A 56801-nucleotide genomic window follows, 5' to 3' on the forward strand; every position below is an offset into this window, starting at 1 on the left:
GCGGGGCACGTCGACGGGGTGCTGCTGGTGTCCAGCCACACCGGGGACCCGGTCGCCGACCAGCTGGTGCGGGCCGGGATCCCGGTGGTGGCCTGCGGCAAGCCGATGTTCCCGGCGGTGCGCGGAGCGCGGCTCGGCTACGTGGCGGCCGACGACCGGGACGGCGCGCGGGAGATGGTGCGCCACCTGGTGGCGTCGGGCCGGCGCCGGATCGGCACGGTCACCGGGCCACTCGACACCCCGGGCGGGGTGGAGCGGCTCGCCGGGTACCGCGAGGAGCTGGCCGGGTCCGGGCTGCCGGTCGACGACGCGCTGGTCGCCACCGGCGACTACTCCCGGAGCAGCGGCGCGGCGGCCACCGCGGACCTGCTCGCCCGGTGCCCGGACCTGGACGCGCTGTTCGTCGCCTCCGACCTGATGGCGCAGGGCGCGCTGAGCACGCTGTCCCGGGCGGGACGCCGGGTGCCGCAGGACGTCGCGGTGGGCGGCTTCGACGACTCCTCGGCGGCCCTGGCGGCACGGCCCGAGCTCACCACGATCCGCCAGCCGTGGGACCGGATCAGCGCGGAGATGGTCCGCGTCCTGCTGGCCCAGATGGACGGCGAGTCGGCGGCCGCGGTGATCCTCCCCACCGAACTGGTCCACCGCGAATCCGCCTAGCCGGCGGTCGAGCCACCCCGGGACTCCGTCCCGGCCCCGGTGTGCCCCGGACCCGACCGGCAGCCGGGCCACCTCGGGGCCAGAGATCAGGTGCACGCCAGGCGGCGCGCCGGGGCCCCGAGGGCCGGAGGCCCCGTCCCGCGGCCCCGCCGGCGGGCCGGCCCGGGGGCGCGGGCCGGTCCGCCGGTGCGGGTTCGCGCGGGAAGCGCTATGCGCCGATGATGCCGCCGTCGCGGCGGCGGATGGCGACCGTGGCGGAGCGGGGGCGGCCCTCGGGGTCGAAGTCGGGCCAGTTGCTCACGACCCTCGGGTCGTCGGGGGTGGGTTCGCCGAACGCCACCGTCGACTCCCCTGGGTGCTGCACGTTGACGAACAGCGTGCGCTGGTCAGGCGTCGCGGTCACGCCCGTGATCTCGCACCCGCGCGGCCCGGTCAGGAAGCGCCGAACCTCGCCGGTCTCCGGGTCGGCGGCCAGCATCTGGTTGTTGCCGATGTTGTCGTAGCCCCGCTCGGCCAGGTGCTGGCTGGAGTTGGAGACGTCGGTCTGGATCCACAGCCGGCCGTCGTCGTCGAACCACAGGCCGTCGGGCGAGCCGAAGACGCTGTTCGGGTCCAGCTCCACCCGGTCGTCGTAGGCCGGGTCACCGGCCAGCAGGAAGATGTCCCATGCGAAGGTGGTGGCGGTGTGGTCCCGCCGGTGCTCGGTCCAGCGGATGATGTGCCCGTACGGGTTGGGGGTGCGGGGGTTGACGCCGCCGTTCTCCCAGCCGCTGCCGTTGGTGAGCGTGCAGTAGACGTCGTGGTTCTTCGGGTTGACGGAGATCCACTCGGGCCGGTCCATCTTCGTGGCGCCCACCGCGTCCGCCGCCTGCCGGGTGCGCAGCAGCACGTCCGCCTGGTCGGCCCAGCCGTTCTCCCTGATCAGCGCGCCGGTGCCGTGCTTCAGCGGCAGCCAGGTGCCGGTGCCGTCGTCCTCGAACCGCGCGACGTACAGCGTGCCGTGGTCCAGCGGGCTGCGGCCCATGAGCCGCTGCAGCCGCCACTGGCCGTCCCCGACGAACTTGTAGATGTAGTCGCCGTCCTGGTCGTCCCCCGTGTAGGCGACGACGCGGCCCCGGGACTCGGTGACCGTGCAGCCCTCGTGCTTGAACCGGCCCAGCGCGGTGCGCTTGACCGGCCTGGCGTCCGGATTGTTCGGGTCGATCTCGACGATCCAGCCGAAACGATTCGGCTCGTTGGGGTTCGCGGCCAGGTCGAACCGCGGGTCGGCCAGGTGCCAGCGGAAGCCGCCGCCCTCGTTGGTCACGCCGTACCGCGCGTGCTCCTCGGTCGGCTCCCAGGAGGCGTCCTCGGTGGCGAAGTAGTTGTTCCAGTTCTCCTCGCAGGTGAGGTACGTGCCCCACGGGGTGGCACCGCTGGAGCAGTTGTTCAGCGTGCCCATCGGCTCGTTGTTGCTGCGCAGGCGGGGGTGGCTGCCCCGGACCGGGCCGGAGAACTCCACCGGCGTGGCGCCGGTGACCCGCCGCGCCCGGCGCGAGTCGACGACCCGCCACTCGCCACGCCGCCGCTCGATCTCCACCACGCTGACGCCGTGCGCGGCCAGCGCCTTGGCCACCTTCTCGGCGGTCATCTCCTCGTCCCCGTCGGGGAAGAGCAGGGTCTGGTCGACGTACTCGTGGTTGAGCACCAGCAGACCGCGCTCGTTGCCCTCCCGGCCGCGCCCGAGCGGGAAGAAGTGCATGCCGTCGTGGTTCATGCCGACCTGCCGCTCCTGGTCCGCGGCGGAGTTGGAGGCGTCCTTGCGCCAGGTCGGGCCGCCCGGCCGAATCGGGGTGCCCCAGGGGATCAGCACCTGGGTCTCGTAGCCTGAAGGAACGGTGAACTCGTCGGTGTCGCTCACCGGCACCGGTTCGAAGCCGAGCAGCCGCCGGCCGCCGTGGCCCCCACGACCGGCCGCCGGGGCGGCGCTGCCGGCGGCCGTGGTGCCGGTGGTGGTGGCGGCGGGCGCGGCCGCCGCGCTGCCGGCGCCCGCCGCGACCAGGAAGCCCGCGGCGGCCGCGGTTCCGCCGCGAAGCGCGTCGCGGCGGGACAGCCGCGTCTCCACCACCTCACGGAACGACCGGTTGCCGGAGGAGTTGGAGCTGACCTCGTCGGGGTCGATCTCGGGGAAAACCGGGCGCTGTGCTGACATCGTCGGACCTCACTATGGTCTTACTCATGATGGTTCGGTGAGGCTACGAGCCATCAGTGGCGCGGAGTGGCCACCTAGGTGAACAGCCGGCCACCTTCGCGCATACGGACGCTTCACCTTGCCCGATGGTCCGGCCGGGCCGGCGGCGCGGCGCCGGAGGCGTCAGCGCGGGTCGAGGACGAAGACGGGGATCACCCGGTCGGTGCGCGTCTGGTACTCGGCGTAGTCCGGGTACGCCTCGACGGCGCGCGCCCACCACTCCTCACGCTCCCGCCCCTCGGCCAGGTGGGCGGTGTACTCCCGGACGTCCGGGCCGTCCTGGAGCGTCACGTCCGGGTGGGCCAGCACGTTGTGGTACCAGACGGGGTTCTTCGCGGACCCGCCCAGCGAGGCGACCAGCGCGTACCTGGTGCCGTCGGTGACCCGCATCACCGGGAACTTCCGCACCTGGTTGGACCGGGCGCCCCGGCCGGTCACGACGACGACCGGCCGGCCGCGCACCGTGCGCCCGTCGGTGCCGCCGCTGGCCTCGTAACGCCGCACCTGGTCGGCGGAGAACTGCTTGATGTCGAAGGAAGACTCGTTCGAACCCGACATGCGTTTCCTCCTGGCGTGGACGGGCCGCCGAGCGGGCGTCGGCGATGCCCGGGTGCTCCCAGTGAAACGCCGCGCGGCCGGAAACCATGCCGCTTCCGGAGGGCGTCGTCCGAACGTCGCCCGGTGCCCGCCCTCCGGCGGCCGCGGTGGGCCGCCGGAGGGCGGTGCGGGTCAGCTCTCGCGTCGGCCGTCCACCCGGCGCGGCAGGCCGAGCGGGTTCTCCTCGCGCAGCTCGGGCGGCAGCAGCGCCTCCGGGGTGTTCTGGTAGACCACGGGTCGCAGCCACCGCTCGATCGCGGTGGTGCCGACCGAGGTGGAGGTCGAGGTGGTGGCCGGGTAGGGACCGCCGTGGTGCTGGGCGTGGGTGACGGCCACCCCGGTGGGCCAGCCGTTGACCAGGACCCGCCCGGCCAGCGGGGTGAGCGCCGAGATCAGCCGGGCGCCGTGCCCGCCGTCGCCGTTGCCCTCGGCCTCGCTGAGGTGGACGGTGGCGGTCAGGTTGCCGGGCAGCCGGGCCAGCACGGCCGCGATCTGCTCCTCGTTGGCGTACCTGGCGACCACGGTGACCGGGCCGAAGCACTCGTCGAGCAGCAGGTCGTGCTCACCCTCGGCGACCAGCCGCTCCGCCGCCACGGTGAGGAAGCCGGCGGCCACCGCGTTGGCCTCGCCCTCGCCGGCGGCCACCGGCGCCTGGACGCCGGGCAGCGCGGTGCGGTCCCGCACGCCGTCGAGGAACGCCTCGCGCATCCGGGCGTCCAGCAGCACCCCGGGGGCGGCCTCGCCGACCTTCTTTGCCAGCGCGTCGAGCAGTTCGTCGCCGGAGTCGCCCTCGGGCGCCAGCACCAGGCCCGGCTTGGTGCAGAACTGTCCGGCGCCCATCGTCATCGAGGCGGCCAGGCCGCCGCCGATGTCGGCGGAGCGCTCCCGCGCCGCGCCCTCGGTGACCACCACCGGGTTGAGGCTGCCGAGCTCGCCGTAGAACGGGATGGGCACGGGGCGAGCCGCGGCGGCGTCGAAGAGGGCGCGCCCGCCGCGCACCGAACCGGTGAAGCCGGCCGCCGAGACCAGCGGGTGCCTGATCAGCTCCAGGCCGGCCTCGAAACCGTGCACGACCGCGACGACGTCCTCGGGCAGCCCGGCCGCGGCGGCGGCCCGGCGCAGCGCGGCGACGGCCAGCTCGGAGGTGGCCGGATGGTCCGGGTGCGCCTTGACCACCACGGGGCAGCCCGCGGCCAGGGCGCTGGCGGTGTCGCCGCCGGGGGCGGAGAAGGCGAGCGGGAAGTTGGACGCGCCGTAGACGGCGACGACGCCGAGCGGCAGCTTGTAGCGGCGCAGGTCGGGTCGCGGCGGGGCGGCCGAATCGTCCGCGTGGTCGACGATCACGTCCAGGTATCCGCCGTCCAGCACCTCCTCGGCGAAGGCCCGCAGCTGTCCGGTGGTGCGGGCGAGCTCGCCGGTCAGCCGCGGTGCGCCGAGCGCGCTCTCGGCGTCGGCGGTGCTCACCAGCTCGTCCGCGACCGCCTCCAGTTGCTCGGCGGCGCCGCGGAGCAGCGCGACCCGCGCGTCCCGGTCGGCGAGCGCCTCCCTGGTGGCGTGGGCGGCCCGGACGACCGCGTCGATGTCGGCGGCGGTAGCCTCGACCGCGACCTGCTCTCGCTGCGTTCCGCTGCGGGGATCCACGCTCCACACTGGTACTGCCACCGGAATCGTTCCTCCTGCGACGTTCGATATAGTGAATGTTCGAGATATGGAACAACGTCCCTGTATGTGAATACTGTGGGGACTCTATGCCGCTCGAACAAGGGGGTCAAGGACGATGTCAGCAGCCGAGACGGCAGGGTCCGAGGCGACGGGGGCCCCGGCAACGCCCCAGGTCACGCAGCCGGTTACGGCCCAGGTGAAGTCGGCGGTCCGGACCGTCGAGCTGCTGGAGTTCTTCGCCGGACGCCCCGGGATGCACTCCCTCGCGGACGTCCAGGTCGCCGTCGGGTACCCCAAGTCGAGCCTGTACATGCTGCTGCGCACGCTGGTCGAGCTGGGCTGGGTCGAGACGGACGCCACCGGCACCCGGTACGGCATCGGGGTGCGGGCGCTGCTCGTCGGCACCTCCTACATCGACGGCGACGAGGTGGTGGCCGCCGCCCGGCCCACCCTGGACCGGCTCTCCGACGACACCACGGAGACCATCCACCTGGCCAGGCTGGACGGCACCAACGTGGTCTACCTGGCCACCCGTCAGTCCGAGCACTACCTGCGCCCGTTCACCCGGGTCGGCCGCCGGCTGCCCGCGCACTCGACCTCGCTGGGCAAGGCGCTGCTCGCCACCTACAGCGACGAGCAGGTGCGCCGGATGCTGCCGGCGACGCTGGAGCGGCTCACCGAGCACACGATCACCGACCAGGAGCGGCTGATCGACGAGCTGCGGCTGGTCAGGGAGCGCGGCTACGCGGTGGACCGGGAGGAGAACACGCTCGGCCTGAGCTGCTTCGGCGTGGCCATCCCCTACCGCGCCCCGGCCAGGGACGCCATCAGCTGCTCGGTCCCGGTGGCCCGGCTGACGCCCGCCCACGAGCAGCTGATCAAGGACGCGCTGCTGGACGCCCGGGACCGGCTCGCGCTGGCCGCCCGTCACCTCTAGCCTCCGGCGGTCTCCCCGCGGTCTCCGGCGGCGGTTCCGGGCGGCGGCGCGGGCCGGTTCGCCCACCGCCATCCGCGGGCGACCGAGCGGCGCCGGCGGGCTCCGCGCTGCCCGGCACCCGCGCGGGGAGGGCCGAGGATCCCGGCCGGTGTGGACAACGGCACCCGCATGCCCGGCACCCGCGCGGGGAGGGCCGAGTCGCCAGGCACGGGGACGCGCTGCGCCGGCCGCCGAGCCCTCCGCGTGGGGGAGGCCCGGTCCCGGGACGTGCTCGGTCGGGCGACGCCCGGGCCCTCCCCCGCGCGGGGGAGCGGGTTCGTCGGCGCGCAGGACGCCCGGGGGCGGGGTCCGACGGGAGCGTGGAGGCATGACCTCAACGCACCGTCTCCCCTCCCCCACGTCCCCCACGAGCGCGCCCACCGCTCCCCCGGCCGCGGGCTCCGCGCGGCAAGCGACCGGCACGAGCGGGCTCCGCCGCGGCCTGCGCGCCCTGGCCATCGCCTCCTGCCTGCCCTATCTCACGCTGAAGACCGCGTGGCTGGCGGGCAGCCACGTCGGCATCCCCGAGGGCAGCGAGCTCCGCACCCCGGACGGCGAGACCACACTCTTCGCGCTGAACCTGCTGACCGTGCTGATGGACGCCGCGGTCATCGTGCTGGCCGTCGCGCTCACCCGGCCCTGGGGTCGGCGGCTGCCGGCCTGGCTGGTGCTGGGCCCGCTGTGGGCCGCCACCGGCCTGCTCGCACCCATCCTGGTGGGCTTCCCGACCTCGGTGCTGGCCGAGGCGACCTCCTCCGGCAGCGCCGTGTCCGAGCAGCACGAGCTGTACCTCGACGACTGGGTCTTCACCGTCGTCTACTCGGGGTTCAGCGTGCAGGCGCTGGCGTTGGGCGGGCTGTTCGCGCTCGCCGTCCGGGACCGCTGGGGTCACCTGCTGCGCGGCCGGCTGGCCGGGCTGCCGCGGGACGCCTCCCGCTCGACCGCGGGCGCCGCGGTCGCCTCGCTGGTCCTGCTGCTGTGGCCGCTGACCATGAACCTGCTGTGGCTGGGCGGCTCGACCGCCGGACTGAACGGGACGCAGATCGAGAACCGCGACACCACGTACTACGTGACCACCGCCTCCGATCTGCTGTTCGTCCTCGCGGCCGGCGCCGGCGTGCTGCTGCTGGCCTTCCGGCCCGCCCGGTTCGCGCGGCTGCGCACCGCCACCTCGGTCGGCCTGGCCTGGGTGGGCAGCGCGGCGCTGGGCGCCTGGGGCGGCTGGCTGCTGCTGACCAGCGGCGCCAACTTCGGCAGTGCCGAGGCCGACGAGCGGACCACCGCCCTGACCGCCGTGACCTACGCTGTGCAGGTGCTCATCGGCCTGCTGACCGTCGTCGTCGGCGCCCGCCTGCTGACCGCTCGGGACGCGGCGTCGGCGCACCGGGCGGCATGAGCGGCGCACTCCCCCGAGTCCTCGGGCCCCGCTGGGTGCATCAGCTGCTCGGCGGGGCGCTGCTCATGCCGTACTTCCTGCTGACGGTGGTGGCCATCGGGGTGGTCCATCCGGACGCCAACGCGTTGACCAGCCTCGGCTGGCAGTTCCTCGGCTATCTGCTGTCCCTGCCGCTGGTCGCCGCCACCGGCCTGTTCCCCCTCGTCCGCTCCCTGGAGTCCGACGCGGCCCGCGCGCTGTCCGTGGTGCCGGCGGGACCGGACGTCGACGGGCGGGAGCACGCCGAGTTGGCGACGGGTCCCGCACGGTCGTGGGCGGCGCGGCGGCGGGCCGCCGTCTGGTTCACGGCCCACGTCGGGGTCGGCGCGCTGGTCAGCGGGATCACGCTGGCGCTCCCGCCGTTCGCGGTGGTGCTGGCGGTGCTGCCGTTCTCCGCCGAACTGCGGCGCAGCCGTTTCGGCGGCGGCCTCGGCCCGCTGACCGACCTGCCGTGGCTGGGGCCGCTGGCCGGCCTGGCCACCCTCGCCCTGGTCGTCGCGGCCGCCGCCGCGGGCGGCGCCCTGCTGGCCAGGCTCTCCCCCGCGCTGCTCGGCCCCACCCCGGCCGACCGGCTCGCGGCGGCCGAGGAGCGCGCCGCCGACCTGGCCGCGCGCAACCGGCTCGCCCGCGAGCTGCACGACTCGGTCGGCCACGCCCTCAGCGCGGTGTCGCTCCAGGCGACCGCGGCGCGCACCGTGCTGGACACGGACCCGGCCTTCGCCAGGGAGGCCCTCGCCGCCATCGAGGAGACCGCGCGCGGCGCCGTCGGCGAGCTCGACACCGTGCTCGGCCTGCTCCGCGAGGAGGACCCGGGCACCGGGGGCGCCGGCACCGCGCCCGCGCCCACCCTGGCCGACCTGGCCGCGCTGCTCGACCGCACTCGCGCCGCCGGCCTCGCCGTCGAGCTGCCCGAGGACGGCCGGCCGCCGCGGGCGCTGCCCGCCCTGGTCTCCCGGGAGGCGTACCGGATCGTCCAGGAGGGCCTGTCCAACGCCCTGCGGCACGCCGGGCCGGTCCCGCTGACGCTCCGCTTCGCCACCCACCGCTCCCCCCACGAAAGCGAGCTGGTCATCACCATGCGGAACCCCCTTCGGAACCCCGGGTCGGCGGCCACCGGGCCGCGCGCCGGCGGCGGCCGCGGCCTGCGCGGCATCGCGGAACGCGCCACGCTGCTCGGCGGCGGCGCCGAATGGGACGCCGAGGACGGCGCCTGGCGGCTCGTCGTCCGGCTGCCGCTGGGGGCGGACCGGTGAGCGGGGACCCGCTGCGCGTGGTGCTCGCCGACGACGAGCGGCTGGTGCGCACCGCGCTGCGCGCCATCATCGGCGCCGAACCCGACATGACGGTGGTCGGCGAGGCGGCCACCGGCGCCGAGGCGGTGTCCGTGGTCCGGCAACAGCGCCCCGACGTGGTGCTGATGGACGTGCGGATGCCGGAGGTGGACGGCATCCGCGCCACCGAGCAGCTGCTCCGCACCCTGGACGAACCGCCGCGGGTCGTCGTGGTGACCACGTTCGAGAACGACTCCTACGTCTACGAGGCGCTGCGGGCCGGCGCCAGCGGCTTCCTGCTGAAGCGCGCGGCGGCCGAGGAGTTGGTGCAGGCGGTCCGGCTGGTGGCGCGCAGCGACTCGCTGCTGTTCCCGGCGGCCGTCCGCTCGCTCGCCGCGCACCACGCCAGGCGCCGGCGCGCCGACGCGCTGCGCGGCCGGTTGACGGACCGGGAGGCCGAGGTGCTGCGGCTGGTGGCGGAGGGGCTGACCAACGCGGAGATCGCCGAGCGTCTCTCGGTCGGGCCGCAGACCGTGAAGAGCCACGTCGCCTCGCTGCTGGCCAAGCTCGGCGCGCGGGACCGTACCCAGGCGGTGATCGCCGCGTACGAACACGGCTTCGTCACCCCCGGATAGCGTTTATCGAACGTCTACTGTCGCCCGTCCGGCCCTCAACTACTCTCTTCCCCCTGAGATAACGCCGCTCGCGCGGGTGGCGGCACACACGGGGAGAGCTGAACAGATGGACGCTCCGCGACGCCTCGCAGACCGTTACGAGCTGCGGAAGATGCTGGGCCGTGGCGGGATGGCGGAGGTCCACCTCGGGCACGACACGCGCCTGGAGCGCCAGGTGGCGGTGAAGACGCTGCTGCCCGACCTCGCCAGGGACCCGGCGTTCCAGGCCCGGTTCCGCCGGGAGGCGCACTCCTCGGCCTCGCTGAACCACCCCGCGATCGTCGCGGTCTACGACACCGGCGAGGAGGCGGCGGACGACCTCACCGTGCCGTACATCGTGATGGAGTACGTCGAGGGCGTGACCCTGCGGGAGCTGCTGCGCTCCGGGCGGAAGCCGTCGCCCGAGCGGGCCATGGAGCTGTGCGTCGGAGTGCTGCGGGCGCTGGAGTACTCGCACCACAAGGGCATCGTGCACCGCGACATCAAGCCGGCGAACATCATGCTCGCGGGCGACGGCCAGGTGAAGGTGATGGACTTCGGCATCGCCCGCGCCCTGGGCGAGGCCGGGATGACCATGACGCACACCGCGGCGGTCCTCGGCACCGCGCACTACCTCTCGCCCGAGCAGGCCAGGGGCGAGAAGGTGGACGCGCGCACCGACCTGTACTCCGCCGGCTGCCTGCTGTACGAGCTGCTCACCGAACGGCCGCCGTTCGTCGGCGACTCGCCGGTGTCCGTCGCCTTCCAGCACGTGAGCGAGGAGCCCAGACCGCCGAGCGAGCTCGCCCCCGGGATATCCGCGGACCTCGACGCGATCGTGCTCGGGGCGCTCGTGAAGGACCGGGAGCACCGCTACCAGAGCGCCGGGGAGATGCGCGCGGACCTGGAGTCGGCGCTCGCCGGCGGCACCATCGCGGCCACCGCGCAGCGCACCGCGGACCTGCGGCCGGCGGCCTCCGCCGCCCCGGCGGCCCCGGTCGACGCGGACACCGAACGCGGTGCCGGAGCCGTCGGCGACGGCGCTCGCGGTGGTGCCGGCGGACCGGGCGGCGGAGGGCCCGCCGGGACCGGGAGCCACGGCCGGCGCCGCTCCAGGCTGCCGCGGGTGCTGCTGGCGGTCGGCGCGGTGCTGCTGCTCGTCGCCGCCGGCGTGTTCGGCGGCTCGCTGCTCGGCGGCGGGGAGGACGGCACGGTCGCCGTGCCCGACCTGGTCGGCCTGACCGTGTCCCAGGCCGAGGACCGGGCGGCCGAGGTCGGCCTGTCGGTCGACGAGAAGGACCGCCGGCCCTGTCCCGAGGACCGCGGCACCGTCTGCGCCACCACCCCCGGGGAGGGCGAGGAGATCGCCGAGGGCGGGACCGTGTCACTGGTCGTCTCCGAGGGCCGCGCGCCGGTCGAGGTCCCCGACGTGGTCGGCGACGCCTTCGCGGACGCCCTGGACACGCTGCAGGAGGCCGGCTTCCGGGTGGCCCAGGAGACGGACGACGACACGGACCAGGCGGCCGGCACCGTGCTGGACCAGGACCCGCCTGGCGGCCGGAAGGCCGAGCCCGGGACCACGGTGACGCTGACCGTGGCGGGCGAGGCGGCTCCCGACCCGGGCCCGGACCCGACGCCGGACGACGACCAGACGGACGAGCCCGACCCGCCCACCGACCCGGAGACCGTCGAGGTGCCGGACGTCACCGGCCTGTTCTACGCCGAGGCCGAGGCGCAGTTGATCGCGGCCGGCTTCACCGTGGACCGGTGGGAGGACGTCGAGACGCACGGCGTCGAGCCGGACACGGTGGTGGCCCAGGACCCGCCGGGCGGCACCCAGCTGGAGCCGGGCGGCGTGGTCACCCTCACCGTCGAGCCGCCCCTCGCCGAGATCGTGGTCCCCGACGTCGCGGGGCTGACGTACGAGGAGGCCGAGGAGACGCTGATCATCGCGGGTCTCAGCACCCTGCCGGCCAGTTCGCCCGACCCGACGGCGGGCTGCGAACCGGACGACACGGTCCTCCACACCAGCCCGCCCGCCGGCAGCACCGCCACGGAGGGCGACCACGTCGAGATCGTCTGCGACAGCACGGAGTAGCGAGGAGCCCTGGCCGGCCCTACCGGACAGGACCTAGCCAGGGTCCTGGGCGTGGTGCCAGGGCAGCCGGACCGGCTCGGCCGGGATCCGGCCGGCGAGCAGCTCGCCCAGCAGCCCGGGCAGCCCGAACGGGTGGATCCGCTCCCCGGTGGCGGCCAGTTCGTCCAGGGACCACCAGTGGTGGGCCGTGGTCTGCCCGCGCTCCAGCTCCTCCATGTGGCTGGTGTCCACCTCGTGGGCCCGCACCCGGTGCAGGAAGAAGACGTCCTCGAAATAGCCGCTCGCCCAGCTGAACTCCGCCCGACCGCCGGTCCAGGCCACCCGGGCGCCGAGGTCCCGGGGGGCGACGCGCAGCCCGGTCTCCTCCCACAGCTCGCGGGCGGCGGCGGCGCGCACCCGCTCCGCGCGCCGCACGCCGCCGCCCGGGGTGATCCAGCAGAACGCGCCGGGCGTGGCGTCCTTCATGCGGAACAGCAGCAGCCGGTCGGCGGCGTCGAGCAGCAGCACGCGGGCGGAGCGGCGGACGGGCCGCGGGCGACGGGGCGACATGCGCCCAGTCAACCAGCAGGTCAGTCGACGCCGAACAGCTGCTCCACGGGATCGATCGCGAAGTAGACGACGAACAGCGCGGAGGCCACCCACAGCAGCCAGCTGACCGAACGGGCCCGGCCGAGCACCGCGGCCAGCACCACGTAGGCGATGAAGCCGGCGCCGATGCCGTTGGTGATCGAGTAGGTGAACGGCATCACGACGATGGTGACGAACGCCGGGATGGCCACCGCCGAGTCGGCCCAGTCGATGCGACCCACCTGGGTCATCATCAGGAAGCCCACGGCCACCAGGGCGGGCGCCGCGGCCTGCGAGGGCACCACCGCGGCAAGCGGGGCGAGGAAGAGCGAGACGGCGAACAGGCCGCCGGTCACCAGGTTGGCGAAGCCGGTGCGGGCGCCCTCGCCGACACCCGCCGCGGACTCGATGTAGGAGGTGTTGGACGAGGCGGAGGCCGCGCCGCCGGCCGCCGCCGCCAGGCCGTCGGTGAACAGCAGCCGGCCGAGCCGCGGCACCCGGCCCCGCTCGTCCAGCAGCCCGGCCTCGTTGGTGACGCCGACCGCGGTGCCCATGGTGTCGAAGAAGTCGGTGAGGAAGAGCGTGAAGACCAGCAGCACGACGGTGACCGCGCCGACCTCGCCGAACGCGCCGAACAGGCTGAAGTTGCCGAGCAGCCCGAAGTCGGGGGTGGCCACCACGTCGTCCGGCATCCGGGGCGCGGTCAGGCCCCAGTCCTCGTCCGCGATGTCGGCGACGGCGTTGATGATGATGGCCAGCACCGTCGTGCTGACGATGCTGATCAGGATGGCGCCCTTCACCCGCCGGGCCAGCAGCGCCAGGGTGAGCAGCACGCCGAGGCAGAAGACCAGGGCGGGCCAGCCGGTCAGCTCGCCGGTGCCGCCGAGGCTGAGCGGCGGGCTGCCGGCCAGGCCGACGGTGAACCCGGCGTCCACGAAGCCGATCAGGGCGATGAAGAGACCGATGCCGACGCTGATGGCCATCTTCAGCGGCATCGGGATGGCGTTCATCACCGCCTCCCGCAGCCCGGTCGCGGACAGCGCGCAGAGGATGAGGCCCTCGATCACCACCAGGCCCATGGCGTCCTCCCAGGACATCCGGGGCGCGAGCTGGAAGGCGACGAGGGCGTTGATGCCGAGGCCCGCGGCGAGGGCGAGCGGCAGGTTGGCGGTGATGCCCATCAGCACCGTCATCACGGCGGCGACCAGCGCGGTCACGGTGACGAGCTGCGGCAGCGACAGCTGGTCGCCGTTGATGTCCTTGGCACCGCCCAGGATGATCGGGTTGAGCACCAGGATGTAGGCCATGGTGAAGAACGTGGCGAGCCCGCCGCGCGCCTCGCGGGCCAGCGTGGAGCCGCGCTGGGAGATCTGGAAGAACGAGTCGAGCCAGGGCGGCATGGGAATCCTCACGGTGGTGCTGCTGGGGACGGGGGGATTCTGCCGGGCGAGGCGCCGCGGGAGGTTTCCTGCGGGTAACCCGATGCGGCACCGTTACGGAATTGCGCTCCCCCGGACCAGGCCAGGACCGGGCTCGGCCCGGACCAGGACCGGACCAGTCCCCGACCGGGCCGCGCGGCCCGGCCCGGCCGCGCGACGCTGGTCAGCGCAGCGTCGCGAGCGCGGCGGCCACCGTGCGCAGATCGTCGTCGGCGGCCAGTCCGGCGTGGTACAGCCGCAGTTCGTCCGCGCCGAGCTCGACGGCGTGGGCGGCGTCGGCGGCCAGCGTGCCGGGGCTGCCGCCCATGCCGGCGATGACCGGGAAGTTGGCGGCCAGCACGGTGCCCGGGCGGCGGTGCCCGGCGAACGGGGTGAGCAGCGCGGAGCGCTCGGCCGGACCGCCGCCGCAGGGCACCACCACGCCGTCGGCGTGGTCGAGGATCGCCGCCGGGCGCACCCCGACGTTGGCGCCGCAGCGGTGCGGGCCCGGATCGGCGTGCAGCAGCACCCGGAAGTCCGGGCGGTCGGCCGCCGCGGCCCGGACGGCGGCGACCGCCTCGCGCTGGAACGCGTCGGCGGTCGCGTCGCGGTGCGCCGTGGCGGCGGCGGCCGGCTCCGCGCCGAGCAGCCGGTCGAACTCGGCGCGTTCGCCGTCCCGGTCGGCCGGCGGGGCGCCCGCCTCCCCGGCCCAGTAGGGTTCGAGCGCCCGGACCACCAGGGTCCGCAGCTCGTCCGGGTCCACGCCGTGCGCCGCGTAGCCGGACTGGCAGACCTCGCAGAAGCACAACGACATCAGCCAGCCGCCCACCGCGCCCAGCCGCCCGCCGCCGATCTTGTCGTGCGCGTGCAGATGGTCCAGGCCGTACCAGCCGCAGGACTCCAGCTCGGTGCCCCGGACGCCGGGGCGCGGGGCGGCCTCGGCGGCGAGCCGCACGGCGTACCCGCGCACCTCCGGGCGGGCGATGCAGGGCGCCCACGGGTAGCGGTCGCCGTGCGCGTTGCGAACGGTGCTCTCCGGGTGCTCCGCGCCCAGCCGGGAGTTGTGGGCCAGGATCACCCAGGAGTGCACGTCGAGCCCGGCGCCGGCGAGCGCCTCGACGGCCTCGCCGAACGGGTCGGCGCCGGACACCCAGTGCTGCCGGTGCGGCCGCAGCGGCTGGCCGTCCCACCGCGCCTCGTCCGGCGGGTAGTACACGGCGGCGTGCCGCGCGGTGACGACGCGGTGCCGGGGGTGCCGGGGGGTGAGGGCGCGGGTGGCGTGGTAGGCGGAGGCCAGGGTGACCGAGGTGACGCCCAGCTCGGCGACCCGGCGGGCGGCGTCCGGATCGCCCACGACGTCCCACGGGTAGAGGAAGGCGGCGGCGCGCGGGGCAGTGGTCATCGGGTCACTCTCCCACCAGCGCGAGGCCGTGCTTCAGCAGGGTGGCCAGCTCGGCGAGGTGGTCGGGGGCCGGCTCGGTCAGCGGGGTCCGCACCTCGCCCACGTCCAGGCCGCGCAGCCGCACGCCGGCCTTGACCAGCGAGACGGCGTAGCCCCTGCCGCGGTTGCGCAGTTCCACCAGCGGCCGGTAGAAGCCGTCGAGCAGCCGGCGCACGGTGGCCTCGCCGTCCGGGCCGCCACGGTCCAGGGCGGCGTGGAAGGCCAGGGCGATCTCCGGGGCGAAGCAGAACACCGCGGAGGAGTACAGGTGCACGCCGAGCGCCCGGTAGGCGGGCTGGGTGAGCTCCGCGGTGGGCAGCCCGTTGAAGTAGCGGAAGTCGGAGTCCGGGTGGTGGTCGCGGACCGTGGAGACGATCCGCTGGAACAGGTCGAGGTCGCCGAGGCCGTCCTTGAGCCCGACGATGCCGGGCGTCTGGGCCAGCTCGGTCACGGTCGCCGGGGTGAGGAGCACGTTGTCGCGCTGGTAGACGATGACGTCGAGCCGGGTGGCCTCGGCGAGCGCGCGGTAGTGACGCAGCAGGCCGGCCTGGCCGGCCTGCACCAGGTACGGCGGGAGGGCCAGCAGCCCGTCCGCGCCGGCCGCCTCGGCCTCGCGGGCGAACTCCGTGGCCATCGCGGTGCCGTAGCCGGTGCCGGCGACCACCGGGACGGCGCCGCCGGTGACCTCGACGGCGGCGGCCACGCAGGCGCGGTACTCGGTCAGGGTCAGAGCGTGGAACTCTCCGGTGCCGCATGCGGCGAAGACCGCGCCGGCGCCGGCGTCGACGCCGGCCCGCAGGTGGGCGCGGTAGGCGTCGAGGTTGAGCGAACCATCGGCGTGGTACGCCGTCACGGGGAAGAACAGCAGGCCGTTCAGGCGCTCGGCGAGTGAGGCTTGGGTCATGAGCGTCTCGTCTCTCGTACAAGTACCTGACTGTTGTCTATATTTATGAACGCGCTCCTCACGCTAGAACAGGCGGCAACCCGGGTCAAGCCGGCGTTGACCCCGTCGAGGCAGAGGCATAGCGTGTCCTCATATCTGAACACCGAACGGAGGATCCCATGCCCGCGCCCCGCACCGTTCTGCTCACCGGCGCCGCCGGCATCGTCGGCACCCTGATGCGCGAGCTGCTTCCGCCCTACGGCTACGAGTTGCGGTCGTTCGACGTCGACGAGGTGCCCGGCGCGCCGGACGCCGTGGTCGCCGACCTCAGCGACCGCGAGGCGCTGCGCCGGGCCGTGGCCGGCACGGACGCGATTCTCCACCTCGCCGGCATCTCGCTGGAGGCCCCCTTCGAGGAGGTGCTGAAGGCGAACATCGAGGGGACGTACAACCTCTACGAGGCCGCGCGCGCCGAGGGCGTGCGCCGGATCGTCTTCGCCTCGAGCAACCACGCCGTGGGGTACACGCCCTGGCCGGGGCAGGACGCCCCGCTGATCCCCGTCGACACGCCGCGCCGCCCCGACACGTTCTACGGGCTGTCCAAGTGCTTCGGCGAGGACCTCGCCCAGCTCTACTGGGACCGGCACGGCATCGAGACGGTGTCGGTCCGCATCGGCTCCTGCTTCCCGCGACCCAACTCGGTCCGGATGCTGTCGGTCTGGATGAGCCCCGAGGACGGCGCCCGGCTCTTCCACGCCGCGCTGACCGCGGAGGACGTGGGCCACACCGTGGTCTACGGCTCGTCCGCGAACACCCGGCTGGTCTGGGACCTCGCCCCGGCCCGAGCGCTGGGGTACGAGCCGCGGGACGACTCCGAGCGGTTCGCCGAGAAGCTCGTCGCCGAACAGGGCGAGCTGGACCCGGAGGGCAACCCCGACCACGCCTATCTGGGCGGCGCCTTCACCACCACGCCGCCGCGCTGGGCCGACCGGCACTCGCGCACCCTCTGACCGCCCCTCCGACCGCGCCGGCGCGCCCGGGAGCGCCACGGCCCGGAACGCCCTAGCGAGCCCGGCGGGCGCAGGCTCGGGCGACCCGGGCCAGCCGCTCGGCGTCGGGTCCGGCGCCGGCCGGCTCGGGGAAGCGCGGCCGGACGTAGCCGAAGGCCAGGCCGCTGCGCGGATCGGCGAAGGCCATCGCCCCGCCGGCGCCGTCGTGCCCGAACGAGCCGGCGCCGAGGAACGGCAGGCCGACCATGAAGCCGACGCCGTACGCGCGGTGCGTGCTGAGCACCACGTCGTGCCCCACCGCCTGCGGCTGGGCGAACTCGGCGAGGGTGGCACGGGTCAGGAACGCCGCGCGGCCGGCCACCCCGGTCAGCGCGGCGGCGTAGAGCCGGGCCAGGCCGCGGGCGCTGCCCACGCCGCCGACCGACGCGGGGCCACCGGCCCTGACGGTCCGGTTGTTGGGCAACAGGGCCAGGTCGATCGGCTCGGGGGCGTGCCGGTTTCCGGCTATGCCGCCGAGCGAGTCCGGCGCCTCGGGGTCCGGCTCGGGCGCCCGTTCGGGCGGCAGCACGGGCGTGACCCGCGGCTCCAGGTCTGCGGGCAGCCCCAGGTAGAGGTCCACGTCGTGCGGTTCGCGGATCTCCCGTTCGAAGAGCTCCGCGAGCCGCACGCCGGCGGCGCGCCGCACCACCTCGCCGGCCAGCGCGCCCACGGTGAGGCTGTGGTAGCCGAAGAGCGTGCCGGGGCGCCAGTACGGGCGGTGCGGCGCGAGCCGTTCGGCCAGCGCGGCGTCGTCGGCCAGTTCGTCGAGGGTGAAGCCGGACTCGACGCCGATCGCGCCGGCCCGGTGGGTCAGCAGCTCGCGCACCGTCAGCCGGTCCTTGCCGGCGGCGGCGAACTCCGGCCAGTAGGCACGGACCTCGCGGTCCAGGTCGAGGACGCCGTCCTGCACCAGCCGGGCCACCACGAGGTACGCCGCCCCCTTGGTGACCGAGAACACCCCGACCAGCGAGTCGGGCGCGAGCCCGGGGCCGCCGCAGAGGTCGGCCACCGGGCTCCCGTCCACGTAGACCGCGAGCTGCGCGGCGAGGTCCGGATCCGCCGCCAGCACGGCGTCGAACTCCGCGCGCAGCGGCTCATATCCCGCGGCAACGGTGCCGGCCGCGACGCTGCCGTGCGACATGTCCTGGACCTCCTCCGGCGCGGTTTTCCGGGAGGCTACTACCTGAGCGGTCCCCCGGCACCGGCCCGGGCGTCGATCAGGGCCGGCAGGTTGCGCGGGTGGTCGATCCGGGTGCGCAGCTCCGGGGTCCAGCCGGCGTCGTCGCCGAGCTGGGCGTCGGGGTTGGCCTCGTTGTAGGCCGCCAGCAGGTCGGCGGGGCGGCCGTTGAGATGGTTGCCGTCCTCGGTCATCGCGGTGTCCGGGGTCCACTGGCGGATGACGGTGGCCGGGTCGACCGCGTACGGCAGGGAGAAGGCGTTGCGCTCGGCCACCAGCGCGGACTCCCGGCCGATGCCGAAGCTGTAGACGTAGGGCACCACCGAGTCCGCGGTCTGCCGGAAGTGGTTGTTGTAGACGTCCACCTGGCCGAAGCGGACCCGCGGGGCGCGCTCGCCGAGGTCCTCGAAGAGGTTGTGGTGGAACGTGGTGCGCAGCGCGCCGCGGTCGGTGTCGCCGGCGTTGTCGCTGTTGCCGATCAGGATCGACTTGCTGTGTTCGGTGAACACGTTCCAGCTGACGGTGACCAGGTCGGCGCCGGAGACGATGTCCATCAGGCCGTCGTGCTGCTGGTAGAGGTAGCCGAAGTAGTACGGCTGCTCGCTGTCCCGCCGGTCGCCGTCGGTGAAGGTGTTGTGGTCCACCCAGATCCGCTGCGAGCCGGAGAGCTGGAGGTTGTCGTACTCGGAGTTCCACTCGCCCGACGGGTCCCAGGACGGGAAGCAGTCGTAGGCGTCCTCGAAGGTGAGGTTGCGGATGACGACGTTCTCCGCGCCGCTGACGTTGAGGGTGCCGCCCAGCAGCCGGGCGTCGTCGCCGACGCCGATGATGGTGGTGTTGGAGCCGACCGGCAGCACCACCCGCTCGGCCTGGCGGGCGGCCGAGGCCAGGCGGGCCTCCTCCATCGGGCCCGAGGGGTCGACGTCGCCCCAGGTCTCGGGGTCGTACGCGGCCAGGAAGCCCTCCAGCGTGTAGCCGTCGGTGGCGTAGTCCTCGCAGGTCAACGGGTCGCCCTTGACGTCGGTGTTGGCGTCGATGGTGCCGTCGACGCGGATGATCCGGGGCGTGCCGGGGTCGCCCGCGGCGAGCGCGGCGGCGAGTTCGGCGCGGTCGCTGACCGTGAAGTCGAACGCGGGCTCCGCCGCGGCGCCGCCGGTGACCGGGCCCTCGGCCCCGCCCCAGCCGTCGCCGGCAGGGAGCGCGGCGCGGGCCGGGTCGCCCCCGGCGGGCGCGTGCCGGGCGGTGGTGTCGGCCGCGGCGGGCTGGGCGGTGGCGGTCGGCAGCAGGCAGACGGCCAGGGCGGCGGCGCCGGCCGCCACCAGGGTGGCGCGGGCATGACATCTGAGCGTTCGCATGGGGGTCGGGCGCACGGCGTGGCTCCTCGGGGAGGTGGAACGGGTGACGGAACGAGGACGGGAGGGGCGGTGAGGGGATTGGAGGTGGAGGTGGAGCGCGGGCCGGCCGCGCGAGGGGCGGCCGGCCCGCGTGGGGGCGTTACTCCATCTGCTCCTGCCACTCGGCCTGCGCCTCGTTGAGCCGCTCCGCGAGGTCGTCGAGGAACTCCTGCGCCGTCATCTCGCCCAGCAGCACCCGCTGGAAGTTGGGCTCGGTGTCCGCCTTGCTGATGTTGTTCCAGTCCGGCAGGTAGTAGGGCAGGTCGACGATGGTGGTGTTCTCGTCGCTCAGCGCCTCGACCGCGGCCTGGGTGGGCGGCGCCTCGGCGACCCACGGGTCCTCCATGGCGGCCGTGTTGGCCGGTATCTGACCCGCCGACTCGTTCCACATGCTGTTCATCTCGTGCGACGCGGCGAACTCGATGAACCGCCAGGCGGCGGACTTGTTGTCGCTGGCCTGGAAGAGGCTGAGGCCGTCCACCGGGTTGGACACGAAGGTGTGGTGGCCGCCGTCCTCGGCGGTGGGCATCGGCAGGCCGGCCACGCCGTCCTCGCCGAACGCGGTCACGTGGTCCACGTAGGAGCCCAGGTTGTGCTGCAGCATGCCCACGGTGCCGCCGGTGAAGGTGGCGACCATGTTGGTGAAGTCGTTGTTGAGGTCCGCCTCCGGGGTGGCGGTGTTGTACAGGCCGACGTAGCGCTCGAGCGCCTCGACGTTGGCCGGGTCGTTGACCGTGGTCTCGGTCTCGTCCGCGTTCCAGAAGCTCTCCAGCCCGGACTGCGAGTACATCGCGTCCAGGGCCTGCGCCACCGAGCCCTCGCCGCCGCGGATGGTGAAGCCGAACTCGTTGGAGCCGCTGTCGGTCAGCTGCTCCGCCGCCTCGTAGAAGGCGTCCCAGCTGGTCGGCGGCTCCAGGCCGGCCTGCTGGAACAGGTCGGGGCGGTACCACAGCACGCCCTGGTTGGCCGAGGTGGGCACGGAGTACAGCTCCTCGCCGGCGGTGGCCCGGACGCTGTCCAGCATCGCCGGCACCAGCTGGCCGTCCAGCTCGCTGTCCGTGAGCCGGTCGCCGACCGGTTCGATGGCGCCCTGGGCGACCAGGTTGGCCAGGTAGGACGTGGACACCATGCCGACGTCGGGGAGTCCCTCGCCGCCCTGGATCGCCGCGTCGTACTTGGACTGCACCTGGTCGATGGGCACGCCCACGTACTCGACGTCGATGTCCGGGTTGGCCGCCTCGAACTCCTCGATGATCGCCTCCCAGACCTCGGTGCGGACACCGCCGTTGTTGTCCCAGAAGGTGATCTCGCCGGTGCCGTCGCCCTCGGCGCCCGACGCGCTACCGTCGTCGCCGCAGGCGGTGGCCGTCGTGGCCAACAGGACGGCCAGCACGCCGACGGCGGCGCGGTGTTGATGCTTTCTACTCATCGTGCGACTCCCTTGTCGTTTCCGCCGTGTCCGCCGCTGCCGCGGAGCCTGCGGTGTTCTTCGAATGGGTGGTGCGATGCGGTGTGGGGGTGCTCCGCCCGGGGACGGGGTGGGTGGTGGCTGGTCTCGGTCGGTGGGTATCGAGGGCCGGGCCGGGTCGGGGTCAGGTGACGCGGAACCCCCGGAACACCGCGGCGCCGCCCGGCTCCTCGCCGGGCCGCGGCGGCGCGGCGGCGAAGAGGCCGAGCTGGGCGCCGACCCAGCGCCACGGCGTGGCGGCGAACACCTGCCCGGACGGCCGGAACTCGGCGTCGGGCGACACGGCGGCGGAGAAGCGGCAGCGGGCGTCGGCGGTGACCTCCACCCGCAGCCGGGCGCGGCCCTCGGGCGCCGGACGGGCGTACGCCGCATCGCGTTCCCGCTCCGCCACCAGGTCGCCGAAGCGGTGCACCAGGCGCACCCCGCCCCCGTCGCCCGGGTCGCGTTCCAGGCCGATCCAGCTGAACGCGTCGCCGACCACGGCGAGTCCGGCCTTGGCACCGGGCGCCGGATCGTCGAGCCGCAGCTCCACCTCGACGGTGCGCGGCCCGACCGGCAGCCGCTGGACCAGCACGCTGGACAGCCGGCGCAGGTCGGCCGCGGCGACGGTGGGTCGGCAGGCCAGGCGCAGCCCGTCGCCGTCCCCCGGCAGCACCCAGCCGGATGCGGGGTTGGCCAGCCACGACCACTGCGGGCCGAACGTCCCGTCCGGGAAGTCGTCGTCGGTAGCCGGGGCGCAGGGCTCGCCGCCGGGCAACGGCAGCGGGTGTTCGGCAACGGGCTGACCGCGGTCGCCGAGGACCGGCCAGCCGTCGGCGTCCCAGGCCATCGGCTGCAGGTGCACCACCCGGCCGAACGCGCCGCGCTGCTGGAAGTGCAGGAACCAGTCGCCCCCGCCCGGGTCGGTGACCCAGGCGCCCTGGTGCGGGCCGTTGACGTCGGTGTCGCCCTGGGCGAGCACGACCCGCTCCTCGTAGGGGCCGAAGAAGCCGCGCGAGCGGAACGCGCCCTGCCAGCCGGTCTCCACCGAACCGGCGGGCGCGAAGATCCAGTACCAGCCGTCCCGCCGGTACACCTTGGGGCCCTCCAGGGTGAACCAGCCGGGCAGCGCGTCGCCGTCGACCACCACCCGCCCGGCGTCCAGCAGTTCCCGGCCGTCCGGCGACATGGCGTGGCCGGTCAGCAGGTTCTTGATGCCGGCGCGGGAGAACGCCCAGCCGTGCACCAGGTAGGCGCGCCCGTCCTCGTCCCACAGCGGGCAGGGGTCGATCAGCCCCTTGCCGGCCTTCAGCAGCCACGGGTCGGTCCAGGGGCCGCGGATGTCCGGCGCGTTGACCTGGTAGACGCCGTGGTCGGGGTCGCCCCAGAAGATCCAGAACCGGCCGTCGTGGTGGCGCAGCGCCGGCGCCCAGACGCCGCGGTCGTGGCGCGGTTCGGCGAAGTCCTCGGCCGGCTCCAGCCGGTCCAGCGCGTGGCCGACGAAGCTCCAGTTCACCAGGTCGCGGGAGTGCAGCAGGGGCAGCCCTGGCACCCGGCTGAAGCTGGAGGCGGTCAGGTAGAAGTCCTCGCCGACCCGGATGACGTCGGGGTCGGACCAGTCGGCGGGCAGCACCGGGTTGCGGTACGTGGTCACGACATCGCCTCCTTGTCATCCGCCGTTCCCGCGCTGTGCCGCGCGGGCTCCACCACCGCGGGCTCCGCCGTCGCGGGCTCCGCCGTCGCGGGCGCGGCGGGCACGGCCCAGGGGGCCCCGAGCTCCGAGAACAGGGCCAGCCGGCGGGCGCCCTCGGCGGTCAGCCCGTCGATCCCCGGGATGACCCGCCGCGGGCCGCGGTCGCCGCGCTCGACGCGCCAGGCGTCGGGCGGCAGCCGGGTCGGCTCGGGCGCGGTGCGCACCGCCTCCACCAGCCGGGTGAACGCGCCGGTGCGCTCCAGCGGCACCAGCAGCGGCGTCCCGTCGCGCAGATGGTCGACGAGGTTGACCAGCAGGTCGGTGCGCCCGTGCTCGGTGGTCTCCGGCGGCCGGCCCGAACGCTCCAGCAGCACCCGGTCGGCCTTGTACCAGAAGGTGATCCGCCCCTCCTCGCCGTGCACCATCACGTACGGCTCGCCGGGCTGTTCGGCGCAGAGCGTCACCGCGCTGACGATGTCGGTGCCGCCCGCCGCGCCGTCCGCGCCCGCCCGCGGCGCGGTGCGGATCCGGGCGCAGGAGGTGTCGTCGGCGTCGATGTCGTTGATCCGGTAGAGCTCCAACTCGATGCCGGCCAGGTCGGTCTCGCGTTCGGCGCCCTCGATGCGCAGCGCGGTGGCCAGGGCGTGCGCGAGCGGGTTGGTGAGCACCCCGTCCACCACGTCCCGGCCGCCCAGGGTGCGGTGCCCGCCCCACGGCGCGCGCCGCCAGTACGCCTCGTCGCGCACCCAGGCGCCGGCCGCGCCGATGCCGCGCACCGCGCCGATGGCGCCGTCGGCGACCAGCTCCCTGATGCTCCGCACGGCGTGCGAGCCCAGCGACTGGAAGCCGATCTGACAGGCCACGCCCGCCTTCCCGATGCCCGCCGCCAGCTCGTGGAACGCCGCGAGCGACGGCGTGGGCGGCTTCTCCAGCAACAGGTGGACCCCGCGGGCGGCCGCGATCAGCCCCAGTTCCGCGTGGGTGTGGATGGGGGTGCAGACCACGGCCACCTCAGCGCCGGTGCGGTCGAGCAGCGTGGCCAGATCGTCGGACTGCTCGGGCGCGACGACGCCGTCGGGCCCGGCCAGGCCGACCGGACCCGCCAATCCCTCGGGTCCGGCGGGGGCGGCGGGCCCCGCGGGCTCCCCCGGCCCCTCGGGCCCGTGCAGCTCGGCGAGTTCGCCGGCGTCCAGCGGGGTCAGCTCGCAGATTCCGACGAGCCGGACCACGCCCTGGCGGGCGAGGCGGCCGATGTTGCGCAGATGCCAACGGCCGTGGCCGCGGGCCCCGACGAGCACCACGGGGACGGGGCCGCGGTGGGCCCGCGAGTCGGAGGACCGGGTCATCCCTTCACCGCCCCCGCGCTGAAGCCGGTGATCAGCCAGCGCTGGATGAAGGCGAACACGATCACCACGGGCACCGCCGCCACGACGCCGCCGGCGGCGAGCGCCCCGAGGTCCACGCTGTCGGAGCCCATCAGGGTGTTGAGGCCGACCGGGATCGTCTGCTTGTCCTGGGAGTTGAGGAACATCAGGGCGAACAGGAAGTGGTTCCAGCTGTGCACGAAGGCGAAGGAGCCGACCGCGATCAGTCCCGGCCGCAGCAGCGGCAGCACGATCGCGAGGAAGCCGCGCATCCGCGAGCAGCCGTCCACCCAGGCGGCCTCCTCCAGCGACGCCGGCACGTTCCTGATGAAGCCGCTGATCAGGATCATCGACAGCGGCAGCTGGAAGACCGTCTCGGCGATGATGACGCTCCACAGCGAGTTGAGCATCGTCAGCTCGCGGAAGATCTCGAAGAGCGGCACCAGCATCAGCGCGCCGGGGATGAACTGCGAGGTGAGCAGCGCCAGCATGAACGGCATCCGCAGCCGGAACTTGAAGCGGGCCAGCGCGTAGCCGCCGGAGAGCGCCACCAGCAGGGTCATCAGCATCGACGCGATGCCGACGTACATGCTGTTGACGAAGTACGTGTCGAAGCTGCGCTCGGTCCACACCTTCTCGAAGTGCTGCCCGGTCATCGGCCAGGGCACCAGCGAGTCGGAGCCCGGCTCGCGCAGCGCGAACAGCAGCATCCAGTAGAACGGGATCAGCGTGAACAGCAGGTAGAGGCCGAGCGGAAAGAAGATCTGCCAGCGCGGCGGCTGGTCCAGCGACCGCCGGCGGCGCTTCCCGGCGGGCGGCGCCGGCGGGACGGCCGCGGGCTCGGCGTCCCGGTCGATGACGGAGGGGGCAAGGCCGGTCACTTGTCGTCGCCTCCGAACTTGCTCAGGCGCAGATAAACGATCGAGAAGAAGAGCAGGATCACGAAGGCGACGGTGGTCAGCGCGGCCGCGTAGCCGAACTCGTTGCCGTCGATGCCGGTCTGGGCCACGTAGAGCGGCAGCGTGGTGGTGACGCCGGCCGGGCCGCCGCCGGTGAGGGTGTACAGCAGGTCGACGTTGTTGAACTCCCAGACCGCGCGCAGCAGCGTGGACAGGATGATCGCGTCCTTCAGATGCGGCAGGGTGATGTGCCAGAACTGCCGCAGCCGGCTCGCGCCGTCCACCGAGGCGGCCTCGTAGAGGTCCTTGGAGACGGACTGCAGGTCGGCGAGCAGCAGGATCGCGAAGAACGGCACCCCGCGCCACAGCTCGGCGAGCACAGCGCCCCAGAAGACGGTGCCGGTGTCGGCCAGCACGGAGGTGCCGTACTCGCCGATGCCGGCGTCCGCCAGATAGCGGCTGACCCCGGTGGACGGGTTGTAGAGCAGGATCCAGATGGTGGACGTCAGCACGCCGGAGACGGCCCAGGGCGAGAACACCAGGGCCCTGGCCATGCCGCGGCCGACGAAGGTCTGGTTGATGATCAGCGCCAGGGCCAGGCCGAAGATCAGCTGGAGCCCGACCTCGACGACCACCCACTGGGCGCTGAAGGTCAGCGTCTCCCAGAAGAACGGGTCGTCGGTGAGGATCTCCCGGAAGTTGTCCAGGCCGGCGAAGCCGTTCCGCCAGGGCTTGGTGACGTTGTAGTCCTGGAGGCTGTAGTAGATGACGCTGAGCATCGGGTAGGCGATGAAGCCCAGCATCAGCAGCGCGGCCGGCGCTATCAGCAGATACGGCAGGTGGCGCGGGGTGGCGCTGCGTCGCCGCTTGGGGCTGCGCGCGCTCGGCCCGGGGCTGCGGTCCTTCACGCCGAGGGACATGGGCACCTCGCAGGCGTTGCGGCTCCGGGCGGCGGGCTGGGCTCGTCCGCCGCGTGTGGGAGGGCTCCCACGGAAGAGCGGGGGGTCACGACCGTCATCCCTTCGTTGCGAGGTGGTCGGCGCGCGGCCGCGCGCCTGGGTGGGGGTGGTGCCTAGCCCGCGTAGGGCTCGGGCACCTCACCGGGACGGGACAGGAAGGCGAAGTCACAGCCGGTGTCGGCCTGGGTGATGTGCTGCTCGTACAGGGCGCCGTAGCCGCGCCCGTACCGTGGGGCCGGCGGGCGCCAGGCGGCGCGGCGCTCGGCGAGTTCGGCGTCGCCCACCTCCAGGCGGAGCGTGCGGGTCGCCACGTCGAGGGTGATCTGGTCGCCGGTGCGGACCAGCGCCAGCGGCCCGCCGACGTGCGACTCGGGGGCGATGTGCAGCACGCACGCCCCGTAACTGGTGCCGCTCATCCGGGCGTCGGAGAGCCGCACCATGTCGGTGACGCCCTCCCTGAGCAGGTAGTCGGGGATCGGCAGCATGCCGTACTCGGGCATGCCGGGACCGCCGAGCGGGCCCGCCCCGCGGAGCACGAGCACGGTGTCGGCGGTGATGCCGAGCGCCGGGTCGTTGATCCGCGCCTGCATGTCGCGGTAGTCGTCGAAGACCACCGCGGGCCCGGTGTGCTTCAGCAGGTGCGGCTCGGCGGCGATGTGCTTGATGACGGCGCCGTCGGGGGCCAGGTTGCCGCGCAGCACGGCCACCCCGCCCTCCTCGGCGACCGGCTCGTTCAGCGGCCGGATCACCGCCTCGTCGTGCACCAGGGCGCCGGCCAGCTGCTCGCGGAGCGAGGGGTGCGCCACGGTGGGGCGGTCCAGGTGCAGCAGTCCCGCCTCGGCGAGCCGGGACAGCAGCCCCGGGAGGCCGCCGGCGTAGTAGAAGTCCTCCATCAGGTAGGCGCCGCCCGGCCTGATGTTGGCCAGCACCGGCACCCGGCGGGCGACCCGGTCGAAGTCGTCGAGGGTCAGCGTGACCTGGGACCGGCCGGCCATCGCGATCAGGTGGATGACCGCGTTGGTCGAGCCGCCCAGGGCCATCACGGTGGCGATCGCGTCCTGGTACGCCTCGGCCGTCAGGAAACGGGAGAGGCGGGCGTCCTGCCGCACCAGCTCCACGACGCGCAGGCCGGCGGCGGCCGCCATCCGGGCGTGCGCGGAGTCCACGGCCGGGATGGCGGCCGCGCCCGGCATGGTCACGCCGAGCGCCTCGGCGGCCGAGGTCATGGTGGAGGCGGTGCCCATCGTCATGCAGGTGCCGGGCGACCGTGCCAGGCCGCACTCCAGTTCGGAGAGCTCCCGTTGGCCGATGCGACCCGCGCGGTGCTCGTCCCAGTACTTCCACATGTCGGTGCCGGAGCCGAGCGTCTCGCCACGCCAGTGGCCGCGCAGCATCGGGCCCGCGGGCACGAAGACGGTGGGCAGGTCGGCGCTGGCGGCACCCATCAGCAGCGCGGGGGTGGTCTTGTCGCAGCCACCCATCAGCACCGCGCCGTCCACCGGATAGGAGCGCAGCAGCTCCTCGGTCTCCATGGCCAGGAGGTTCCGGTAGAGCATCGGGGTCGGCTTCTGGAACGTCTCGGACAGCGTCGAGACCGGGAACTCCAGCGGGAAGCCGCCGGCCTGCCAGACGCCGCGTTTGACGGCCTCGGCGCGGTCGCGCAGGTGCTGGTGGCAGGGGTTGATGTCGGACCAGGTGTTCAGCACGGCGATGACCGGCTTGCCGAGGTGCTCCTCCGGCAGGTACCCGAGCTGCCGGGTCCTGGCCCGGTGGCTGAACGACCTGAGCCCCTCCGTCTCGTACCACTTGGCGCTCCTGAGGGTCCGCGCCGGGCGGCCCTCGCCGGCCGCCGGGGTCTCTGGCCCGGTCAACGGAGCTCCCACCCCTCGAGGATCGTGGCGACCGCGGCGCGGCCCGGTTCGTCCAGGTGTGAGCTGGGCGGTCGGACGTCGCGGCGGCACAGGCCGAGGGCGGCCAACGCCTCCTTGACGACGGTGACGTTGTTGGCGGACTGCTGGGCCGCGCGTAGCTCCTCGAAGGGCCGGATCAGGTCCCACGCCTTCATGGCCGCCGGATAGTCGCCGGCGTTCAGCGCCCGCAGCATCTCCAGGGACACCTCGGGCGAGACGTTCACCAGTCCCGAGGTGAAACCGGTCGCGCCGCAGGCGAAGTACGCCGGCGCGTACAGCTCGGCCAGCCCCGCCACCCACACGAACCGGTCGAGGCCCGCGTCGCGCGCCACCGTGGCGAACCGCACCGGGTCGGGGACGGCGTACTTCACGCCGACGACGTTGGGGCAGGAGTCGCCGAGGCGGGCGATCGCGCCGCCGTCGATCAGCGGGTTGCGGATGTAGGGGACGACGCCCAGCTCGGGCACCGCCTCCGCGATGGCCCGGTGGTAGTCCACCCAGCCGTCCTGCGAGACGTAGGGGTGGACCGGCTGGTGGACCATCACCATGTTCGCGCCCGCGTCCCTGGCGTGCCGGGCGGCCGCCACCGCGGTGGGCACCTCCTGGCCGACGCCGGCGATGATCTGCGCGCGGGGGCCGGCCGCCGCGGCCACGGCGGAGTCGACCGCCTCGACCGTCAGCTCCACCTCGGCGCGCCGCTCGGCGGGGGTGAGCGAGTAGAACTCGCTGGTGTTGCCGTTGGGGGTGAGCGTCCGCACGCCGGCGGTCAGCAGCCGCCGCAGCAGGGCCGCGTACGCGTCGGTGTCCAGCCGGTCGTCCGCGTCGAAGGGGCTGACCGGAATCGCCACCACGTCCGCGAGCGCGTCCCGTTGTCCCGCGAAGTCGTTCATGCCTGGGTCTCCTCGTTCGAGTCCTTCGGGAACGCGCGGCGCACGAAGCCCTGGATGTGCTCGTGCAGCAGCCGGGCGGCGGCCTCCGCGTCGCCCTCCTCGGCGCGGGCGAGTATCGCCCGGTGTTCGTCGGCCTCACGCCGCCACGTCGGGTCCACCTGCCAGGCGAACGAGGAGACCAGGGCCGCCTGGTCGCGCAGGTCGTCCAGCAGCTGGGCGAGCAGCGGGTTGCCGCACGGCAGGTACAGCGCCCGGTGGAAGTCCCGGTTCGCCAGCGACCGCTCCGCCGTGTCCACGGCGGAGTCGGCCCGCGCCAGCGCGGTGTGCGCGGCCGTGAGGTCGGACCGCCCGGCCACCGTGCGGCGCACCGCCTCCGGCTCCAGCAGCAGCCGGACGTCGTAGACGGACCGCGCCATGGCCGCGTCCACGGTGCGGACCGCGGCGCCCCGGTACTCGCTCATCACCACGAGGCCGCGTCCCGCCAGGGTCTTCAGGGCCTCCCTGACGGGCGTCTTGGAGACGCCGAACCGGGCGGCCAGCTCGTTCTCGACGAGCGGCGAGCCGGGGGTCAGTTGTCCGGTGAGGATCGCGCGGGTCAGGGCCTCCAGGACGAACTGCGTCCGGGAGGGGATCGGCACCGGCGCGGCGCCGGACAGGGGAACGCTCATGTGCTGCGGTTCTCCGCTCGCTGCTGCGAGACGTCATATATGGCATCTCGTATATGACATATCGCGTACGACGTGAGGTGGGACGACCGTAGGCGGCGCGCGGGGCGTCCGTCAACGGTTTCCGCAGAAATTTAGTAAGGGCTTTCTGTCATGGGGCGCATGGGCACGCGCGGCCGGCGACGGGCGCGTCGCCCGCCGCCGGCGGTCGTGCGTTGGGGGCGGCGCGTTGGGATGGTGCGTTGGAATGGTGCGTTGGGGGTGGTGCGTTGGGGGTCGCGCCGTCCGGGGTCAGCAGCTGTTGTCGGCGCTGTTCTCGAACGTGACGTTGCTGATCGTGATGTTCTCCCCGCACGGGTTCTCCGTGAGCGCGGAGTCGATCAGGGTGAAGTTGGACAGCGTGATGTCGCGGTTGTTGGCGAACTCGTCGCGCGCCGCCAGCCGGACCTCGCCGCCGCCGGCGATGGTGCCGCCCTCGCTGGCGATCGTGACGTTGTAGCAGTTCTCGATGAGGATGGCGTTGTTGCCGGTGTCCGAGATGTCCACCCGGTCGATCACCGCGCCGCCGCTCTCCGAGACGCAGAAGATGCCGCGCCCGCCGCCGCGCGCGACGACCTCGCCGACGTGGATGTTCGTCTCGTAGTTGTTGAGGGCGCCGTTGCGGTTGGCCATGCGGAACGTCGCGTAGCCGGTGCCGGCGGCGACGTTCTCGCCGATGACGCTGCCGATCTCGGCGTTGTACGTGTCCTGGATCAGCAGCCCGGACTCGCCGACGTCGGTGGCGGTGACGGTGCCGACGGTGAGGCCGTCCACGCCGTAGGTCTCCACGGCGTGGCTGCCGGCGCCCGAGATGTTGATGGTGTCGAGGGCGACGTTGTTGGTGCGCCAGCTCGTGTCGTCGTGGTTGTCGATCCGGATGCCGAGGCCGCCGGACAGGTTCATGTTGATCTCGCCCAGGTGGACGTTGGAGGCGTTGCGGACGAAGATCCCGAAGTACGGGGAGCCCGTCATGCCCTCCAGGTACGGAACGGCGACGTCGTTGACGCCGACCATGCGCAGCGGGGCCGCCTCCGAACCGATCGAGCCGACGACGTTGATCGTGCCGCAGACCTCGATCGAGGTGTAGCTCGGGATGTCGATCGAGTCCTCGGACCCGATGTCGCCCGAGCCGCGCACGACGACCGACTCGATGCTGGTGCGGCCCTCGCTGAGGCTGGCGATGCCGGCCCTGATGGCCTCCGGCATCGAGTCGCCGCTGTAGCCGGGAGCCGTCCAGGTGCTGCCGTCCTGCACCACCTCGGCGTTGTAGCTGCCGTCGCCGCAGGCCAGGGTCTGCGGGTCGTCGGCGGACTCCTCGGCGGCGTTGGCCGTCACGTTCAGCATGGCGCCCGCGGTCACCAGGGCCAGCAGGCCCGAGACCAGCAGGGTGGCCCTGCGCCGGATGATGGGGGGTGCGACTCTGCGTCCCATCGTTCACTCCTGTGTGGGGGTTGTGGGGGTTGGATGGCGCAGTTATGAATCGATTCATCTCCGCGCCGCGCACCCGCCCGGACGGCTGGATCCAGACGGGGTGCGCTGCGGCAAGACAGAAAGCGCTTGCCGGACGGCCGAGTATTCCAACGCCCCGGAACGACCGTCAACCGGCGATTTCCCGCCACGCAGCCGCCCATTTCCGGCCGCGGAGCACGAAGCGCGGACGACGGCGGGCACCCCACCGATCCGGCCACGCCCGCACGGTCCGGGTGGCCGGGACGTCCGACCGACACCGGGAGCGGGGCCCGACACCGAGGGTGAAGGGGGGTCAGCCGAGAGCCGGCGGGCCTGCCTCGATGCGGCGGAGGACCGGGGGGAGGCGGTCGAGGTCGGGGCCGGTCTGCACCTGGCGCTCGTCCCACCACGTCGCGCCGGCGTCCCGCAGCGGGCCGATGACGGCGCCGGCCCGGGCGGGGTCGGCCGGGGTGGCCCCGCCGAGGACGACCTCGAAGGGGGCGTCGGAGGCGTCGTCGCGGTGCCGGTGCACGTAGGCGACCAGCTCCCGCACCTGCTCGACCGGCGGCACGTGCCCGTGCGGGGCGTCCTCGAACAGCGGCACCACGCCGTCCCAGCGGGCGGCCCGTCGCATCGGTGGGCGGCTGGGCCAGAAGCCGGCGACCCAGACCGGCGGGCGGGGCCGCTGCACCGTGGCGGGCCGCAGGGTGACGTCCCGGACCTGGTAGTGCGGCCCGTCGTGGTCGACGGGCTCGCCCGACCAGTAGCGCCGCAGCAGGTCCAGGCCCTCGTCGAGGCGCTGGGCGCGCAGCACGGGGTCGGTCGGCTCGCCGAAGCTGCCGTACTCGTCCTCGGCCGGCCCGCCGAGCCCCGTGGAGAAGATCACCCTCCCGCCGGTCAGCGAGTCCAGGGTGGCCACCTGGCGGGCGAGTTGGTGCGGCCGGCGGCGGGCGACGGGCGTGACGAGCGTGCCCAGCCGGATGCGCGAGGTCGCCAGCGCGGCGGCGGTCAACAGCATCCAGGGGTCCCCGAACGGGCGGGGATGGGCGCGGAAGTTCAGGTGGTCCCAGACGAACAGCCCGTCCCAGCCCGCCGCCTCGGCCGCCGTTGCCACGGTCGCGACGTTCCTGGGGTCGGCGAAGTCGCCGAAGTTCGGGATGTTCACCGAGAAGCGCATTCGCACACGCTATCGCGGGTGCTCGCCGGCGGCGCGGAACGTTCCTGGCGGAGCCGCGGAGCCGCACTGGTCCGGGGTGACGTGCTCATCGCTGGACTTCGTGCGCGGCACGTCCCGTTCGGCGGGACGTGCCGCGCACGAAGTCGAGGCGCCGGCGTACGGGGCGGTTCCGGACGCGGGTCGGGGGTGGTGGGCGTGTGGGAAGTGTTGACAAACCGGCCGAGTGATTGAAAGCTCTGATTTTGATTACGCAAGACACCGACTGACTCATGCAAATTTCTGACTAACACCGAGCAGCCGCGCGCTGCCACCCCCACAGCACAAGCTCTGTCGCTCCCCCACCGAACAGAGGACCCCCACATGACTTGGAAGCAACTCAGCCGGCGACTCATGGGCGGCGTTCCCGTCGCCGGTCTGCTCGCCGTCGGCATCGTGGCCACCTCCGCGCCCGCGGCCGAGGTGGCCCGGGGCGGCGACGCCCCGGTCGCCGCCGCCGACCGCGGGGCGGCGCTCCCGTACGTCGAGTACGAGGCCGAGGCCGCCGACTACCAGGGCACGCTGCTGCAGACGGATCCGGAGCGCACCTTCGGGCACACCAACTTCGCCACCGAGTCCTCCGGACGGGAGTCGGTGCGCCTCGACGCCACCGGGGAGTTCGTCGAGTTCACCTCGACCAACGCCTCGAACTCGCTCGTGGTGCGCAACTCGATCCCCGACGCGCCGGGCGGCGGCGGCATGGACGCCACCATCAGCCTGTACGTCAACGACGAGTTCGTGCAAAAGGTCGACCTGTCCTCGAAGCACAGCTGGCTGTACGGGAACACCGACGATCCCGAGGGCCTGACCAACAACCCCGGCGGGGACGCCCGTCGCCTGTTCGACGAGTCCCATCTGCTGCTCGACGAGAGCTACCCGGCCGGCAGCACCTGGCGGCTGCAGCGCGACGCCGACGACACCGCCTCGTTCTACATCGTCGACCTGATCGACCTGGAGCAGGTCGCCCCGCCGTCCGAGAAGCCGGCGGACTGCGTCTCGATCGAGGAGTACGGTGCCGTCCCCGACGACGGCGAGGACGACACGGCCGCGCTGCAGGCCGCGGTGACGGACGACCAGAACGGCGTCATCCCCTGCGTCTGGATCCCGGCCGGACAGTGGCGCCAGGAGCAGAAGATCCTCACCGACGACCCGCTCGACCGGGGCCAGTACAACCAGGTCGGCATCAGCGACGTCACCATCCGCGGCGCGGGCATGTGGCACTCCCAGCTGTACACGCTGACGCCGCCGCACCAGGCGGGCGGCATCAACCACCCGCACGAGGGCAACTTCGGCTTCGACATCGACGACAACACCCGGATCTCCGACATCGCCATCTTCGGCTCCGGCACCATCCGCGGCGGCGACGGCGGCGCCGAGGGCGGGGTCGGCCTCAACGGGCGCTTCGGCGAGAACACCGCGATCAGCAACGTGTGGATCGAGCACGCGAACGTCGGCGTCTGGGTCGGCCGGGACTACAGCAACATCCCCGAGCTGTGGGGCCCGGGCGACGGCGTCGAGTTCAGCGGGATGCGCATCCGCAACACCTACGCCGACGGCATCAACCTCACCAACGGCACCAGCAACTCCTCGGTGACCAACTCGTCGTTCCGCACCACCGGCGACGACTCCCTCGCCGTGTGGGCCAACCGGTACGTCAGGGACCCGGCCGTGGACATCGGCCACGACAACCACTTCACCAACAACACGATCCAGCTGCCCTGGCGCGCCAACGGCATCGCGGTCTACGGCGGCTACGGCAACACCATCGAGAACAACCTGGTCTACGACACGATGAACTACCCGGGCATCATGCTGGCGACCGACCACGACCCGCTGCCCTTCTCGGGCGAGACCCTGATCGCCAACAACGGGCTCGACCGCTGCGGCGGCGCGTTCTGGGGCGAGGCACAGGAGTTCGGCGCGATCACGCTGTTCGCGGCGGGGCAGGACATCCCCGGCGTCACCATCCGGGACACCGACATCGTCGACTCGACCTACGACGGCATCCAGTTCAAGTCGGGCGGCGGCGCGGTGCCGGGCGTCGCGATCACCAACGTGACGATCGACCAGTCGAACAACGGGGCCGGCATCCTGGCCCACGGCGGCGCGCGCGGCAGCGCCACCCTCACGAACGTGACCATCAGCGACTCGGCCGACGGCGACATCGTCGTCGAGCCGGGCTCGCAGTTCGTGATCAACGGCGGCTCGGGTACGAGCCCGGCGGCGTCGCGGGACCAGTCCGCCGGCTGGGGCGCGGTGCCGGGTTCGCGGTCGGGCCGGGCACTGGCCTGACCGCCCGCGGGGGCCCGTGGCCCCGCGCCGGTCTCGGCACGGGGCCACGCGGACCCCGGTCAGGCGCCGACGTAGGCCGCGAGGTGCTCGCCGGTGAGGGTGGAGCGGGCGGCGACGAGGTCGGCGGGGGTGCCCTCGAAGACGATCCGGCCGCCGTCGTGCCCCGCGCCCGGGCCGAGGTCGATGATCCAGTCGGCATGCGCCATGACGGCCTGGTGGTGCTCGATGACGATGACCGACTTCCCGGAGTCGACGAGCCGGTCGAGCAGGCCGAGCAGCGCCCGGACGTCGGCGAGGTGGAGTCCGGTGGTCGGCTCGTCGAGGACGTAGACGCCGCCCTTGTCCGCCATGTGCGTGGCCAGCTTGAGCCGCTGCCGCTCGCCGCCGGACAGCGAGGTGAGCGGCTGGCCGATGGTGAGGTAGCCGAGCCCGACGTCGACGAGCCGGTCGAGGATCCGGTGCGCGGCCGGCGTGGCCGCCTCGCCGGCGCCGAAGAACTCCTCGGCCTCGGCCACCGACATCGCGAGCACCTCGCTGATGTCGCGCCCGCCGAGGCGGTAGTCCAGCACCGACGCCTGGTACCGCCGGCCCTCGCAGTCCTCGCAGGTGGTGGAGATGCCGGCCATCATCCCGAGGTCGGTGTAGACGACCCCGGCGCCGTTGCAGTTCGGGCAGGCGCCCTCGGAGTTCGCGCTGAACAGGGCCGGCTTCACGCCGTTGACCTTGGCGAACGCCTTGCGGATGGGGTCGAGCAGCCCGGTGTAGGTCGCCGGGTTGCTGCGCCGCGAACCGCGGATCGGGCTCTGGTCGACCGAGACCACGCCCGCGGCGGTGGGCAGCGACCCGTGCAGCAGGGAGCTCTTGCCGGAGCCGGCGACGCCGGTGACGACGGTGAGCACCCCGAGCGGGATGTCCACGTCGACCTCGCGCAGGTTGTTCCTCGTCGCGCCGCGGACCGACAGCTGGCCGGTGGGCGTCCGCACCGTCTCCCTGAGCGAGGTCCGGTCCTCCAGATGGCGGCCGGTGCGGGTGTCGCTGGCCCGCAGCCCCTCGAGGGAGCCCTCGAAGCACACGGTGCCGCCCTCCGTGCCGGCCCCGGGGCCAAGGTCGACGACGTGGTCGGCGATCGCGATCAGCTCCGGCTTGTGCTCCACGACGAGGACCGTGTTGCCCTTGTCCCGCAGCCGCAGCAGCAGGTTGTTCATCCGCTGGATGTCGTGCGGGTGCAGGCCCGCGGTGGGCTCGTCGAAGACGTAGGTGACGTCCGTGAGCGAGGAGCCGAGGTGGCGGATCATCTTGACCCGCTGGGCCTCGCCGCCCGACAGCGTGCCGGCCGGCCGGTCGAGCGCGAGGTAGCCGAGACCGATCTCCACGAAGGAGTCGAGGGTCCGCCCCAACGAGGCGAGCAGCGGCGCGACCGAGGGCTCGTCGAGGTCGCGCACCCAGTCGGCCAGGTCGCTGATCTGCATCGCACAGGCGTCGGCGATGCTGACCTCGCCGATCCTCGACGACCTGGCCCCCTCGCTGAGCCGGGTGCCGTCGCATTCGGGGCAGGTGGTGAAGGTGACCGCGCGGTCGACGAACGCCCGGATGTGCGGCTGCATCGCCTCCCGGTCCTTGGACAGCAACGACTTCTGGATCTTCGGGATCAGCCCCTCGTAGGTGAGGTTGACGCCGTTGACCTTCACCTTGGTCGGCTCGTGGTAAAGGAAGTCCTGCATCTCCTTCCTGGTGAACTCGCGGATGGGCTTGTTCGGGTCGAGGAAGCCCGACTGGGCGTAGAGTCCCACGGTCCACACGTTGTCCGACTTCCAGCCGGGGATGGTGAACGCGCCCTCGGCGATCGACCTGGAGTCGTCGTAGAGCTGGGTGAGGTCGATGTCGGAGACCGCGCCCCGGCCCTCGCAGCGGGTGCACATGCCGCCGGTGCGGCTGAAGGTCGCCTTCACCGTCTTCTGCGCGCCGCGCTCGACGGTGATCGCGCCGCTCGCCCGGACCGAGGCCACGTTGAACGCGTAGGCGCTGGGCGGGCCGATGTGCGGCTGCCCGAGCCGGCTGAAGAGGATGCGCAGCATCGCGTTGGCGTCGGTGGCGGTGCCGACCGTGGAACGCGGGTCGGCGCCCATCCGCTGCTGGTCGACGATGATCGCCGTCGTCAGCCCGTCGAGCACGTCGACCTCGGGCCGGGCCAGCGTCGGCATGAAGCCCTGCACGAAGGCGCTGTACGTCTCGTTGATCAGCCGCTGCGACTCCGCGGCGATGGTGTTGAACACCAGCGAGCTCTTGCCCGAACCGGAGACGCCGGTGAACACCGTGAGTCTGCGCTTCGGGATCTCGATGTTGACGTCCTTGAGGTTGTTCTCCCGCGCGCCGTGCACGCGGATCATCTCGTGGCTGTCGGCGGCGTGCGACGCAGGCGACCGCGGGTCCGTCTTCGGGGTCTTGGTCATGGTGTCTCCAGGGGTTGGGCGGGCCGCCTGCGCGGTCCTCGTCGGCGTCGCCTGGGGCGGTCCGGCCGACGTCGAGCAGTATGTCTCGCGCGTCTGCGCGATCGCGACGCCGGGCCCGGTCATCCTCCGCCCCGGCGTCTCGGTCGCGGAACGGCTCAGCGCAGCTCGTTGAACCGGATCATGTTGCCCGCGGGGTCGCGGACGGCGCAGTCGCGGATGCCGTACGGCTGCTCGGTCGGCTCCTGGACGACCTCGGCGCCGCTCTCCCGCAGCCGCGCGAAGGTGCCGTCGAGGTCGGCGGTGCCCAGGGTGACACGGGCGTAGGTGCCCTTGGCCATCATCTCGACGATGGTGCGGCGCTCGCCCTCGGTGATGCCGGGGTCGAGGGCCGGCGGCTCCAGGACGATGGACGTGCCGGGCTGCTCGGGCGGGCCGACCGTGATCCAGCTCATCCCGTCGTATCCGACCTCGTTGCGCACCTCGAAGCCGAGGGTGTCGCGGTAGAAGGCCAGCGAGGCGTCCGGGTCGTTGTGCGGGAGGAAGGTCCAGTGAATGGTGATGTCCATGGCCGTCACGCTAGGTGTGGCCCGGGCGCCGACGCTTCTCGAAAACTGACGGGACCGCGAGCGACGACCGGCGTCACCCCGCGGCGCGGGAGCGGGCCTTGAAGGCCGCCTTGCGCGCCTGCTTCGCGAGCTGGCGGTCGGGGTGCAGCCGGCCCATGGCCTCCAGCACCTCGGCCGTCGCCGGATGCTCGGAGCGCCAGGCCCGGTCGAAGAACTCGCCGTGCTGGCCCGTCAGGTCACGCATCAGCTCGCCGAGCTCGGCCGCCTCCTCCTGCTCCGCGGGGGTGTCCAGCTGGGCGGCCAGGGTGTCGATGGTCAGCCAGAAGACCATGTCCTCGTCCGGCGGCGGGATGTCGACCGCGCCGCGCTCGGCGAGCCAGACCCGGGCCAGACCGCCCAGCTCGCGGTCGCCGAGCACCTCGCGCAGCGCCTCCTCGCCGCGCCCGTCCACCAGCGACAGCACCAGCTGGCAGCCGAGCCGGCGGCCGGGACCCTCCTCGTCGGCGCCGCGGGCGGCGGCCAGCAGCAGCCGCGCGGCGTCCAGCGGCTCGCGCTCGGCCAGCCACAGCTCGGACTCCTCGCGGGCGGCCGACTCGGGACGGTACGGGATGGCGGCCAGCAGCTCGCCCGCGTCGGCGTTCCTGAGGTCGCCGACGACCGGGGCGTCCAGGCCCGCCTCCACCATCCGCCGGCGCACCCCGTAGAGGCCGAGCGGCGTCAGCCGGACCCGCCCGAAGCGGTCCAGGTCGAGGGCGTCGTCGTCCGCCGCGCCCTCCGTCCCGGCGCCGGCCGCCAGCAGTTCGACGGCCTCCGCCGCGCTCTCCTCGGCGGGCTGGTACTCCAGCAGTCCGGTGCCGTCCAGCGCCCGGAACTGCTCGTCGAGCCGCATCAGCACGGCCGACATGTCGTCCAGCACCTCGTCGGACGGCTCCTCCACGCCCTCCGGCATCACCACGGCCGCGGCGACCATCGGCAACGGCACCATCGCGCCGGCCGCGACGTCCTCGTCCGAGGTGGTGAAGAGGTAGAGCGTGCCCAGGGCGGAGTCCAGCAGGTCGGCCTCCTCCTCCGGGTCCCAGTCGAGGTCCTCCAGGTCCAGCTCGTCGGCGTCGAGCCCTTCGGGGAGCTCGTGTCCGCCGAGGTCGTGCAGCCGGTCAAGGTCCTCCAGCAGCTCGGGCTCGGCGAGGTGCGGGGCCCGGTGGTCGGCGTCCTCGTCGTCCTCGTCATGAGCGGTCTCGGACTCCTCGGAGTCGTCGCGCTCGGCGGTGGCGTACGACTCGACGCCGGCGAAGGCGACCTCGGCGAGCACCGCGTCCACCCCGTCGGACCAGATGTCCAGCACCTCCGCCGGCCGGCCCCCGGCCACCCGGTCCAGATCCGCGCCGGGAGAGGCCACGCCGGTGGCGGCGACGTCCGCGTCCAGCGTGAGGGGGAGCTCCAGGGGGTCCGCCGACTCGGCCTCGGGCCCCTCGTCGACCACCACCAGGCCCGCTTCCAGGGCGAAGACCCAGGCCTCGCCGGCGTGTGCCGGCCCCTCCTCGTCCCCGTCCAGGTGCAGCCGGGTGACGGCCGCCTTCAGCTGCTGGGCCGGCAGCTCACCGCCCGGGCCGACCGGGATACCGGGCGCGGACCACCGGGCGAGTCGCACCGCCCGGGAGAACAGCACCGTGGCGAGCGCCTCGCGCGCCAGCTCGCCCTCGGAGGGCAGCCGCACAGGGGGCAGCGCGGAACGGTCGGGGCGGGACATGACCTCGGACTCCTTGGACTCTCGCGGAAACGAGCCGGGCGCTCCCAACCCTAGTAGAACCGCCCCCACCGCGCGTCTCGCGCCAGCGCGCGAAAGGCGCTAACACGCCGTTCGCGGGCGATGTGCTCCGTTCCTCTCCAAGCGGAGGACCCTCCTCCGTGCCGGCTTCCGGCGACCGTGCCCGCGCTCCGGAGTGGCCGTGGGCGGCGCACGGGCTGCCTTGCGAGCCGCCGGAGTGGCAAACGCGCCTCTCGCATGCTCCGGTTCACCGAAACGTCGCCCCAGGGACCGCCGCGAGCCGTTGACAACGGATGCGCCCCTGCGGGAACTTTACGCGCGTAGCTACCGCCCTTCGGAGGATCCCGTGCCCGCTCTTCCCGCCCGCCGTCCGCTCGGCGGCGTCGCGCTCGCCGGCCTGCTGCTCGCCGGGCTCGCGGCCGCGCTGCTGGCGCCCCAGCCCGCCGAGGCGAACCCCGCCCCGCGGATCCACGACATCCAGGGCCCGACCCGGACCTCGCCCTACGCCGGGGAGCAGGTCGCCGAGGTGCCCGGCGTCGTCACCGCGCTCCGCGGCTACGGCTCGCGCGGCTTCTGGATCCAGGACCCGGAGGGCGACGGCGACGCCGCGACCAGCGAGGGCGTCTTCGTCTTCACCAACGCCGCGCCCACGGTGGCGGTCGGCGACCGGGTGCTGGTCTCCGGGCGGGTGGACGAGTACTACTACGGCGGCGCGGACCAGGGCGGTCAGTCGGTCACCCAGATATCCCGCCCGACCGTGACCACGGTCTCCTCGGACAACGATCTGCCGGCGGCGTACCGGCTGGACGCGCGCTCGCTGCCGGACGCCTACGCGCCGGCCGGCGACCCGGCCGAGAACGGCTCGATCGAGAGCCTGCCGCTGCGCCCGCACGCCTACGCCCTCGACCGGTACGAGTCGCTGGAGGGCATGACCGTCCGGATCTGCGACGCTCCCGTGGCCGGGCCCAGCACCGAGTACCACGAGCTGTGGGTGACCCTGGAGCCCGGGCACAACCCCACCGCCGGCGGCGGCACCCGCTACGGTTCCTACGACGCGCAGAACCCCGGGCGGCTGAAGGTCGAGACGCTGGTCCCGGTGTCCGAGCGGCCGTTCCCCACGGCCAACGTCGGCGACCGGGTCGCCGGCGCGCTCAGCGGCCCGCTGGACTACGACGAGTTCGGCGGCTACCTGCTGGCCGCCACGCAGACGCCCCGGATCGAGGCCGGCGACCTGACGCCGGAGTCCACCCGCGCGCAGCGCCCGGGCGAGCTCGCCGTCGCCTCGTACAACGTGGAGAACCTCAACCCGGGCGACGAGCAGGCGAAGTTCGACCGGCTGGCGGCCGGCGTGGTGGAGCACCTCGCCTCCCCCGACATCGTCGCCCTGGAGGAGATCCAGGACGACACGGGCGCGACCGACGACGGCACGGTGTCCGCGGACGAGACGCTGCGGAGGTTCACCGAGGCCATCGCGGCGGCGGGCGGGCCGCGTTACGAGTGGCGCGGCATCGACCCGGTCGACGGCCAGGACGGCGGGGAGCCGGGCGGGAACATCCGCACGGTCTTCCTCTTCGACCCGGAGCGGGTGTCCTTCGTGGACCGGCCCGGCGGGGACGCCACCACCGCCACCGAGGTCGTCGAGCGCCGGGGCGAGGCGACGCTGAGCCTCTCGCCGGGCCGCGTCGACCCGGCCGACCCGGCCTGGACCGACAGCCGCAAGCCGCTGGCCGGCGAGTTCCTCTTCCGCGGCAAGGGGGCACCCCCGGCCGGAGGCTGGGGGACGGTCGTGGTGGTGGCCAACCACTTCGCCTCCAAGGGCGGGGACCAGCCGCTGTACGCCCGCTACCAGCCGCCGGCCCGGTCCAGCGAGGACCAGCGAACGGCCCAGGCGGAGGCGGTCGCCGCGTTCGCCGCGGAGTTGCGAGCGGCCGACCCGCGCGCCCTGGTGGTGGTGCTCGGCGACCTCAACGACTTCGAGTTCTCCCCCGTCACCTCGGCGCTGACCGACGGCGGCGACCTGCGCACCACGGTGACCTCGCTGCCGCCCGACGAGCGGTACACGTACGTCTTCCAGGGGAACTCCCAGGTCCTCGACCAGACCCTGGTCTCCCCCGCCATCCGCCGTTTCGACTACGACATCGTGCATCTGAACGCCGAGTTCGCCGACCAGGCGAGCGACCACGATCCGCAGGTGCTGCGCTTCCGCCCCTGAGCCCGGCCGTCCCCCTGGACGGCCGGTGACCAGGGGCGACGCGAACGCCGCAGCGACGCTGAAGGGTCGGCGGAAGCGAAGCTACGTGGACCGGCGGCGGCCCGCGGCCCACACTGCCGGTTATGACGACGCCACCCTTCGGCCGCCACGCGGTCGCGATGATCACGCCGTTCACCGGCGACGGAGCGCTCGACCCGGCGGGCGCCCAGCGACTGGCCGGCCATCTGGTCGACCGCGGCGGCTGCGACGCGCTCGTGCTCAGCGGCACCACGGGCGAGTCGCCGACCACCACCGACGCCGAGAAGGCCACGCTGGTGCGGGCCGTCGTCGAGGCGGTGGGCGACCGGGCCCGGGTGCTGGCCGGGGTGGGCACCAACGACACCCGGCACTCGGTGGCCCTCGCCCGGGCCGCCCAGGCGGCGGGCGCGCACGGCCTGTTGGTGGTGACGCCGTACTACTCGCGGCCCACCCAGGACGCGATGGTGCACCATCTGCGGTCGGTGGCGGACGCCACGGAGCTGCCCGTGCTGCTCTACGAGGTGCCCGCCCGCACCGGCCGCGGCACCGCGCTGACCGTGGACTCGCTGCGCCGGCTGGCCGAGCACCCGCGCGTCGTCGGGGTCAAGGACTCCGCGTTCGACCTGCTCAAGGCCGGGCTGGTGATGGCCGAGACCGACCTCGCCTACTACTCGGGCGCGGACGAGATGAACCTCCCGCTGTTCGCCGTCGGCGGCTGCGGCTACATCAGCACCCTGGCCAACGTGGTGGGCCCGCAGGTGAGGTCCGTGTGGGACGCCTTCGCGGCCGGCGATCCCGAGACCGCCGCCGCCCGGCACCGGGCGCTGCTGCCGCTGATCGACGCGGTGATGAACGAGGTGCCGGGCACGGTCGCGGTCAAGGCGCTGTTCCGCGCGGCGGGGCTGCCCGGCGGCGGCGTGCGCGGCCCGCTGCTGCCGGCGGACGAACGGCACACCGCCCGGCTGGCCGAGATCCTGAAGGAGGCCATCTCGGCCTGCGCGGCGGCCGGTTCCGATAGGGTCGTGGCTCCGCAGGACCGGTAGGCACCGGTAGGCACGGCACTCGGGGGACAGCAGGCATGCACGGTGGGGCCACGGCCGGACACCCGGCCCAGCCCGGCGGCGTCAACGCGACGGAAGCGGCGGGGGTGTTCCAGCCGCTGGAGCCGGACGACCCGCCCGCGGTGGGGCGTTATCCACTGGCCGCGCGGCTCGGCGCCGGCGGCATGGGACGGGTCTACCTCTCGTACACGCCCGGCGGCCGGGCGCTGGCCATCAAGGTGGTCAAGCCCGAGCTCGGCGCGGACCCCCGGTTCCGGCAGCGCTTCCGCCAGGAGGTGCAGGCCGCCGAGCGGGTGCGCGGCGTGTACACCGCGCCCGTGGTGGACAGCGACACCGAGGGCCCGCGGCCGTGGCTGGCCACCGCCTACGTACCGGGGCCCTCGCTTTCGGACGCCGTCACCCGGCACGGGCCGCTGCCGGTGCAGACGGTGCTGCCGCTGCTCGCCGGCATCGCCGAGGCGCTGGAGGCGATCCACGCGGCCGGGCTGGTGCACCGGGACCTGAAGCCGTCGAACGTGCTGCTCGCCGCCGACGGGCCCCGGGTCATCGACTTCGGCATCGCCCAGGCGGTGGAGGCGACGTCGTCGCTGACCAGCACGGGCGTGGTGGTGGGCACGCCGACGTTCATGTCGCCCGAACAGGCGGCGGGCGGCACGGTCGGCCCGGCCACCGACGTCTTCGCGCTCGGGCACCTGGCGGCGTACGCGGCGACCGGCTCGCCGGCGTTCGGCGAGGGCACCTCGCACGCCGTGCTGTACCGCATCGTGCACGAGTGGCCCGACCTGTCCGCCGTGCCGGAGCCGCTGCGCACGCTGGCCGGTCGCTGCCTGGCCAAGGATCCCGCCGCCCGGCCCTCCGCCACCGAGGTGGTCGGCCTGTGCCGGGCCGCCTTACCGCAGGCGCACCCGTCGGGGCCCGGCGGGTGGCTGCCGGCCGTGGTGGCGGCCGAACTGGCCGGCCGGGCGAGCGCGCCGCCGCCCGGTCCGGCGCCGGCCGGCGGCCAACCCGCCGCCACCCCCGTGGCACCCGCCGCCCCGGAGACGGCGCTTCCGGTCGCGCCGCCCACGCCGTCCGCGGCCAGGACGGCCGCGGACGCCGCACCGCCGGCGCGCCGGCGCGCGGTGTGGGTCGGCGCGGCGCTGACCGCCCTCGTCCTGCTGGGGGCCGGCGTCACCGGGGCGGTGATCTGGACCGGCGGGGACTCCACCGAGGAGGCGACGGACGATCCGTCGACCGGGTCGAACGAGGAGCGGGAGGCCGGGCAGGGCGAGAACGCCGGCCGGCCGTCGCCCGAGCCGGGCACGACGGAGCAGAGCCCTCCCGAGCGGGCGCCCACGGAGGACTCGACGCCCGAGGAGGAGAGCTCCACCGACCCCGAACCCCAGCCGGATCCGGAACCCGAGCCCGAACCCGAGCCCGCCACGTACCGGGACATCGACCTGCCCGCCGGCTACCACCTGTACTTCGGCGAGGAACCGGTGGCGCCGCGGGAGTCCGGCAGCTGGAACATGACCGAGATCGACTTCCGGTACTTCACCGGCGGAGACGTCCCGCAGCTGCGCACCGCCGAGGGCAACGAGATGGTGCTGCTCGACGGCCAGCGGGGCTCGCTCGACGTCTGCCGCGCGGACACCCGGTACACGGAGACGGTCGGCCTGGACGTGGTGAAGGCCGACGACCAGCTCTGCGTCCGCACCGCCGCGGGACACGTCGCCCTGGTCACCGTCACCGGCCGCTCCCCCGAGACCGACCCGAGCGACTACCTCAGCGTCGACGTCACCGTGTGGCGCGACGCGCTCTGAGCGACCGCCGACTACCGCCTGCCGGCGGGGACGTCCCCGGCCGGAACGTGCCCGCCGGCGAGCTCGCGGACCAGCAGCGTCGCGCCCGCGACCGCGCCGGGCATCAGCAGCACCGCGGCCAGCGGCACCAGGAACAGCAGCACCAGCGGCACGCCGAAGCCCAGCGTCACCCCGAGGTGCCGGCGCAGCAGTCGTATCCGGTCCCGCACCGGCACGCCGCGCCGCTCCATGGCGAACGAGGTCAGCTCGACGGCCAGGAAGAAGCCCGAGACGGCGAAGCCGAGGATCGGGATGATCGTCTGCCCGAGGAACGGCACGAAGCCGAGCGCGAAGAGCGGCAGTGCGCACAGCAGCACCCGCCCCAGCACGTGCAGGCTGTCCCGCAGCGAGCCCCACAACTGCCGCCACAGCGGCGGCTCGGGGCCGTCCGGGGTCGGCCCGGCGGACCGCTCGACCTGCTCGGAGAGTCGCTCGTAGAACGGGTCGCCGACCAGCAGCGTGACGGCCGTGAAGGTCAACACGGCGAGCAGCAGGCCGCCGCCGAACAGCATCACGGCCAGCAGCGTGCGCAGCAGCGAGCGCCAGGTGTCGTCCCAGTCGTCCGCGAACGGCGTGGCCCACTCGGCGATGTCGCCGACCGTGAGCGCCAGCGCGACCAGCGCCGCCGCGTAGATCACCAGGGTGATCAGGGCGGGCAGCAGCCCGAAGCCCCACCAGCGCCGGTGGCGCACCACCCACACCTGACCCTGCACCAGGAAACGCACGCCCGCCGCGACACCGCTCACGGCGGACAGGCTAGTACCACGGCGGTCAACTCACGTAACCCGATCGGCGTTCGGTCCCCCGCCGCTGGCCGGGCGATCCCGGATCCCGGTCCAGCACCGCGTTCAGCGTCCGGCGGCCGATCCCGGCCATCAGGGGATTGTCGGCGGAGTGGGTCAGGAAGACCAGGGCCAGGGACAGCGCCCAGCCGCGGGCCCGCGCCCAGGTGTCGTCGTCGGCGCGGCCGTACACGCGGCGGAACTCCTCGCGCCGCGGCGCGGGCAGGAGCATCCAGGCCACCGACAGGTCGGTGGCGGGGTCCCCGGCGGTGATGTCGCCGAAGTCGATCACGGCGCTGAGCCGGCCGCGGTCGACCAGGAGGTTCGCGGGGTGCAGGTCGCCGTGCAGCCACACCGGCGGCCCCGCCCACGCGGGCGCGGCGGCGGCGCTCTCCCACACCCGCAACGCCGCGGCCCGTTCGTCGGGGTCGTCCAGATGCGGGAGATTGGCCAGCACCCCGGCGGCCCGGCCGGCGAGCGGGATCCCCCGGACGGGGTTCGCGGGGGCCTCGGCCGGCGCCGGTCGGTGCAGGGCCGCCAGGAACGCGCCGAGGGCGAGCGCGGTCTCCCCAGGATCCGCCGGCGGCGTGCGGGCCGCGATCTCCCCGGGCAGGTACGGCACCACGCTCCAGGCCCAGGGGTACCCGCGGCCCGGCCGGCCGATGCGCACCGGCGCCGGAACGGGCAGCGGAAGGCGTTCGGCGAGGCCGGGCAGCCAGCGCTGCTCGTGCGCCACGAGTCCGGCGGCCGCGGCCCGCCGGGGAAGGCGCACCAGATGGTCGCGGCCGAGCCGGCAGACCAGGTTGTCCCAGCCGTTGGCCAGCACCTCGATGTCGAGTCCCGCCAGCTCCGGATGCTGGTCGGCCAGCAGCAGGCGCACCAGCTCCGGGGAGACGGACACCTCGGCGGTCGGCATACTGTGGGGGTTCACCGCTCGATCGTAGGGCGCGCGGTTCCGAGCGGGGCCGACGGCGGTCAGTTGTGGCTGTGCAGCACCGCGTTGAGGCCGCCCCAGGTGCCGGTGCGGGGCAGCGCCTCGACCGTGCCGGTGACGGAGTTGCGGCGGAAGAGCAGGTTGTCGGCGCCGGACAGCTCCAGGGCCTTGACCACCTGACCGTCCGGCACGGTGACCCGGGTGCCGGCGGTGACGTACAGGCCCGCCTCCACCACGCAGTCGTCGCCGAGCGAGATGCCGAGGCCGGCCTGGGCGCCGAGCAGGCAGCGCTCGCCGATCGAGATGGTCTCCCGGCCGCCGCCGGAGAGGGTGCCCATGATGGAGGCGCCGCCGCCGACGTCGGAGCCGTCGCCGACCACCACGCCGGCGCTGATCCGGCCCTCCACCATGGAGATGCCGAGGGTGCCGGCGTTGAAGTTGCAGAAGCCCTCGTGCATCACGGTGGTGCCGAAGGCCAGGTGGGCGCCGAGCCGCACCCGGTCCGCGTCGCCGATCCGCACGCCGGTGGGGACGACGTAGTCGGTCATCCGCGGGAACTTGTCGACGCCGGTGACGGTGAGCTGGGTGCCGGCGGAGCGGGCGGCGAACCGGGCCCGGTCGAGGTCGCCCACGGCGACCGGACCGAGGTTGGTCCAGGCGACGTTGGCCAGCAGGCCGAAGATGCCGTCCAGGCTCAGCCCGTGCGGGCGCACCAGGCGGTGGCTCAGCAGGTGCAGCCGCAGGTAGACGTCGTGGGCGTCGAGCGGCTTGTCGTCCAGCGCGGAGATGACCGTGCGCACCGCCACCACCGTCACCCCGCGCCGCGGGTCGGGGCCCAGCGCGGGCAGCGCCTCGGCGCCCAGCAGGTCGGCGGCCCGCTCGGCGGTCAGCCGCTCGCTGCCGGCCGCGCCGTCGGGCTCCTCGACCAGTTCGGGTGCGGGGTACCAGGTGTCGAGGACGCTGCCGTCGTCGGCGAGGGTGGCGATCCCGGCGGCGACGGCACCGGTGGAGCGGGAGGGGCTGGTGGAGCGGGAGGACGAAGCGTCGGTCATGGTGCCGACGCTAGCCGCTTCCCGTGCGGGAAGGCGAACCGGTCCGGGAGCTGGTCAGGCGCCGCCGGCCTCGTCCGGCAGCAGCCGGGCGAACGCCGCGACGGCCTCCGACTCGTCGTACGGGCGCCCGGTGAGCAGCAGTTGCAGCAGCAGGCCGTCGGCCAGGGCGACCAGCGCGCGCGCCGTGGCCTCGTCGTGGACCAGCCGGCGGCGCACCAGCGCGACCATGGACTCCACGCACTCGGCGGCCAGCGGGCGCACCGCCGGGTGCCGCAGCCCGGCCACGTAGAGCTCGTACTCCAGCTCGGTGCGGTTCCGGTGGTCGGTCAGGCAGGCGTGGACGAAGCCGGCCAGCTGCGGGGCGAGCGGCCGGTCCGGCTCCGCCGCGTCCACCCAGCCGGCGAAACGGGCCAGCCAGGCGTCGTTGACCTGTCGCAGGGCGGCGAGCAGCAGCTCGTCCCGGCCGGTGAAGTGGTACGTGGTGGAGCCGAGCGGCACGTCCGCCTCGGCGGCCACGACGCGGTGGCTGAGCGCGCCGACGCCCCGTTCGGCGACCACCCGGACCGCCGCGTCCACGATGCGCTGGCGGCGTTCGGGGTCGTAGCGACGGGCCATCAGTGGCTCGCCCCCGCCAGGTTGAGGACCGCGACCCCGGCGACCACCAGGGCCACGCCGAGCACCTTCGGGGCCGTCGCGGCCTCGCCGAGGAACGCCATGCCGACCGCGGCGACGAGCGCGGTACCGGCGCCCGCCCAGATCGCGTAGGCGATGCCGACCTCCATCGTCCGCAGCGTCTGCGCGAGCAGGGTGAAGGCGAGCAGATAGCACCCGACGGTGCCGAGGGTGGGCCACAGCCGGGTGAAGCCGTCGCTGCGGCTCATCAGCAGGGTGCCCAGGATCTCCAGCAGGATGGCCCCGCCGAGCATCAGGTAACTCATGCGTACGAGTGTACACAACGATGCGTACGAGCGTACATAACCATCGGCCGCCGGAGGGACTACCCCGCGCGCCGGCGGCCGGCCCGGCGGCGACTCCGGCCATCCTGGCGACGAACCGACAAACCGACGAATCGATGCCGACGACGCGAGGAGTGAGGGCCATGGCGCAGTGCGAGGTCTGCGGGAACGACTACCGGATGGCGTTCGAGGTGCGCGCCGCGGGCGAGGTGCACGTCTTCGACAGCTTCGAGTGCGCGGCTCAGAAGATGGCCCCGATCTGCGAGAACTGCCAGTGCCGCATCCTGGGCCACGGCATGGAGACCGAGGACGGCCGCTTCTACTGCTGCGGCCACTGCGCCCGGATGCAGGGTCACGCACAACTGGTCGACCACGCCTGACCCGGACAGGAAAAAGCGCACCAAGGGGGCACACGCGGCGTGCTCGGGCGCTAACCTGGAGGAAGCATGTGATTGTGTGACCAACGGGGAGCGGTGCGCGGGGGGCGGCATGCAGGGGCGGGGCGAGCGGTGGACGATCCCCGGATACACGGAGTACCAGGAGCTGGGATCCGGGTCGACGGGTCGGGTGGTGCGGGCCGTCCACGCCGGCACCGGCACCCCGGTCGCCGTCAAGTACCTCGGCGAACGGCTGGTCGACGACACGGAGTTCCGGCTGGCGTTCCGCGCCGAGGCCGACGTGCTGGGCGCCCTGCGCTCGCCGCACGTCGCGGAGTGCTACGAGTACGTCGAGCAGCTCGGCACGGCGCACGCCGCGCTCGTCATGGAGTTGGTCGACGGCGGCTCACTGCGGGACGTGCTGCGGCAGGAGGGCCCGACGCATCCTCTGCCGGCGCTGCGGATGCTGCACGGCTCGCTGCTCGGCCTGGCCGCGGCGCACGCCCGCGGCGTGGTGCACCGCGACTACAAACCGGAGAACGTCCTGATCACCCGCGACGGGACGACGAAGCTGGTCGACTTCGGCATCGCGGCGCGCAGCGGCACCATCCCCGAACGGGACGGCAGCCCCTGGTACCTGCCGCCCGAACAGCAGGGCCCCGCGCCCGTCGCCTCCCGGGCCGGCGACGTCTACGCCGCGACCGTCACCTTCTACGAGTGCCTGACCGGTCGACGCCCCTTCTCCCGCGACGACCTGGAGGCGCAGCGGATGGGCGCGCGCGTTCCGGTGCCGCTCCGGCCGGTGCCGGCCGAGTTACGCGAGCTGGTCCGGCACGGGTTACATCCGAATCCGGCGCGCCGCCCGGCCGACGCGGCGGCGCTGGCGGACGAGCTCGCCGAGCTGGCCGCCGCCGGATACGGCCCCAACTGGGCCGAGCGCGGCCAGCGGCGGCTCGCGGCCCTGATCGCGCTGCTGCCGCTGCTGTCGGCCCGCACCAGCGAACCCCCGGTCGGGGAGCCCAGCTACGTCACCACCGTGCTGCCGGGCGGCGGCGTGCGGCCGCCGTCCACCTGGCGCCGCTGGGTGGCACCCGCGGCGGCCACGGCGGCGATCGCCGCGCTGGGCCTGGGCGCGTACGGCGCGGCCAGCGGCGCGTCGCCCGCGTCGGGCGCCGAGACCCTGGCCACCAGCAGCCCCCGGCCGTCCGCGACGCCCAGCGGGGAGCCGACCCCGCCGCCGACGGAGCCGACGTCGCGCCCGACGGACGCCGCCAGCCCCTCCCCCGAGCCGACCACCACGCCGCCGCGCACCGCGGACGAGACGACGAGCCCGGGCTCATCGCCGACCACGTCGCCGACCGGGCCACGTCCCTCGGACGAGGCCACCACGCAGGAGCCGGTGTCCGACGCGGAGGTGCTGTCCGTGAACGTCGATGGTGACTCCATGGACTACACCCTGTACAACCCGAACCCCGAGGAGCCGCCCGAGGATTCGGAGGAGTCGTACTTCCATGTCACCGCCGAGACGGCGATCAGCACGGACGGACCCGGACGGGCGACCGTGTTCGTGCAGTGGTACGAGGTGAACGCCGACGACGCCTGGATCGAGCACGGCGAGGCGGAGACGTTCGAGCTGGGCGACGCGACCGACTACGTGCTGCCGCTGGAGCACGTCTACGAGTACCAGAACTGCCAGACGTTCGGCCTCGCGGTCTGGGCGGCGCCGAACGAGAACCCCGCGGACAGCGCGACTCTCATGTCGGGGTGCGACTGATGGCCGAAGAGCGGCCGGCCGAGGCCGGCCTGCTCCGCGTCGGCCCCGGGGTCCCGCCGTCGGGACGGCCCACCGCGATGGCCGTCGGGGTCTGGCGCGGCGTCGTCGCGCCGCCCGAATGGCGCCGCCCGACCCGCCGCCGGCGCCGCCGGCGGGTGCTGCGCGAGCTGCGCCGTTACACGGTGGCGGGCACGCTGCTGCTGGCCGTGCTCTGCTACCTGCTCTGGCAGCGCACGGGCCCCGAGCTCCGCATCGAGGGCGTCGTCCTGACCGCCGGCGCGGGACCGGCCGGCTGCGGCGAGACGGTCGAGGTGGTCGCCGTGGTGCGCACCAACGGCGGCGCGGGCTCGTTCCGCTACCACTGGGTGCGCAGCGACGGCGGCGCCACCGAGGCCCGGGAGGAGCGGCTGCCGCGGGACCGGGACGAGGCACGGCTGCGCCTGCTGTGGACCTTCCAGGGCGAGGGGGTCATGGACGCCGTCGCGGAACTGCGGATCACCGAGCCGACGCGGTACGCCGCGGACGTCCGGGTCAGCTACCGCTGTCCCTGACCGACCGACGACGACACGACCCCGGCCGGTCCCGCGGAGGACGGGACGACCGGGGCCGTGCGGACGAACGCCGGAGGTCAGACGTTGAAGCCGAGGGCGCGCAGCTGCTCGCGCCCGTCGTCGGTGATCTTGTCCGGACCCCACGGCGGCATCCAGACCCAGTTGATCTTCAGGTCCCGCACCAGGCCCTCGGTCGCGCTCCTGGCCTGGTCCTCGATGACGTCGGTGAGCGGACAGGCCGCCGAGGTCAGCGTCATGTCCAACGTGGCGACGTTCTCCTCGTCGACGTGGATGCCGTAGATGAGGCCGAGATTGACCACGTCGATGCCCAGCTCGGGATCGACGACGTCCATCATGGCCTCGCGGACCTCCTCCTCGTCGGCCGGCTTGGCGGTCGCGGTCTCGCTCATGCGGTCTCCTTCAACGCGCCCTCGCCCAGCACCTGGACGGTGGCGTCCTTCCATGCCATCCAGCTCAGCAGAGCACACTTCACCCGCGCCGGATACTTCGAGACGCCGGCGAAGGCGACGCCGTCCTGGAGCACCTCCTCCATCGCGTCGTCCGGCACCAGCCGCCCCTTGGACTGCATCAGCTCCAGGAAGGTCGACTGGATCCGGCGCGCCTCGGCGAGGTCGACGCCGACCAGCAGGTCGTTGAGCACCGAGGCGCTGGCCTGGCTGATCGAACAGCCCTGGCTCTCGTAGCTCACGTCGGCGATGGTCTCGCCCTCGTAGCGCACGCGCAGCGTGATCTCGTCCCCGCACGTGGGATTCACATGGTGTACCTCGGCGTCGCCGTCACGCAGTCCACGGCCGTGGGGGTGCTTGTAGTGGTCCAGGATCACGTCCTGGTACATCGATTGCAGCTGCACGTCGTCAAACCGCCCTCATCGCGAGTGGTCACCTATCCGAAGAAGCTCCGCACGTACTCCAGCCCCTCGACCAAGGCGTCCACCTCGGCCGGCGTGGAGTACAGATAGAACGACGCTCGCGTGGTCGCGGGAATTCCGTACCTGAGGCAGACCGGCCGGGCGCAGTGGTGCCCGACCCGGACCGCGATGCCCTGCTCGTCGAGCACCTGGCCCACGTCGTGCGGGTGGATGTCGCCCAGCGTGAAGGAGATGGTCGCGCCGCGGTGCTCCGCCGCCACCGGTCCGATGAGCCGCAGGTCCGGCACGTCGGCCAGCCGTTCGAGCGCGTACTCGGTGAGCGCGTGCTCGTGCGCGGCGATCTGCTCCATGCCGATGCCGGACAGGTAGTCGACGGCGGCACCCAGCCCGACGGCCTGGGCGATCGGGGGGGTGCCGGCCTCGAACTTGTACGGCGCCGGCGCGTAGGTCGAGGAGTGCATCGAGACGGTCTCGATCATCTCGCCGCCGCCCAGGAACGGCGGCAGGTCCTCCAGCAGCTCCTGCCGCCCCCACAGCACGCCGATGCCGGTCGGGCCGCACATCTTGTGCCCGGTGAACGCCACGAAGTCGGCCTGCAGCGCCTGCACGTCCAGCGGCAGGTGCGGGGCGGCCTGGGAGGCGTCCACCACCACCAGCGCGCCGACCTCCTGGGCGCGCCTGACGATCTCCTCGACCGGGTTGACCGTGCCCAGCACGTTGGACACCAGCACGAAGGAGACGACCTTGGTGCGCTCCGTGATGACCTCGTCGATGCGCGACAGGTCGAGCCGGCCCTCGTCGGTGAGCGAGAACCACTTCAGCGTCGCACCGGTGCGCTGTGCCAGCAGCTGCCACGGCACGATGTTGGAGTGGTGCTCCATCTCGGTGATGACGACCTCGGTCTGGGCGTCCACCCGGTAGGGCTCCTCGGCCCAGCCGAGCATGTTGGCGACCAGGTTGAGCGACTCCGAGGCGTTCTTGGTGAAGACCACCTCGTCGCGGCTGGGCGCGTTGATGAACGCGGCGATCTTGTCGCGCGCACCCTCGTAGAGCGCCGTGGCCTCCTCCGCCAGCACGTGCACGCCGCGGTGCACGTTGGCGTGGTGCCGCTCGTAGTAGCCGTTCATCGCGTCGAGCACCTGGCGCGGCTTCTGCGAGGAGGCCGCGCTGTCCAGGTACACCAGCTTCTTGCCGTCCTGGACCGTGCGGTCCAGGATCGGGAAGTCCTTGCGGATCGCGTCGGTGTCCAGCAGACCCGGCAACGACGCGTGACCGGTCAGGGTCATGAGGTGGCCACCCCCTTCGTGTACTGCTCGTAGCCCTCCGCCTCCAGCTTGTCCGCGAGCTCGGGGCCGCCGGACTCGGCGATCCGCCCCGCCGCGAAGACGTGCACGTGGTCGGGGGTGATGTACCGCAGGATGCGGGTGTAGTGGGTGATGAGCAGGGTGCCCGCCTCGCCGGTGGCGCGGACCCGGTTCACGCCCTCGGACACGATGCGCAGCGCGTCGATGTCCAGGCCCGAGTCGGTCTCGTCCAGGATGGCGATCCGCGGCTTGAGCAGCTCCAGCTGGAGGATCTCGTGGCGCTTCTTCTCGCCGCCGGAGAAGCCCTCGTTGACGTTCCGCTCGGCGAAGGACGGGTCCATGCCGAGCCGCTCCATGGCCTCCTTGACCTCCTTCACCCAGGTCCGCAGCCGGGGCGCCTCGCCACGGATGGCGGTGGCCGAGGTGCGCAGGAAGTTGGAGACGGAGACGCCGGGCACCTCGACCGGGTACTGCATGGCGAGGAACACGCCGGCCCGGGCCCGCTCGTCGACGGACATCTCCAGGACGTCCTCGCCGTCGAGGGTGACGGTGCCGCTGGTGACGGTGTACTTCGGGTGGCCGGCCAGCGAGTAGGCGAGGGTGGACTTGCCAGAGCCGTTGGGGCCCATGATGGCGTGCGTCTCGCCCTGCTTCACGGTCAGGTCGACACCGCGCAGGATCTCGGTGGGGCCGCTCTCGCCCTCGACGGAGACGTGCAGGTCGCGAATCTCAAGCGTTGCCATGGTGCCTTCAGGACTCCTGGGTGACGGAGACGAGCACGGCGGCACCGGGCCCGTCTCCTTCGATCGTGACGGGATAAACGGGAATGGGACGGGTGGCCGGCAGGCCGGACGGCTTGCCGGTGCGCAGGTCGAACGTGGAGCCGTGCAGCCAGCACTCGATCTGGCAGTCCTCCACCTCGCCCTCGGAGAGCGAGACGTTCGCGTGCGAACAGGTGTCGTTCACCGCGTGCACCTGGCCCTCGGTGCGGACCACGCAGACGGGGACGCCGTCGAGCTCCACCCGCAGCGGCGTGTCCTCCTCCAGGTCGCCCAGCGAGCAGACCCGGACGAAACCACCGGCGGCGTCGGGCGCGGTGTCGCGAGCCCTCTCGGACGGGGTGTCGGGCGGGGTCATGCGATCGACGCCTCCAACTCCTCGTCCAGCTTGGCCAGCAGCCGCTCCTCGACGTCCGGGACGCCGATCTGCTGGATCAGCCCGGCGAAGAAACCGCGCACCACCAGGCGACGGGCCTCCTCGGCCGGGATTCCGCGGGACATCAGGTAGAACAGCTGCTCGTCCTCGAAGCGGCCGGTGGCCGAGGCGTGGCCGGCGCCCACGATCTCGCCCGTCTCGATCTCCAGGTTGGGGACCGAGTCGACCCGGGCGCCGTCGGTGAGGACGAGGTTGCGGTTCAGCTCGTAGGTGTCGGTGCCGGTCGCCGCGGCCCGGATCAGCACGTCGCCGATCCACACCGCGTGCGCGCTCCGGCCCTGCAGCGCGCCCTTGTACGCCACGTTGCTCCGGCAGTTCGGGGCGGTGTGGTCCACGAACAGGCGGTGCTCCTGGTGCTGCCCGTTGTCCGTGAAGTACAGCCCGTACAGCTCGGCCTCGCCGCCGGGGCCCGCGTAGGTCACCCGCGGGTGCAGCCGGACCACGTCGCCGCCGAAGGTGACGACCACGGACCGGAAGCTCGCGTCGCGGCCGACCAGGGCGTTGTGCTGGGAACAGTGCACCGCGGTGTCGTCCCAGTCCTGGACGGACACGACGGTCACCTTGGCGCCGTCGCCGACCTGGAACTCCACGTTGGCGGCGCGGACGCCGTCGCCGGTGTGGTCGATGACGAACACCACCTCGGCGAAGCTGCCCACGTCGAAGACGGTGTGCCCGTAGCTGACGCCGCCCTCGCCGTGCAGCGACACCCGCACCGGCTCGTCCAGCACCGCCTCGCTCGGCACCGAGATGACCGCGGCCTTCTCGAAGGAGCTGTAGGCCTGGGCGGCGATCCGGTCCACGGGCGTGCCGGCGCGTCCGAGGCGCGGGTCGTCGCGGCCGACGGTCTCCACGGTGACGGCGTCGGGCGCCGAGACCTCGACCTTGACGGTGCCGGACACGGCGGCGCTGCCGTCGTGCAGGCCGCGCAGCCGTTCCAGCGGGGTGAACCGCCATTCCTCCTCGCGCCCGTGGGGGACGGGGAAGTCCGCCACGTCGAAGGACGGCGGGGCACTCATCCGGGTGGCGACCGTCGATTCGGCGGCCACCGCCACCGCTCCGCCAGCGCTGGAGCCGGCCGGCATGCTCTGGGCCTCAGCCATGGGTCTCGTCGTGCTCACTCTCTGGTCTCTTGGTCGTGAAGGTCTCGTGGTCGGGCGTTCCCGGCGGGCGTTCCGGACGGGAGTGCCCGCCCGGCCCGTCGCCGGCCGTCGGCGGTCAGCCGACGGCGCCCTCCATCTGCAGCTCGATCAGGCGGTTCAGCTCCAGCGCGTACTCCATCGGGAGTTCCTTGGCGATCGGCTCGACGAAGCCGCGCACGATCATCGCCATCGCCTCGTCCTCGGACATGCCGCGGGACATCAGGTAGAACAGCTGGTCGTCGCTGACCTTGGAGACGGTCGCCTCGTGGCCCATGGTCACGTCGTCCTCGCGGACGTCGACGTACGGGTAGGTGTCAGAGCGCGAGATGGTGTCCACCAGCAGCGCGTCGCACAGCACGTTGGACTTGGAGCCCTCGGCGCCCTCGCCGATCTCGATCAGACCGCGGTACGAGGTGCGTCCGCCGCTCCGCGCCACCGACTTGGAGACGATGTTGGAGGAGGTGTTGGGCGCCATGTGCACCATCTTGGCGCCGGCGTCCTGGTGCTGGCCCTCGCCCGCGAAGGCGATGGACAGCGTCTCGCCCCTGGCGTGCTCGCCCATCAGGTAGACCGCCGGGTACTTCATGGTCACCTTGGAGCCGATGTTGCCGTCGATCCACTCCATGGTGGCGCCCTCGTAGGCCACGGCCCGCTTGGTCACCAGGTTGTAGACGTTGTTCGACCAGTTCTGGATGGTCGTGTACCGGCAGCGGGCGTTCTTCTTGACGATGATCTCGACGACCGCCGAGTGCAGCGAGTCCGACTGGTAGATCGGCGCGGTGCAGCCCTCGACGTAGTGCACGTAGGCGCCCTCGTCGACGATGATCAGGGTCCGCTCGAACTGGCCCATGTTCTCCGTGTTGATGCGGAAGTACGCCTGGAGCGGGATCTCCACGTGCACGCCCTTCGGCACGTAGATGAAGGAGCCGCCGGACCAGACCGCGGTGTTCAGCGCGGCGAACTTGTTGTCGCCGGTCGGGATCACGGTGCCGAAGTACTCCTGGAACAGCTCCGGGTGCTCCCGCAGACCGGTGTCGGTGTCCAGGAAGATGACGCCCTGGGACTCCAGGTCCTCGCGGATCTTGTGGTAGACGACCTCGGACTCGTACTGCGCGGCGACGCCGGCGACCAGCCGCTGCTTCTCGGCCTCCGGGATGCCCAGCCGGTCGTACGTGTTCTTGATGTCCTCGGGCAGGTCCTCCCACGTCTGGGCCTGCTTCTCGGTGGACCGCACGAAGTACTTGATGTTGTCGAAGTCGATGTCGCCCAGGTGCGCGCCCCAGGTGGGCATCGGCTTCTTGCCGAACAGCTTGTGGCCCTTCAGCCGCAGCTTCAGCATCCAGTCCGGCTCGGACTTCTTCGCCGAGATGTCGCGGACGACCTCCTCGGACAGGCCGCGCCTGGCCGCGGCACCCGCGGTGTCGGAGTCGGCCCAGCCGTACTCGTAGGTGCCCAGCCCTTCCAGCTCGGGGTGGGCAGTCTCCGTGGGGAGCGTCATGCGGGGTTCCTCCCGGCGTTACGTGCTGTTGCGGTGGTCTTGGGGTGGTGCGTGGTCGTCGTGGCGACGGGTTCGGGAGCGGGCTC

The 56801-nt window shown here is 73.4% G+C and carries 49 protein-coding genes (2 of these 49 running past the window's edge); 14 read left to right on the top strand and 35 right to left on the bottom strand.

The window, feature by feature from the left end; genetic code table 11:
- A protein-coding gene (locus ABGB06_RS19825; RefSeq protein WP_347591180.1) for a LacI family DNA-binding transcriptional regulator crosses the window boundary here: on the top strand, positions 1-660 show its 3' portion. 381 nt of this gene lie to the left of the window's left edge; the window shows 660 of its 1041 coding nt (coding positions 382-1041); its start codon lies beyond the left edge, outside the window; its stop codon occupies positions 658-660.
- A gap of 208 nt (positions 661-868) precedes the next feature.
- Here the strand turns inward: ABGB06_RS19825 and ABGB06_RS19830 are convergent, their stop codons facing one another.
- From ABGB06_RS19830 to ABGB06_RS19840, 3 genes are all read right to left on the bottom strand, one after another.
- Complete coding sequence (locus tag ABGB06_RS19830; RefSeq protein ID WP_347591182.1) at positions 869-2851, bottom strand: PhoX family phosphatase; 1983 nt, start codon at positions 2849-2851, stop codon at positions 869-871.
- Positions 2852-3013: 162 nt separating this feature from the next.
- Complete coding sequence (locus tag ABGB06_RS19835) at positions 3014-3448, bottom strand: nitroreductase family deazaflavin-dependent oxidoreductase (protein WP_347591184.1); 435 nt, start codon at positions 3446-3448, stop codon at positions 3014-3016.
- 171 nt (positions 3449-3619) lie between these two features.
- Positions 3620-5149 (bottom strand): aldehyde dehydrogenase (NADP(+)), encoded by a 1530-nt coding sequence (locus ABGB06_RS19840; protein WP_347591186.1) that lies wholly within the window; start codon positions 5147-5149, stop codon positions 3620-3622.
- A 115-nt stretch (positions 5150-5264) separates the two neighbouring features.
- Here ABGB06_RS19840 and ABGB06_RS19845 point away from each other — a divergent pair, with 115 nt between their 5' ends.
- The 5 genes from ABGB06_RS19845 (at position 5265) to pknB (ending at position 11582) form a co-directional block, all read left to right on the top strand.
- Positions 5265-6086 carry an IclR family transcriptional regulator gene (locus tag ABGB06_RS19845; RefSeq protein ID WP_347591188.1) on the top strand — a complete coding sequence of 274 codons (822 nt, stop codon included), beginning with the start codon at positions 5265-5267 and terminating at the stop codon, positions 6084-6086.
- Positions 6087-6453: 367 nt separating this feature from the next.
- Positions 6454-7521 (top strand): hypothetical protein, encoded by a 1068-nt coding sequence (locus tag ABGB06_RS19850; RefSeq protein ID WP_347591190.1) that lies wholly within the window; start codon positions 6454-6456, stop codon positions 7519-7521.
- Positions 7518-8813 (top strand): histidine kinase, encoded by a 1296-nt coding sequence (locus tag ABGB06_RS19855; protein WP_347591192.1) that lies wholly within the window; start codon positions 7518-7520, stop codon positions 8811-8813. Before ABGB06_RS19850 ends, ABGB06_RS19855 begins: the two co-directional genes overlap by 4 nt.
- A complete protein-coding gene (locus ABGB06_RS19860) occupies positions 8810-9466 on the top strand; it encodes a response regulator transcription factor (protein ID WP_347591194.1) in 657 nt (218 codons plus the stop codon). Before ABGB06_RS19855 ends, ABGB06_RS19860 begins: the two co-directional genes overlap by 4 nt.
- A gap of 106 nt (positions 9467-9572) precedes the next feature.
- Positions 9573-11582, top strand: a complete 2010-nt coding sequence (gene pknB, locus ABGB06_RS19865; protein ID WP_347591196.1) for a Stk1 family PASTA domain-containing Ser/Thr kinase — start codon at positions 9573-9575, stop codon at positions 11580-11582.
- A 33-nt stretch (positions 11583-11615) separates the two neighbouring features.
- Here the strand turns inward: pknB and ABGB06_RS19870 are convergent, their stop codons facing one another.
- The 4 genes from ABGB06_RS19870 to ABGB06_RS19885 form a co-directional block, all read right to left on the bottom strand.
- Positions 11616-12131 carry an NUDIX domain-containing protein gene (locus tag ABGB06_RS19870; RefSeq protein ID WP_347591198.1) on the bottom strand — a complete coding sequence of 172 codons (516 nt, stop codon included), beginning with the start codon at positions 12129-12131 and terminating at the stop codon, positions 11616-11618.
- Positions 12132-12151: 20 nt separating this feature from the next.
- The gene (locus ABGB06_RS19875; RefSeq protein WP_347591200.1) at positions 12152-13549 is read right to left on the bottom strand and encodes an NCS2 family permease; all 1398 of its coding nucleotides are present in this window, start codon (positions 13547-13549) and stop codon (positions 12152-12154) included.
- A gap of 202 nt (positions 13550-13751) precedes the next feature.
- Positions 13752-14969 carry a hypothetical protein gene (locus ABGB06_RS19880; RefSeq protein WP_347591202.1) on the bottom strand — a complete coding sequence of 406 codons (1218 nt, stop codon included), beginning with the start codon at positions 14967-14969 and terminating at the stop codon, positions 13752-13754.
- 4 nt (positions 14970-14973) lie between these two features.
- Entirely contained in the window at positions 14974-15912 is a 939-nt protein-coding gene (locus tag ABGB06_RS19885; protein ID WP_347591204.1) for a 5-dehydro-4-deoxyglucarate dehydratase, read from the bottom strand.
- A 158-nt stretch (positions 15913-16070) separates the two neighbouring features.
- Between ABGB06_RS19885 and ABGB06_RS19890 the strand changes: the two genes are divergently transcribed.
- Positions 16071-16901 carry an NAD(P)-dependent oxidoreductase gene (locus tag ABGB06_RS19890; protein WP_347591206.1) on the top strand — a complete coding sequence of 277 codons (831 nt, stop codon included), beginning with the start codon at positions 16071-16073 and terminating at the stop codon, positions 16899-16901.
- Between the two features lie 52 nt (positions 16902-16953).
- Here ABGB06_RS19890 and ABGB06_RS19895 read toward each other — a convergent pair whose 3' ends face one another.
- The 12 genes from ABGB06_RS19895 to ABGB06_RS19950 form a co-directional block, all read right to left on the bottom strand.
- Positions 16954-18081, bottom strand: a complete 1128-nt coding sequence (locus ABGB06_RS19895) for a serine hydrolase domain-containing protein (RefSeq protein WP_347591208.1) — start codon at positions 18079-18081, stop codon at positions 16954-16956.
- Positions 18082-18119: 38 nt separating this feature from the next.
- On the bottom strand, positions 18120-19487 hold the full coding sequence (locus ABGB06_RS19900) for a pectate lyase (protein WP_347591210.1): 1368 nt from the start codon (positions 19485-19487) through the stop codon (positions 18120-18122).
- A 124-nt stretch (positions 19488-19611) separates the two neighbouring features.
- Entirely contained in the window at positions 19612-20940 is a 1329-nt protein-coding gene (locus ABGB06_RS19905) for a sugar ABC transporter substrate-binding protein (RefSeq protein WP_347591212.1), read from the bottom strand.
- A 163-nt stretch (positions 20941-21103) separates the two neighbouring features.
- Positions 21104-22612 carry a family 43 glycosylhydrolase gene (locus tag ABGB06_RS19910; protein ID WP_347591214.1) on the bottom strand — a complete coding sequence of 503 codons (1509 nt, stop codon included), beginning with the start codon at positions 22610-22612 and terminating at the stop codon, positions 21104-21106.
- Positions 22609-23997, bottom strand: a complete 1389-nt coding sequence (locus ABGB06_RS19915; RefSeq protein WP_347591216.1) for a Gfo/Idh/MocA family oxidoreductase — start codon at positions 23995-23997, stop codon at positions 22609-22611. Before ABGB06_RS19915 ends, ABGB06_RS19910 begins: the two co-directional genes overlap by 4 nt.
- Positions 23994-24872 (bottom strand): carbohydrate ABC transporter permease, encoded by an 879-nt coding sequence (locus ABGB06_RS19920; RefSeq protein WP_347591601.1) that lies wholly within the window; start codon positions 24870-24872, stop codon positions 23994-23996. The genes ABGB06_RS19915 and ABGB06_RS19920 overlap by 4 nt, the downstream gene beginning before the upstream one ends.
- Before the next feature lie 20 nt (positions 24873-24892).
- Entirely contained in the window at positions 24893-25834 is a 942-nt protein-coding gene (locus tag ABGB06_RS19925; RefSeq protein ID WP_347591218.1) for a sugar ABC transporter permease, read from the bottom strand.
- A gap of 152 nt (positions 25835-25986) precedes the next feature.
- Positions 25987-27744 (bottom strand): L-arabinonate dehydratase, encoded by a 1758-nt coding sequence (araD, locus tag ABGB06_RS19930; RefSeq protein WP_347591220.1) that lies wholly within the window; start codon positions 27742-27744, stop codon positions 25987-25989.
- Positions 27741-28673: a dihydrodipicolinate synthase family protein gene (locus ABGB06_RS19935; protein ID WP_347591222.1), complete on the bottom strand. Its 933-nt coding sequence runs from the start codon at positions 28671-28673 to the stop codon at positions 27741-27743. Before ABGB06_RS19935 ends, araD begins: the two co-directional genes overlap by 4 nt.
- Positions 28670-29341 carry a GntR family transcriptional regulator gene (locus tag ABGB06_RS19940; RefSeq protein WP_347591224.1) on the bottom strand — a complete coding sequence of 224 codons (672 nt, stop codon included), beginning with the start codon at positions 29339-29341 and terminating at the stop codon, positions 28670-28672. The genes ABGB06_RS19935 and ABGB06_RS19940 overlap by 4 nt, the downstream gene beginning before the upstream one ends.
- A 288-nt stretch (positions 29342-29629) precedes the next feature.
- Positions 29630-30808: a right-handed parallel beta-helix repeat-containing protein gene (locus ABGB06_RS19945; RefSeq protein WP_347591226.1), complete on the bottom strand. Its 1179-nt coding sequence runs from the start codon at positions 30806-30808 to the stop codon at positions 29630-29632.
- 331 nt (positions 30809-31139) lie between these two features.
- Positions 31140-32003, bottom strand: coding sequence for an LLM class flavin-dependent oxidoreductase (locus ABGB06_RS19950; RefSeq protein ID WP_347591228.1), 864 nt, complete (start codon positions 32001-32003; stop codon positions 31140-31142).
- A 360-nt stretch (positions 32004-32363) separates the two neighbouring features.
- Here ABGB06_RS19950 and ABGB06_RS19955 point away from each other — a divergent pair, with 360 nt between their 5' ends.
- Positions 32364-34331, top strand: coding sequence for a right-handed parallel beta-helix repeat-containing protein (locus ABGB06_RS19955; protein ID WP_347591230.1), 1968 nt, complete (start codon positions 32364-32366; stop codon positions 34329-34331).
- A 59-nt stretch (positions 34332-34390) separates the two neighbouring features.
- On the opposite strand, the gene ABGB06_RS19960 is transcribed toward ABGB06_RS19955, so the two are convergent.
- The 3 genes from ABGB06_RS19960 to ABGB06_RS19970 form a co-directional block, all read right to left on the bottom strand.
- Positions 34391-36781, bottom strand: coding sequence for an excinuclease ABC subunit UvrA (locus ABGB06_RS19960; RefSeq protein ID WP_347591232.1), 2391 nt, complete (start codon positions 36779-36781; stop codon positions 34391-34393).
- A gap of 155 nt (positions 36782-36936) precedes the next feature.
- Positions 36937-37347 carry a VOC family protein gene (locus ABGB06_RS19965; protein WP_347591234.1) on the bottom strand — a complete coding sequence of 137 codons (411 nt, stop codon included), beginning with the start codon at positions 37345-37347 and terminating at the stop codon, positions 36937-36939.
- 73 nt (positions 37348-37420) lie between these two features.
- The gene (locus ABGB06_RS19970) at positions 37421-39094 is read right to left on the bottom strand and encodes a hypothetical protein (RefSeq protein WP_347591236.1); all 1674 of its coding nucleotides are present in this window, start codon (positions 39092-39094) and stop codon (positions 37421-37423) included.
- A gap of 442 nt (positions 39095-39536) precedes the next feature.
- Between ABGB06_RS19970 and ABGB06_RS19975 the strand changes: the two genes are divergently transcribed.
- The 3 genes from ABGB06_RS19975 (at position 39537) to ABGB06_RS19985 (ending at position 44205) form a co-directional block, all read left to right on the top strand.
- A complete protein-coding gene (locus tag ABGB06_RS19975) occupies positions 39537-41324 on the top strand; it encodes an endonuclease/exonuclease/phosphatase family protein (RefSeq protein ID WP_347591603.1) in 1788 nt (595 codons plus the stop codon).
- 122 nt (positions 41325-41446) lie between these two features.
- Complete coding sequence (gene dapA, locus ABGB06_RS19980) at positions 41447-42385, top strand: 4-hydroxy-tetrahydrodipicolinate synthase (protein ID WP_347591238.1); 939 nt, start codon at positions 41447-41449, stop codon at positions 42383-42385.
- A 35-nt stretch (positions 42386-42420) separates the two neighbouring features.
- Positions 42421-44205, top strand: a complete 1785-nt coding sequence (locus tag ABGB06_RS19985; protein WP_347591240.1) for a serine/threonine-protein kinase — start codon at positions 42421-42423, stop codon at positions 44203-44205.
- Positions 44206-44216: 11 nt separating this feature from the next.
- On the opposite strand, the gene ABGB06_RS19990 is transcribed toward ABGB06_RS19985, so the two are convergent.
- The 5 genes from ABGB06_RS19990 to ABGB06_RS20010 are packed head-to-tail and all read right to left on the bottom strand — an operon-like array spanning position 44217 to position 47950.
- Complete coding sequence (locus tag ABGB06_RS19990) at positions 44217-44990, bottom strand: EI24 domain-containing protein (RefSeq protein WP_347591242.1); 774 nt, start codon at positions 44988-44990, stop codon at positions 44217-44219.
- A gap of 25 nt (positions 44991-45015) precedes the next feature.
- The gene (locus ABGB06_RS19995) at positions 45016-45957 is read right to left on the bottom strand and encodes an aminoglycoside phosphotransferase family protein (RefSeq protein ID WP_347591244.1); all 942 of its coding nucleotides are present in this window, start codon (positions 45955-45957) and stop codon (positions 45016-45018) included.
- A 44-nt stretch (positions 45958-46001) separates the two neighbouring features.
- Positions 46002-47012 carry a 2,3,4,5-tetrahydropyridine-2,6-dicarboxylate N-succinyltransferase gene (gene dapD / locus ABGB06_RS20000; protein WP_347591246.1) on the bottom strand — a complete coding sequence of 337 codons (1011 nt, stop codon included), beginning with the start codon at positions 47010-47012 and terminating at the stop codon, positions 46002-46004.
- Positions 47013-47066: 54 nt separating this feature from the next.
- The gene (locus ABGB06_RS20005) at positions 47067-47627 is read right to left on the bottom strand and encodes a TetR family transcriptional regulator (protein WP_347591248.1); all 561 of its coding nucleotides are present in this window, start codon (positions 47625-47627) and stop codon (positions 47067-47069) included.
- Positions 47627-47950, bottom strand: coding sequence for a multidrug efflux SMR transporter (locus ABGB06_RS20010; protein WP_347591250.1), 324 nt, complete (start codon positions 47948-47950; stop codon positions 47627-47629). The genes ABGB06_RS20005 and ABGB06_RS20010 overlap by 1 nt, the downstream gene beginning before the upstream one ends.
- A gap of 161 nt (positions 47951-48111) precedes the next feature.
- Between ABGB06_RS20010 and ABGB06_RS20015 the strand changes: the two genes are divergently transcribed.
- The 3 genes from ABGB06_RS20015 (at position 48112) to ABGB06_RS20025 (ending at position 50670) form a co-directional block, all read left to right on the top strand.
- Positions 48112-48348 (top strand): hypothetical protein, encoded by a 237-nt coding sequence (locus tag ABGB06_RS20015; protein ID WP_347591252.1) that lies wholly within the window; start codon positions 48112-48114, stop codon positions 48346-48348.
- A 76-nt stretch (positions 48349-48424) separates the two neighbouring features.
- Complete coding sequence (locus tag ABGB06_RS20020; RefSeq protein WP_347591254.1) at positions 48425-50119, top strand: serine/threonine-protein kinase; 1695 nt, start codon at positions 48425-48427, stop codon at positions 50117-50119.
- Positions 50119-50670, top strand: a complete 552-nt coding sequence (locus ABGB06_RS20025; RefSeq protein WP_347591256.1) for a hypothetical protein — start codon at positions 50119-50121, stop codon at positions 50668-50670. Before ABGB06_RS20020 ends, ABGB06_RS20025 begins: the two co-directional genes overlap by 1 nt.
- Before the next feature lie 77 nt (positions 50671-50747).
- On the opposite strand, the gene ABGB06_RS20030 is transcribed toward ABGB06_RS20025, so the two are convergent.
- From ABGB06_RS20030 to ABGB06_RS20065, 8 genes are all read right to left on the bottom strand, one after another.
- Positions 50748-51080, bottom strand: a complete 333-nt coding sequence (locus tag ABGB06_RS20030) for a metal-sulfur cluster assembly factor (protein ID WP_347591258.1) — start codon at positions 51078-51080, stop codon at positions 50748-50750.
- Positions 51077-51541 (bottom strand): Fe-S cluster assembly sulfur transfer protein SufU, encoded by a 465-nt coding sequence (gene sufU, locus ABGB06_RS20035; protein WP_347591260.1) that lies wholly within the window; start codon positions 51539-51541, stop codon positions 51077-51079. The genes ABGB06_RS20030 and sufU overlap by 4 nt, the downstream gene beginning before the upstream one ends.
- Before the next feature lie 32 nt (positions 51542-51573).
- On the bottom strand, positions 51574-52845 hold the full coding sequence (locus ABGB06_RS20040) for a cysteine desulfurase (RefSeq protein ID WP_347591262.1): 1272 nt from the start codon (positions 52843-52845) through the stop codon (positions 51574-51576).
- Positions 52842-53606: a Fe-S cluster assembly ATPase SufC gene (gene sufC / locus ABGB06_RS20045; protein ID WP_347591264.1), complete on the bottom strand. Its 765-nt coding sequence runs from the start codon at positions 53604-53606 to the stop codon at positions 52842-52844. Before sufC ends, ABGB06_RS20040 begins: the two co-directional genes overlap by 4 nt.
- Positions 53607-53613: 7 nt before the next feature.
- Positions 53614-54000: a non-heme iron oxygenase ferredoxin subunit gene (locus tag ABGB06_RS20050; RefSeq protein WP_347591266.1), complete on the bottom strand. Its 387-nt coding sequence runs from the start codon at positions 53998-54000 to the stop codon at positions 53614-53616.
- Positions 53997-55178: a Fe-S cluster assembly protein SufD gene (gene sufD, locus ABGB06_RS20055; protein ID WP_347591268.1), complete on the bottom strand. Its 1182-nt coding sequence runs from the start codon at positions 55176-55178 to the stop codon at positions 53997-53999. Before sufD ends, ABGB06_RS20050 begins: the two co-directional genes overlap by 4 nt.
- A 115-nt stretch (positions 55179-55293) precedes the next feature.
- Positions 55294-56715: a Fe-S cluster assembly protein SufB gene (gene sufB, locus ABGB06_RS20060; protein ID WP_347591270.1), complete on the bottom strand. Its 1422-nt coding sequence runs from the start codon at positions 56713-56715 to the stop codon at positions 55294-55296.
- Positions 56712-56801, bottom strand: partial view of a helix-turn-helix domain-containing protein gene (locus tag ABGB06_RS20065; RefSeq protein ID WP_347591605.1) — the final stretch only. Its footprint extends 687 nt past the window's final position; the window shows 90 of its 777 coding nt (coding positions 688-777); its start codon lies beyond the right edge, outside the window — the gene reads right to left on this strand; it ends in the stop codon at positions 56712-56714. The genes sufB and ABGB06_RS20065 overlap by 4 nt, the downstream gene beginning before the upstream one ends.

Origin of the sequence: Streptomyces sp. B6B3, from assembly GCF_039871525.1 — a bacterium.
Taxonomy (GTDB): domain Bacteria; phylum Actinomycetota; class Actinomycetes; order Streptomycetales; family Streptomycetaceae; genus Streptomyces.

Bases quoted from the DNA above. Each gene is read 5' to 3' on its own strand.
- ABGB06_RS19830 (WP_347591182.1), bottom strand. From the start codon at position 2,851: ATGTCAGCACAGCGCCCGGTTTTCCCCGAGATCGACCCCGACGAGGTC.
- ABGB06_RS19835 (WP_347591184.1), bottom strand. From the start codon at position 3,448: ATGTCGGGTTCGAACGAGTCTTCCTTCGACATCAAGCAGTTCTCCGCC.
- ABGB06_RS19845 (WP_347591188.1), top strand. From the start codon at position 5,265: ATGTCAGCAGCCGAGACGGCAGGGTCCGAGGCGACGGGGGCCCCGGCA.
- ABGB06_RS19850 (WP_347591190.1), top strand. From the start codon at position 6,454: ATGACCTCAACGCACCGTCTCCCCTCCCCCACGTCCCCCACGAGCGCG.
- ABGB06_RS19855 (WP_347591192.1), top strand. From the start codon at position 7,518: ATGAGCGGCGCACTCCCCCGAGTCCTCGGGCCCCGCTGGGTGCATCAG.
- pknB (WP_347591196.1), top strand. From the start codon at position 9,573: ATGGACGCTCCGCGACGCCTCGCAGACCGTTACGAGCTGCGGAAGATG.
- ABGB06_RS19870 (WP_347591198.1), bottom strand. From the start codon at position 12,131: ATGTCGCCCCGTCGCCCGCGGCCCGTCCGCCGCTCCGCCCGCGTGCTG.
- ABGB06_RS19875 (WP_347591200.1), bottom strand. From the start codon at position 13,549: ATGCCGCCCTGGCTCGACTCGTTCTTCCAGATCTCCCAGCGCGGCTCC.
- ABGB06_RS19880 (WP_347591202.1), bottom strand. From the start codon at position 14,969: ATGACCACTGCCCCGCGCGCCGCCGCCTTCCTCTACCCGTGGGACGTC.
- ABGB06_RS19885 (WP_347591204.1), bottom strand. From the start codon at position 15,912: ATGACCCAAGCCTCACTCGCCGAGCGCCTGAACGGCCTGCTGTTCTTC.
- ABGB06_RS19890 (WP_347591206.1), top strand. From the start codon at position 16,071: ATGCCCGCGCCCCGCACCGTTCTGCTCACCGGCGCCGCCGGCATCGTC.
- ABGB06_RS19895 (WP_347591208.1), bottom strand. From the start codon at position 18,081: ATGTCGCACGGCAGCGTCGCGGCCGGCACCGTTGCCGCGGGATATGAG.
- ABGB06_RS19905 (WP_347591212.1), bottom strand. From the start codon at position 20,940: ATGAGTAGAAAGCATCAACACCGCGCCGCCGTCGGCGTGCTGGCCGTC.
- ABGB06_RS19915 (WP_347591216.1), bottom strand. From the start codon at position 23,997: ATGACCCGGTCCTCCGACTCGCGGGCCCACCGCGGCCCCGTCCCCGTG.
- ABGB06_RS19925 (WP_347591218.1), bottom strand. From the start codon at position 25,834: ATGTCCCTCGGCGTGAAGGACCGCAGCCCCGGGCCGAGCGCGCGCAGC.
- ABGB06_RS19935 (WP_347591222.1), bottom strand. From the start codon at position 28,673: ATGAACGACTTCGCGGGACAACGGGACGCGCTCGCGGACGTGGTGGCG.
- ABGB06_RS19940 (WP_347591224.1), bottom strand. From the start codon at position 29,341: ATGAGCGTTCCCCTGTCCGGCGCCGCGCCGGTGCCGATCCCCTCCCGG.
- ABGB06_RS19945 (WP_347591226.1), bottom strand. From the start codon at position 30,808: ATGGGACGCAGAGTCGCACCCCCCATCATCCGGCGCAGGGCCACCCTG.
- ABGB06_RS19950 (WP_347591228.1), bottom strand. From the start codon at position 32,003: ATGCGCTTCTCGGTGAACATCCCGAACTTCGGCGACTTCGCCGACCCC.
- ABGB06_RS19955 (WP_347591230.1), top strand. From the start codon at position 32,364: ATGACTTGGAAGCAACTCAGCCGGCGACTCATGGGCGGCGTTCCCGTC.
- ABGB06_RS19960 (WP_347591232.1), bottom strand. From the start codon at position 36,781: ATGACCAAGACCCCGAAGACGGACCCGCGGTCGCCTGCGTCGCACGCC.
- ABGB06_RS19965 (WP_347591234.1), bottom strand. From the start codon at position 37,347: ATGGACATCACCATTCACTGGACCTTCCTCCCGCACAACGACCCGGAC.
- ABGB06_RS19970 (WP_347591236.1), bottom strand. From the start codon at position 39,094: ATGTCCCGCCCCGACCGTTCCGCGCTGCCCCCTGTGCGGCTGCCCTCC.
- dapA (WP_347591238.1), top strand. From the start codon at position 41,447: ATGACGACGCCACCCTTCGGCCGCCACGCGGTCGCGATGATCACGCCG.
- ABGB06_RS19985 (WP_347591240.1), top strand. From the start codon at position 42,421: ATGCACGGTGGGGCCACGGCCGGACACCCGGCCCAGCCCGGCGGCGTC.
- dapD (WP_347591246.1), bottom strand. From the start codon at position 47,012: ATGACCGACGCTTCGTCCTCCCGCTCCACCAGCCCCTCCCGCTCCACC.
- ABGB06_RS20005 (WP_347591248.1), bottom strand. From the start codon at position 47,627: ATGGCCCGTCGCTACGACCCCGAACGCCGCCAGCGCATCGTGGACGCG.
- ABGB06_RS20010 (WP_347591250.1), bottom strand. From the start codon at position 47,950: ATGAGTTACCTGATGCTCGGCGGGGCCATCCTGCTGGAGATCCTGGGC.
- ABGB06_RS20015 (WP_347591252.1), top strand. From the start codon at position 48,112: ATGGCGCAGTGCGAGGTCTGCGGGAACGACTACCGGATGGCGTTCGAG.
- ABGB06_RS20025 (WP_347591256.1), top strand. From the start codon at position 50,119: ATGGCCGAAGAGCGGCCGGCCGAGGCCGGCCTGCTCCGCGTCGGCCCC.
- ABGB06_RS20030 (WP_347591258.1), bottom strand. From the start codon at position 51,080: ATGAGCGAGACCGCGACCGCCAAGCCGGCCGACGAGGAGGAGGTCCGC.
- ABGB06_RS20040 (WP_347591262.1), bottom strand. From the start codon at position 52,845: ATGACCCTGACCGGTCACGCGTCGTTGCCGGGTCTGCTGGACACCGAC.
- sufC (WP_347591264.1), bottom strand. From the start codon at position 53,606: ATGGCAACGCTTGAGATTCGCGACCTGCACGTCTCCGTCGAGGGCGAG.
- ABGB06_RS20050 (WP_347591266.1), bottom strand. From the start codon at position 54,000: ATGACCCCGCCCGACACCCCGTCCGAGAGGGCTCGCGACACCGCGCCC.
- sufD (WP_347591268.1), bottom strand. From the start codon at position 55,178: ATGGCTGAGGCCCAGAGCATGCCGGCCGGCTCCAGCGCTGGCGGAGCG.
- sufB (WP_347591270.1), bottom strand. From the start codon at position 56,715: ATGACGCTCCCCACGGAGACTGCCCACCCCGAGCTGGAAGGGCTGGGC.